We start from the raw sequence: 56,744 nt of genomic DNA on the forward strand, positions 1-56,744 counted from the left end.
CGCCAAGCAGGCGGCGCCCGCACCGGTGCAGGGACCGATCAGCCTGACGGTTGCGGCCAAGCTTGAAAGCGTCAACGCTGAAAAGGCCAAGGTCGCGGCGGCAAATGCGCGGCGTGCGGCCAGTGCCAATGGCGAATATGTGCCCGAAGAGCCCGAGGCGCCGCAGGATCCCCCGCCTGATGACGATGATGATGAATATGAAAATGCATTGTCGCTGTCTGCCATGGAAGCGGAACTGAAGCCGCAGGTGGTGGAAACTTTTGACCGTATTGCCGAGGCATATGGCAAAATGCGTGTCATGCAGGACCGGCACGCTGAAGATCGTGCGGTTGATGTCAGCGATGCCGACAATAAAAAGCTCAATGTGCTGCGCACCGAGGTGATTGCCGACGTCAAATCACTGTCGCTCAACAATAGCCGTATCGAAAGTCTGGTTGAGCAGCTTTACGACATCAACAAGCGACTGGTGCGGCTCGAAGGTCGGCTGTTGCGTCTGGCTGAAAGCTATGGGGTAACGCGCGAGTCGTTCCTTGAAAGCTATTATGGTTCGGAGCTGAACCCGGCCTGGGAAGAAAATCTGGCCACCAACGCTGGCAAGGGCTGGGGCGAATTTGCCAAGCGCGAAGCGGACACAATTGCCGAATTGCGCGGCGATATCGCCACGCTCGCCACCGAAACCGGTCTTGATATCGCCGAGTACCGCCGGATTGTGCACAAGGTACAAAAGGGCGAACGCGAGGCAGCCATTGCCAAGAAGGAAATGGTTGAAGCCAACCTGCGTCTGGTGATCTCGATTGCCAAGAAGTACACCAACCGTGGTTTGCAATTTCTGGATCTCATTCAGGAAGGCAATATCGGGCTGATGAAGGCTGTCGATAAGTTCGAGTATCGGCGCGGTTACAAGTTCTCGACCTATGCGACATGGTGGATCCGGCAGGCGATCACCCGCTCGATTGCCGATCAGGCGCGGACCATCCGTATTCCGGTACACATGATCGAAACGATCAACAAGATCGTGCGCACCAGTCGGCAGATGCTGCATGAAATCGGGCGTGAGCCGACCCCTGAGGAATTGAGCGAAAAGTTGCAGATGCCTTTGGATAAGGTGCGCAAGGTTCTCAAGATTGCCAAAGAGCCGATTTCGCTCGAAACCCCAATCGGGGACGAGGAAGACAGCAATCTGGGCGATTTCATTCAGGACGTGAACGCCACCCAGCCGATTGACGCGGCAATCCAGTCCAATCTGCGCGAAACAACGACGCGGGTTCTGGCGTCGTTGACGCCGCGTGAAGAGCGCGTGTTGCGCATGCGATTTGGTATCGGCATGAACACTGACCACACGCTTGAAGAAGTTGGCCAACAGTTTTCGGTGACGCGCGAACGTATTCGGCAGATCGAGGCCAAGGCGTTGCGTAAACTTAAACACCCAAGCCGCTCGCGCAAGTTGCGGAGCTTCCTGGACAATTAAAGGGTAGAGCGAATGGTGGCGGCGCGCCTGAAAATAACGGCGATCCGCGCCATTGTGCCGTTCAAGCTGGTGGTGACGTTTACGGACGGTTCGAGCGGTACGTTTGATGCCGCTCCCATGATCGGGGAGCGGGGCGAGGGCACCGAGGCCTTGCGTGACCGGCGCTTTTTCGGGCAGGTTGAACTGAGTAATGGCGTGCCCACCTGGCCAAACTATTTTCACCTGTCGCCAGACTGGTTGCGCGAAGAAATGCAAAAACGCGGCGAATTGCAACTGCCGCTGCCGGTGCGCCGTCCGCGGTATTAGTGCCGAACCGATCGAAGGAGTAGGTCATGTCGTTTCTCAAAAAGCTGTTCGGGGGCGGGGAAGCCAGTTCTGATGAGCCCAAGGGCGACGCAGTGCTCGGCAAAGAGGACTACAAGGACTTCACCATCAAGGCGATTGAGATGCGGGCCGGGAGCGAATATCAGCTGGCTGGCACCATCGAAAAAGAGGTGGACGGTGAGATCAAGAGCTACAGGTTCGTGCGGGCTGACCGGATGGGCAGCAAGGATGATCTGATTGCGCTGGCGATCAACAAAGGTCGGCAGATCATCGACGAACAGGGTACCGGTATTTTCAACTAGGGCCGGACAAGCCAGAAATTGCAAGATTTTTGAGGGGCACCCGCCAGGCGGCGAGTGGTCCGTGAACGGCTGAATTGGAGTGACTATCATGGCAAGAAAGCCAACCGCGCGCAGCGAATTTGTGATGTTCGATGTAATTTATGAAGATGGCAGCCAGCGCTCCAACCGTAAGGTCGACGCCAGTCTGCTTGGCGGGCTTGATGGCGATGAGCCGGCCCGCACCGCGATCATGGAGCAGGATCAGGCTATTTCGGAAAAGTCCGGCATTCCGCCTTTGGCGATCAAGTCCATCAAGCGCTCGGGTAAATAGACAAAATCCACCAGATAAACAAAAGCCCCGGCGGGCCGACCGGGGCTTAGTTGCGCCGCCTGAGCGGCGCGAAGGTAATTCTTGTTATTGGGCAGCCGGCGCGGCGGCACCGTCAGCTGGTTCTGCAGCAGGGGCTGCGGGGGCAGCTTCAACGGCAGGAGCAGCTTCTGTAGCCGGGGCTGCATCAGTGGCTGGAACAACAGGGGCCTCAGTCATAGGGGCAGGAGCTGTTTCGGGCGCAGCTGGGACAGCGGGTGCTTCAACCGCAGGCGCGGCACCGGCATCGACTGCCGTGGACGTCCCGGAATTGGCCGAGAAGATCAGATAACCAATAGCCAACAGGGCGAGCACGACGACGACGCCGACGAACCATGCTGTGCCATTGCTTTCACGCGTGTAGACCGCGCGGCTGCTATCATTGGAGTAGAGATTGTCACGATCGGGGGTTGCCATGATCTGGCTCCTTTGTTTCACCGTACGGCAAGAGAACGCGGGCACTGATGAATCGTTCCCGAAAATGTGTTCACCGCAAGAATTCTATATTTTCCATATATTTCAATGATGTAGTCTCGTATCGCGCGCAATATTGGTCGGAATGAAGGAAAAAAATGGTGTTGAGCCGGCCTTCTGTCCGGCCAGTGTTGCAGATGCGCAATAAAAAGCCGGGCACTGGGCCCGGCTTCATCTCAATCAGAACCGACGTCGATCACCTCGATGCAACCGGGGCGACCAGTGGGGTGATCCGGCGAATGGTGACGCGGCGGTTGGCCCGTTCAGCCATTTCGGTGCGGATTTTTAGATACCGCTCGCCATAGCCCTGGGTGGCCAGGTTTTCGGGCGGGATCTGGTAGAAGTCGGTCAGGATGCGGGCCACTGTGGCCGCGCGCAGGTCCGACAATTGCAGGTTTGATATTTCCGACCCCACCGCATCGGTGTGACCTTCGATCAGGAAGGTTTCAGCCGGGTTGGTGCGCAGCAATTGCGTCATTGCGGCGGCCACCTTGCTCAAGGCACCGACCTGGTCGCGACTGATCGAGGCTGCGCCGGTATCGAAAGTCAAACCGCCCACTTCGAGTTTGCGCACGCTGTCGCGAACGCGGGCTGAGCGTTTGACTTCGTCAATCGAATAAAGCCGCGCGACCTGTTCCACCGGCGGTTGTCGGAAGAAGGTTGCAACCTGCTCCTCGTCGGCATTGCGGGCATCAATGACATATTGATCGACCGGAATATTGAGGCGCAGCGGGGGCAGGTCCTGACCGGGGTCACGCCATTCCAGCAAGTCTTCATCATAGCGGTCGTCAAAATAGGCCAAGATATATTCGCGCCCGTCCGGATCAATCTTGGAGCGACGCAGGACGTCGCCATTGCGATTGCGCACGGTCACGATCTGCCAGCCGTCGGCCCGCACAATGGTTTCGCGCACGCGTCCGTTGCCCAGACGATCATAGTAGATTTCGTCCTGACCTTCGGCATCGAGGAAGCGGTCGGTATCTTGCCCCCGATTTTCAACGATCAGCTGGCTGCCTACCTGCAAGATGACCTGGGTGAGCGTGTTGCCGAAGCTGGCCTCGACATTGTTTTGCTGAACCGCCGTCGTGTTGGTCGAATTGTCGACGGTGTTGTTGGTGGTGTTATTCGTCGTATTATTGGTCACATTGTTGGTCGTGGTGACATTGGTCTGGTTGATCACCGTGACGTTTTGCGGCATCTCCTGGGGGGCCGCTTGCTGGGCCTCTATGCGTTCGCCCTGTTCCTCGTTAACCGGCTGAATTTCAGCGGCATCGGGCGCAAAATTTGCCTGTGACGCCTGATCATCGGCTGGTGGTGGCTCGGCCGGTGCTTCGGGCGCTGCTTCAGCTGCAGGCTGGTTGGCATCGGCGGGCGTTGCCTGTTCATCCTTGGCACTATCAAGAACCGGGGCTACCTGTTCCTGGGTGACGCCTTCTGGCAGATCTTCGATAGTTTCGGTGGGCTCTGCGGGCGCTTCCGTGGGTGCTGCTGCTGGTGTTTCAGCAGGTGCAGCGGGTTGTTCCACCGCTCCAGCCGCGGCGGGCGGTGGAGCAGGCAGTTCCAAACCATAATTGGCCAGACATGCTGCCGTGTCGGGGAAGTTTGCCTGCTGACAAAGTGCATCAATCTGTTGTTGGGCAGCTGCCATTTTGGCGTCGGCCTCGGCGCGTTCGCCACCAGCCAGAATATCGGCAATAGCGTCATTATAAATATCGATCTGAGCTTGCAAATCGGCTGAGATATCTACTGTGGCTTCAGCCGGTGCTGATTGTTCAGCGGCAGGGGCTTGCTGTTCGGCAGGCGCTGCCTGTTCAGCCGGAGCCGCTTCTTCGGCAGGAGCCGGTTGCTCGGCGGGGGCCGCCTGTTCAGCTGGAGCCGGTTCGACCGCTGCTGGTTGCTCGGCTGGGGTTATCTGTTCAGGCGCAACCGGCTCTGGCGCAGGCTCCGGCTGAGGTTCGGGCGCGGGCACAGCCTCAGGTTGCGGCTCTGGCTCTGGTGCAACTTCAGGTTGCGGCTCAGGTTCTGGCGCAACCTCAGGTTGCGGCTCAGGTTCTGGTGCAACTTCAGGCTGCGGTTCTGGCTCTGGCGCGGCTTCAGGCGCAGGCTCTGGCGCGGCTTCAGGCGCAGGCGCTGGTTCAGCGGCAGGCGCCGGTTCGGCGGCAGGCGCCGGTTCGGCGGCGGGAGCGGTCAGGGCGGCAATACATTCGTCAACGCTAGCGTAACCAGCCACAATGCATTGCTCGTTAAAAGCGTTCTGGGCAGTCTTCAGGGCGGCTGCGTCGCCGCTGTTCTGGGCGGTTACAAAAGCCTGATAGGCGGCAACAAGGCCGCTGTCCTGCGCGCTGACGGTGAGCGGGGACAAGGTCAGTAACCCAAGACTGGTGCCGGTAAGCAGCCAATTTCGAAAGCGCATGTTGGTTTTCCTTTGGTCAAACGTCGAGTTGAGCCAGCATCGCGATGGCAAGGTGAACGGGATATGAACGGAAGCGCACGTTCAAATTCGACGTGGCTTCCCGATAAGGTTAGCAACTCCAAGGCTCTGGGAAAGTTCCGAACCTTGCCAAGCGCCAGACCATATGCTGATCGTGGCCTCATTGCGGCAGAATGGCTGGCGCGCGCAAAAGGGAAGTGGCAGGGTGGCGCGGTTTTGCAGAGGAGAGGGATTCGCGCAATGGATTGGGGGACGATCGTTGGCCTGTGGCCGTTTGTTCTGGGGTTGATGATCACCGGCGTGGTTTCCGGGGTTGCCGCAGGATTGCTGGGCGTCGGTGGCGGGGCGGTTATTGTGCCGGCTCTGGCAACCGCGCTTGCCTGGTTGGGCTATGACACCAATCTGGTCATGCATGTTGCGGTTGGTTCCTCGCTCGCCATTATCATTCCCACCGGGTTGATGAGTGCACGATCCCATTATCGCCGGGGCGCGCTGGACCTCGAAACGCTTAAACTCTGGGTGCCCTTCATTGTGGCGGGTACTTTGCTGGGCGGACTGATGGCCGGGCTGTTTTCTGGCAATGTGCTGCGCATCATCTTTGCTGTCATGGCATTTGTGATTGCGATCAACATCGTTTTTTCGTTTCAAACCAAGCTGATGGGCCATTTGCATGGCTCAAAGTTGACGCACCGGATCTCGGCGTTCGTGGTTGGCTATATTTCGGCGATGATGGGGATTGGCGGCGGCTCGTTGAGTGTGCCGACGCAGGTGGCGTTCGGGGCGCCCATTCACCGCGCCGTTGGCACCTCGGCCGCATTGGGCGTTGCAATCGCCATTTCGGGCACCATTGGTTTTATCATTTCGGGGTGGGGCGTTGCGGGCACGCCGCCGTTCAGCGTCGGCTACGTCAATCTGATCGCGCTGGTACTGGTGGGTGTTCTGGCAGCCACTTTTGCGCCGGTGGGGGCGACACTGGCGCATCGGTTGGACCAAAAAACGCTCAAATATGTCTTTGCCGGATTTCTGGTTCTGGTCGGGCTTAACATGCTGTGGAAGGTCATGGCCGGTTAGGAGGTCGGTGGAGACGGTTGACTACGACGGCCATCTCCACCTTCCCCGGCCCCTCGAAAAAGAGGGGAACAGGTTATTGGGATTGGGACAAATCCCACTTTACTGAAACATCAGCGGAGAAAGTTAGTTCCCCAGCTTCGACAGGAACATCGGCACGCGGGGCGGCTTCTGCCATCGCCTTGACCATATATGGCTGGGGAGGGGCGTAGTTCTGCACCTCTTCAATCGTGACGATATCGCCCAGTGTGCCATTGGCCGCTGTTGCGTAGAGTTCGGCGTTGCCTAGAGCATCAGCAAAGGCCTGCTTGCGGGCCTGTTTATAAAGATCGCTCGGATCGGCCACGGCAAAGGTCACGCCGTTAATAGTGTTGGCGCCAATGGTGACAGCTCGGTCCAAAACGCCGCCCAGCGTATCAAGGGCGCGTACGCGCACAGTTACCGAATTTGAGACCTGATAGCCGCTGATTTTGGGCGGTTGGTTGTATCCTGAGGGCGTACGCTGGTCGGAATAGACGTAATTCGGATTGACCGAAAAGCCCGAGGTCTGGATGTCGCGGGGCTGGATGCCCGCATCCTTGAGCGTTGCGATAAGCTCGGCCATGGCGGCGGTGTTTTGGTCAAACGCATCGCGGGCGGTGGTGCCCTGGGTGGTGACGCCCGAGGTCACATAGGCGGTATCGGGCGCAGCGCTCACTTCACCGTGCCCGTTGATCGCAATGGTTCCGGCAAGGGTTGGGCTGGCCATTGCAGCGAAGAGGGCCACAGGGGCGAGGGCGAGAAATGTTCGCATGGTTCGGCTCCAAAAATTGTTGGTGGCACGTCTCGCCACTGAATACGTCAGTATTTGGGCATGGATGAATGGGAGTTGAACGAGGTGTGGAAAACGAAGTTAGCCTAAGGTCGTGGTCCAAATCGCATTTGCAAGGCTTGCATGGCGACACAACGGTGGGTTAGCAAGGCGCTAACATTTTACAGGGGATGGAAATGGACAGAACGGCTTTGCCTGAAAATGGCGTGCTGATCGGGCGGGCGCGTGTGCCGGGCTTTGCCCATCCACGGGCGGTGAGCGTCCGTGACGGGCGGCTGGTGGATATTACGGCGACCGGTGCGGCCACAGTGCGCGATATCGCCGAGGGTGAAGCCCCGGTTGCCCATGTGCGCAATGCCGCTGGCACTGATCTGGGTGACGTCAACGACATTCTGGCCAATAGCTGGGCTGAAAAATGCGATAACAATCGCGCCAGCCTGTTGTCGCCGATCGATTTGCAGGCGATCAAGGCGTCCGGCGTAACCTTTGTCGTGTCGCTCCTCGAGCGGGTGATTGAGGAGCAGGCGCGGGGCGACAAGGCGCGTGCCGATGCGTTGCGGACAGAAATTCTGGGTCTTATCGGCACTGATCTGTCGGAACTGGTGCCGGGTTCGGAAACGGCGATGCAGGTCAAGGCGGCGCTGATAGAGCGCGGCGTGTGGAGCCAGTATCTCGAAGTGGGGATCGGGCCGGACGCGGAGATTTTCACCAAGGGGCAGCCGATGAGTTCGGTCGGATTTGGGGCCGATGTCGGCCTGCATCCGGTTTCGAGCTGGAACAATCCCGAGCCCGAAGTTGCCCTTCTGATCACCAGCGCTGGCAATATCATCGGCGCAACGCTGGGCAATGATGTGAATTTGCGCGATGTCGAAGGGCGTTCGGCGCTGCTGCTGGGCAAGGCCAAGGACAATAATGCTTCGGGCTCGCTCGGACCATTCATTCGCCTGTTTGACGAGACATTCACGCTTGAAACAATTTCAGCGGCGGAGATTGCGCTGAATGTTTCGGGTGAAGATGGATTTGAGCTGGTCGGCAATTCATCGATGAGCCAGATTTCGCGTACCCCTGAATCGCTGGTGGCGGCGACCATCGGGCGGCATCATCAATATCCGGACGGGCTGGTGCTTTATCTTGGCACCATGTTTGCGCCGGTCCAGGATCGTGGCGGAGAAGGCAAAGGTTTCACTCACAAAATAAATGATGTGGTCTCCATCTCGACACCGACGCTTGGCACCCTATCTAACAGAGTAAGGCTATCCACCGAATGCCCGCCCTGGACCTATGGCGCCAGCCATTTGATGCGCGATCTTTCGCGTGCCGACCTCCTCTGATTTTTCCGAATTGAGCTAAAGGCTTTGATCATGACCGACTTGCACAAGAACCTCATCAATGGCGAATGGGTAGGCTCCGACGGCGCCGAGAACATCAATCCGTCCAACACCGCCGATGTTGTGGGGCTTTATTCGCGCGGCACGGTCGAGGACACCAAGCAGGCGATTGCCGCCGCCAAGGCCGCATTTCCGGCATGGTCGCGCTCGGGCATTCTGGAGCGCCATGCCATCTTGCGCAAAACCGCTGATGAAATTCTGGCCCGCAAGCAGGAACTGGGTGAATTGCTCAGCCGTGAGGAAGGCAAGACCCTGCCTGAAGGCATTGGCGAGGTAACGCGCGCCGGTCAGATTTTTGATTTTTATGCTGGTGAAACCCTGCGGCTCGCCGGTGAATTGATGCCAAGTGTGCGTCCCGGCATTGGCATTGAAATTACCCGCGAAGCTGTTGGCGTTGTCGGGATCATCACGCCGTGGAACTTCCCCATCGCCATTCCGGCCTGGAAAATTGCCCCGGCTCTTGCCTATGGCAACACGGTCGTGGTCAAGCCAGCCGATCTGGTGCCGGGCTGCACCTGGGCCATTGTTGACATTTTGAAGCGCGCCGGGCTGCCCAATGGTGTTTTGAACCTGGTCATGGGCCGTGGTTCGGTTGTCGGGCAAACCATGCTCGACAGCAAGGACGTCAACGCCATCTCATTCACCGGCTCGGTGGGCACCGGCAAGCGCGTTGCTGCGGCCTCGATCGAGCATAACCGCAAGTTCCAGCTGGAAATGGGCGGCAAGAACCCGGTTGTGGTTCTGGACGATGCCGATCTCAAGATCGCGGTGGAAACCGTGGCGCAATCGGCTTTCTTTTCAACCGGCCAGCGGTGCACCGCGTCTTCGCGGGTGATCGTCACCGAAGGCATCCACGACAAGTTTGTGTCGGCGCTGGCCGAACGGGCCAAGGGCCTCAAGGTTGGTGATGCGCTGGCCAAGGGCACTGATATCGGGCCGGTGGTCGATGCCAGCCAGCTCAAGCAGGACACCGATTATATCGCTATCGGCAAGAATGAAGGCGCCAAGCTGGTTGCTGGTGGCGAACTGGTCAAGTGCGATACCGAAGGCTTCTATCTGCAGCCAACGCTGTTTACCGAAGCCAACAATCAGATGCGCATTTCGCGCGAAGAAATTTTCGGTCCGGTGGCGTCGGTTATCCGGGTCAAGGATTATGACGAAGCGCTGGCGGTTTCCAACGACACCGATTTCGGTCTGTCGGCTGGTATTGTGACCACCTCGCTGAAATATGCGACCGATTTCAAGCGCAATGCAGAAGCGGGCATGGTGATGGTCAATCTGCCAACGGCGGGCGTTGATTTCCACGTGCCATTCGGTGGGCGCAAGGGCTCGTCCTATGGCTCGCGCGAGCAAGGCAAATATGCGGCTGAATTCTTCACCGTAGTCAAGACGGCCTATACGTCGGCAGGCTAGGCGCGCCTTTCGGTTTGCAAGGTTTGGGTGCCCCGGATTGCCGGGGCACTTTTTGTTTGGCGATTATTTTGAATCGGCCTGATCGATGGCCCAGCTGACGCCGAACGGGTCTTTGACCTGGCCATAAATATCGCCCCAGAACTGCTTTTCCAGCTTCATCGAGACAGTACATCCGGCGGCCACGGCGCGATCCCACCATTTTTGGGCGTCATCGACCTGAATGTGGAGATTAAAGGCCTGCGGCATGGTTATAGCGCTGCCAAATTCGGGGAAGAAATCGCAGAGGAAAATCGGTGCGCCATTGATCTCGATAGTGGCGTGCATGATGCGGGTTTTATCATCGGCGAGCATGACATCGCGTTCGACGGCATCAAATGCCTTTTTGTAAAAGTCGATGGCGTCGCGGGCGCCATTGATGCTGAGGTAGGGCGTAATGCCCGAAATTGCTGCGGGGTCGGCCATATTGAGATCCCTCCAACTGTCGTGCCCGCGCGCCGGGGATCGGCGGTGGGACGACTGCGCAAAAATATGCGCCATGTGGGTGGGAGCTACAAGTGCGCGCTGATTGACACGGAGCGATCAAGAAAACCTATCGGGGACCGAACAAAACGCACTGTCCTATTTTTCAGGGATGGTTAGGTTGCGCCAGCGAGATGCGCGACTGGAAGGATATGGCCGATGCCCAAACCCAATATTTTGCTGATTACCACTGATCAACAACATTTTGAGGCGTTGGGTGTGCACGACCCAAAACTCAAGACGCCAAATCTGGATAGGCTCTGCCGCGAAGGCTCGCGGTTTGACCGGGCCTATTGCCCGTCGCCAGTCTGCACGCCATCGCGCGCCAGCATCATAACCGGGCAATATCCGTCCCATCATGGGGCCTGGACCATCGGGGTGAAACTTCCCGAGGACGTGCCGACGGTCGGCGAGGCGCTGATCGAGGCGGGTTATTCAACGGCCCTGATTGGCAAGGCGCATTTCCAGCCGCTGGCCTCGACCGCGGAATCGCCCTCGATTGAAGCGCAGCCAACGCTGCGGGATCTCGATTTCTGGCGCGGGTTCAACCAGACTTGGTACGGGTTCGAGCATGTCGAACTGGCGCGCAATCATGCCGATGAAAGCCATGTCGGCCAGCATTATGCCATTTGGCTCGAAGAACATGGTTTGACTGACTGGAAGGAATATTTCCAGCCATTACCGGGCGATAGTGCTGCCAAGGCCCCCAAAATGGCCGCCAGATACGGCTATTGCCGCGATGAGCGATCCTGGCAGTTGCCACAGGAATTGCATTATACCCACTGGACCGGGGAACGCTCGCTGGCCTATCTCGATGCACAGGCCGACAGCGACAGGCCCTTCTTCCTGTGGTCAAGTTTCCACGACCCACACCCCCTATACGGTCAGCGAACCGTGGGCCTCGATGTATGATCCCGAGGAGATGACCGTTGGCGCTGTGATGCCGGGTGAGCACGAGCGCAATCCGCCCCATTTTGGCAAGACGCAGGAAGAAAATCCCGATTTTGGTGATTGGCACAAACCCCATGCGGCCCACGGTTGCTCCAGCCATCTCTATCCCGAAGCGGAGCTGAAGAAGGACAAGGCCACCTATTTTGGCATGATCAGCTTTATTGATCAGGAAGTGGGCAAGCTGCTCGACAGGCTCGACGCCTTGGGAATGACCGAGAACACGCTGGTGATCTTTACCACCGACCACGGGCATTTTTTGGGGCAGCACGGGCTGATTGCCAAAGGCCCGTTCCACTACGAGGATATGTTGCGCATTCCCTTCATTGTGCGGCAGCCCGGAACTGTGCCTGCCGGCCGAGTTTCGGCGGCATTGGTGTCACTGGTTGATCTGGCACCGACCATGCTCGATGCGGCGGGGCTCAAGGTGCCGGGCGAAATGCAGGGCGTATCCCAATTGGCCAATTGGTCGGGTGGCGACGAACCGGCGCGGGATTTCGTCATATGCGAAAACCGTCACAATCCCGAAATGCCGCATGTGCAGACCTATGTTGATCAGCGCTACAAGATCAGCGTTTATCGGCATGGCGTGTTCGGCGAACTGTTTGATCTCGAAACGGACCCGCGCGAGATCAATAATCTTTGGGACGAGCCTGCAAGTGCCGGGCTGAAGCAAGATATGCTGCTCGCCATGGTGCAGGGTGTCATGCGATCCGAGCCAACCAGAATGCCCCGGATCGCAGGTGCTTGACGCCTAACGGTGGGCGGCGGTTCGGTCCATGGTGTGGACAGAACTATCGAGCCGCCATTCGAGCAATCGCTGGCGCAGCGCCGCAATTTGGGGCGCGGCTGCTGGATCATTCCAGCGGTTGCTTTCTTCGGTGGGATCGGTTTCGAGGTCGAAATACTGACCCTGATCCGAGCCCAGGTAGAGGACCGCTTTTTCGGTTTTGGTGCGCACCATGGTGATCAGGCGGGTATCTTCCATGGTGACGTCGCCTGCCTGTTCGCAGAATACCGCGTCGCGGCCAGACCAGTCGTTTCCCTTAAGTGCGGGGACCAGACTTTGGGCCTCGAAATCGGCGGGCGGGGTGACGCCAGCCAGTTCAAGAATGGTGGGGCCGAAATCGAATAACTGGCACATTTGTTTGAGGCGCCGACCGCCAGCAAACTTGCCGGGGGCCCAGACGATGGCGGGCACGCGGGTGACCATGTCGTACATCGACCATTTTTGCGACAGGCCGTGTTCGCCAAGATTGTCGCCATGGTCGGACATGAAAATGACGACGGAATTGTCGATATAGCCTTTGGATTCAATGGTTTCGAGCAAACGCCCGATTTGCTTGTCGATCAGGGTGACATTGCCGTCATAATGGGCGCGGAGGCGTCGCAATTGCTCGGTTGTTGGATTGAGCGACCATGAAATGGCGTCGTGATCGACCGCCACGTCATGGGTGCGCTTGTCCTTGAGCATCGGCGGCAGGCCATCGAGATCGGCCTGACTGACGACGGGGACCGGCAGATCGTCCCTGGCGAGATAAGCGTCGGCATATTCCTTTGGCGGATCATACGGGGGGTGCGGGCCGGGAAAGCCAATCTGCATGAACAGGGCTTCGGGCATGGGGCGGGTTTCAAGCCACCATGCAGCGGTTTCGGCGACAAACACATCGGCATGCTGGTGTTCGGCCAGTGGCCATTCAAAGGCGCCGAGGCGTTCGCTGTAATCGGGCAGGGTGCGGTACATGGCGCGCGAGGGTTTGGTTACACCCTGATGCTGAAGCGATTTGTCCCATTCATCGGCAAACCAGCGGCCTTCAAAGAAGCGATCCTTGTTTTCAACCACGAACCGTTCGCTAAAACCTGCTTTGGCATCATAGGGGATGGTGTGCATCTTGCCGACATTGACGCAGTGATAACCAGAATTGGCGAGCAGTTCGACCCAGGTCTTGCTCCAGTTCTGGCCGTTGCGCAAAACCCCGGTGGTGTGCGGGGCATAGCCTGAAAACAGGCTGGCGCGGCTCGGCACGCACGAGGGAGCGTTGATAAAGCAATTGTCGAACGAAACCCCCTCACGAACGAGGCGATCCAGATTGGGCGTGTCCATGTGGGACGCCCCAAGCGCGTTGATGGTGTCGAAGCGCTGCTGGTCGGTGATGACCAGAAAAATGTGGGGGCGCTGGGTCCGTCCGTCCGTCATTATGCGAGATCCTGATTGATATTGGATTTTGTGCGGGAAAGCAGGGTTTCCATTGCGGTGCGCGCCGCATCGGGGTCTGCTGCCTCGATGGCTTTCAGAATATTGTGGTGGAGGGGAACCGACGGGGCAGGCGCTTCGGTGTGGCGCAGGGATATGGTGATAAAGGCGGCAAGCCCCGCTTCGATCATGGCGCCAAAGGCCATCATGAATTCATTGCCGGAGGCGGCCAGTATGGCCTTGTGAAAGCGCAGGTCTGGATCAACAAAGCGCTTGCGATCATGGCTCGCCGCTTCCATTTCAGCAAACGCGCCCGCAATTACGGCAATGGCGGCTTTGTCCTGAAATTGAGCCGCAGCGGCTGCAGCCGCCGGTTCGATGGCCTGTCGCAACGCTAAAAGATCGGTGGCAAAACTATGCTCGGGGCCGATTTCGAGGCGCAAGGCCAGCAGGTCGCGGTCCAGCATCTGCCAGTCTGCCCGTGGCCGCACGCTGGTACCGGCCTTTTTGCGCGATAAAATGAGCCCTTTTGCCGATAATGATTTGAGCGCCTCTCGCACCGAGGTGCGGCTGGCACCAAATTGGGTAGCCAGCTCAATTTCACCTGGCAACAGCGATTGGGGTGGATACTGACCGCGCAGGATGGCCGAAGCCAGTCGACGCGCAATGGCGGCAGCGCCGGTTTCGACGGCGGTGTCATCGCTATGCATGGCGCGAAACATCTGCGGTCATCCTTTCAAATTATGTTGGACATAATGCTTTATGTCTGACATAAACGCAATCCAATTGTCACTTCGCTGGATGGAATGCGTGCTGGTGTTGATGGGATGCAAGGTCGAAATGAGCGGCGCACAGGCGCAGCAGTTCCTGCATGGGCGCGTAGTTGGCGATCGCCCGGCGAAAGATGGCGCCCGAGGGGCCGCTGCGCCGTCCCATATCAAGTGGGGTTGGAATGATCGCTTCCCCCTGCATGCCAGTTACCGCCGCATTGGGCAACATGCACAAATAGTTTCCCTCCTGCAGCAGCCGCAGGGCTGCCAGAAGCGAGCCAGAACGCACGCGAACCTGCGGCGGCGTGCCAGTGCGCTCAACCAGCGCATGCAGCGTTTCGGCTTCATAGACCGGATCAATGGCATAGATAATCCAAGGATAGTCATGCAGGGCCGTGTAGTCGACGGGGCCGCATTGATGAATGGGATGGCCCGAGCGCGCCATGACCCGATCATGGACGTGGGTGAATTCGCGCACTTCAAGCTGGCTGGAGAGCATATCGCCGGCGTGCATGCCGCCAAAGGAAACGTCGATCCTGCCCTCCATCAGGTCCGAATTAACGACCGCGCCAGATCGGTTGCCGATTTCAACAACGAGATTGGGGAAGATTTCGTGCAGCTGGGTCAGAACTCTGGGCAGAACGACGGCGGACCAGAGCGGGCCGGCATTGATGCGCAACAGACCATCGGCCAGACGACCGCCGCTGGCCAATTCAATTTCAGCCAGCTCCCAGTCGCGCGCCAGACGCGAAATGGTGGAGAGCAGCCGCTGGCCAAATCCGGTGGGGCGAACGCCGCGCGCGTGGCGCTCCAGCAGGGGTTGTCCATAGTGTTTTTCAAGCTGACCCAGCGAGCGGGAGAGGGCTGGCTGGGTAATGTTGAGCCGTTCGGCGGCTCGACGAACGCTGCCCGCTTCGGCAATGGCCTGGAAGCGGAACAGAAGATTCATGCGGTCCAACATAGTGATAAATTTCCTTAATCGCTGTTAGCGAGAATGGCATTTGTTTTCTATAGCTGCAATGGATAGGACGAAGGAACAATTTCGGAAAAATGGCCCAAGGCCGTGTCCGATTGATTGGAGGAGAAGACACAATGAAGCGTTTCCCTGGCTCCGGCATCAGCCGGCGCAGTTTTTTGGCAGGTTCGACCGCCCTGGGCGCGATTGCGCTAAGCGGTATCGTGCCCAGCCTGGCGCAGGAATTCAACATCGCCGACCCCATCGCGCCGATCGAAGCCGATGGCCCGTTCCGCTGGATCGACAGTGGCGACCAGAAAGCCGTGTTCTACAAAGCGTTCTTCAAAAAGTATGGCGAAGATCGCGGTATCGAGGTGGTCTATGACGGGCTGCCTTGGAACGAAATCAACACTGTGCTGCCGCTGGGCGTGCGTAACAATACAGCCCAGGATGCATTCTGCCTGCCACTGAACCTGCCACCGGCCTTCGCGGTCAAGGAAGGCTGGGTACAACCGCTTGATGATTATATTCCTGATCTGGCCAAGTGGAAGGAAGGCTTTCCGGCTGGTGCGTTCCTCGAGGGCATCAATGAGTTCGATGGCAAGACCTATGGCTTGCCCTATACGTCGGCTCGCGTGACGAGCGCCCACATCCTGTTTAATCGCAAATATATGCAGGATGCCGGGTTCGATCCTGAAACCACGGCGCTCGACTGGGACACGTTCCGCGAAGCTGCCCGCAAGATCACCGAAAACAGCAAGGGCCGCGCATACGGTCTCATTATGGGTGGTGCGCAGGTCAATCGTTGGGCAGATATCACCCGGACGCTGGCCCAGATGGCAGGACGGGCTTGTGGCGACACTTCAATAGGCACCGGCATTGACTTCCGGACCGGCGAGTTGGTGTTTGACAGCGACGAGTTTGTCGGTGCCGTCGAATTGCTGCTGGCGCTGAATGCCGATGGCAGTATTTTCCCCGGCATCATGGGATTGAATGCACCACAGGCACGCGCACTGGTGCCACAGGGCGCCGCCGGGATGATTTTGCAGGGGCCGTGGAACATTCCGCAGTGGGAACGCGAGAATCCGGATTTCGACTTCGGTATTGCGCCACCACCGGCACCAGCAGGGACGACCGGAACATATGTGATCGCTGGCAGTCTGGCATCATCGGCGAACACCATGTTCATCAATGCCAAGGCCAAAAACCCGCAAATTGCGGCTGATGTGTTCCATTATCTCGGCACCGATCAGGGCCAGACCGATTGGGGCAATGTGGTTGGACCGTCTGATCCCCCGATCTTCCCGAGCGCGCAGGCCAATTCAACCATGTCAGAACGCTCCAAGGCGGCACTCGCCATGTTCCAGGCGGTTATTCGCATTGGACCCAACCCGTTCGCGCGCAATCCAGCGCTTTCGGAAGTGGCCAAGGCCTATGTCGAACCTACACCGAGCCTGGCACAGACCGTGCAGGGACTGTTTACCGGCCAGGCCAGCGGCATCAAGGAGCAGTTGACGACGCTCAAATCGGCGACCAACACCGCGCTGGACGCAGCCTTCAAGGCTGCCAAGGACGCGGGCGCAGACGTCAGCCGCGACGAACTGGTTTTTGCCAATTGGCAGCCAGAACGTGACTACGTCGGCGCTGACTACAAAGCGCTCTGATCTCCCCGACCGGGTCCGTCCGTACCACTCACGGGCGGGCCCTCGATTAGAGAGTTCCTTCATGGCAAGTTCAATTTCGACAGTTCCGCACCGCGCCGGGCTGGGGCATCGCCTCTGGCAGAGCCGGATCGACTATCTGTTCCTCGTTCCGGGAATGGTGATTTTCGGGCTGTTCATTCTCTATCCCCTGTTTGCATCGCAGTGGTTTTCGCTGCTCAACTGGTCGGGATTTGACGCCAATCAGGCGTTTGTGGGCTTTGCCAACTACGCCGAACTTTTGCAGGATAAATATTTCTGGGACGCGTTCGCCCGCTCCTTCATATTCACGCTGAGCACCGTTCCGGCGCAGATGGCGGTGTCGCTCGTCTTTGCCATCATTCTCAACAACAAGCTGTTGCGGATGTCGGCGCTGTTTCGCACCCTGATTTTTTTGCCGGTTGTTACCCCCGTCGCCATTATCGGCATTGTGATGACCATCATGCTCAGCCCCTTTAACGGGCCGGTCAATATCGGGTTGCTCGATGCGGGCCTGATCAATCGGGCCATTGATTTCCTTGGTGATCCCAATCTCGTCCTTTGGACGCTGGCCGGGATATTCGTCTGGAAGTGGGTCGGTGTGACGATGGTCTATTGGCTGGCGGCGCTACAAACCGTGCCGGCCGAGCTTTATGAGGCGGCCAAGCTCGATGGGGTCAAGGGCTGGCAGGTGACCTTCTTTATCGTTTTACCGATGATCACGCCGTTCGCCATCGTTATTGCCCTGATCTCGGCGATTGGTGCGCTCAACGTCTTTCCGCTGATCCAGTCGATGACGCAGGGTGGACCGTACTTCGCCTCCGAAGTGATGGAGGTTTATATTTTTCGCAATGCCTTTGCCACGCTGAACGGGGCAGTGCCGCGCCTGGGTTACGCCAGTGCCGCCGGGGTGTTTTTCGGGCTGGCGATCATGGTGCTGACCATTCTTCAAATATTTGCCGTTCGCTATCTGCGCAGTCGGGAGAAGCCAAATGGCGCTTGAAGCCACCCATAGTGCGGGCAGCGACTATGTTATTCGCAAGCCGTTGGTGACGCCGCGCGTGCGACGCTGGATCGTCAGCGTTCTGCTGGCTGCGGTGTGCTGTATCTGGATCTACCCACTGGTGTGGATGGTATCGGCGTCGTTCAAAACCAATGCCGCCATTTTCGCCAGCGAAGGGCTGATCCCCAGCGAGCCGGTGATCGACAATTATCTGCGCGCCTGGAATGAGGCCAATATCGGGGCCTATTTCTTCAATACCCTGTTTGTCACTGTCGGCTCGGTGCTGCTGGTGACGATTGCTACGGCAATGATGGGCTATGTGCTGGGGCGGCGGAAATTCCTGGGGCGCGGTTTCATCTTTGGTCTGCTGGTTTTCACCATGTTCGTGCCGCAGGGCTACACGATCATTCCGGTGTTCGAGCTGTTGAGCATGCTGGGATTGGGGCAATCGCTCTGGGGCGTGATGCTGGCAACGACCGGCGGGTCATTCGTGATCTTTGTTCTGCTGTTTGCTGGCTATTTCAGCCAAATGCCGGACGAACTTGAAGAAGCCGCCAAGATGGACGGCGTCGGGTTCGTTCGCACCTTCTGGTATGTGATGCTGCCGCTGTCCAAGCCGATCATTGTGACCGTCATCGTCATGCAGACCCTATACGCCTGGAACGACTTCCTGCTGCCATTGGTGGTGACACTGGCCAATCCGGCGATCCGCACGCTTTCGGTCGGGGTTTATGCCTTCAAGGGCGAAAACTTCGTCGATTGGGGTGGGATGACCGCGGCGTCAACCATCACCATCGTGCCGGTGGTCGTGCTGTTTCTGTTCCTGCAACGCTATTTCATTGATGGACTGGCTGGCGCCGTTAAGGGCTGAGCGAGCCATGTTCAACAAGATCAACTGGAGTGTTTCACCCCATGCCCGGACTTAGTCTCAAAGGCGTCACCAAGGCCTATGGCGCGACCAAGGTTATTCACGGCGTCGATATAGAAATCGACAAAGGCGAGTTTTGCGTCTTTGTCGGCCCCTCTGGGTGCGGCAAGTCCACGCTGCTGCGCATGATTGCGGGGCTGGAGGAAATTTCGGGCGGCGATGTGTTCATCAATGATCAGCGCGTCAACGAGGTCGATCCCTCGCACCGCGGCGTTGCCATGGTCTTCCAGACCTATGCGCTTTATCCGCATATGAGCGTCGAGCAAAACATGGGTTTTGGCCTGCGCATGAACGGTCGGCCCAAGGCAGAAGTTGCCAAGCGCGTCGAGGACGCCGCCAAAATCTTGCAGATAGAGGAATTGCTGGATCGGAAACCGCGGCAATTGTCCGGTGGGCAGCGCCAGCGTGTCGCCATCGGACGCGCTATTGTACGTGATCCACAGGTTTTTCTGTTTGACGAGCCACTGTCCAATCTGGACGCGGAACTGCGGGTGGCGACGCGACTGGAAATTGCCAAGCTGCACCGCCAGCTCGGCGGCGCCACAATGATCTATGTGACCCATGATCAGGTCGAGGCGATGACGCTGGCCACCAAGATCGTGGTGTTGCGCCAGGGCATTGTCGAGCAGGTCGGCGCACCAATGGAGCTTTACAGCAACCCCGCCAATCTGTTTGTCGCCGGGTTTATCGGTTCGCCCAAGATGAATTTTCTTGAGGTGTCGCCGGGGGCGGATGGGGCGCTGCAGTTCAAGGATGGCCGATCCATCAATGTAACTGGCAAGGCCAACAATATTGCGACTGTCGGCGTGCGGGCCGATCAATTGCGCGCCGCCCCGTTGGACGCGGCGGCATTGACCGGTGAGGTCAGTGTTGTCGAGCGTCTGGGGGACGCCGAATTTGTTTATGTGCGCACCGGCTGGGGCCAGGAAATCGTGGTTCGTTTCGAGGGCGGTGCCGATATTCCAGTGGGCTCAGAGGTAGGGTTTAACCTCTCGGGCCGTACCCACTTTTTTGATACGGACGGGGCCGCGATTGATGGTTTGACGGTCGCCAGCCACTAAAATTCAATTACCCCGTCGCCAACGCGGGGCCAGCTACCAAGCGGGAATTACGATGCAGCCGAATATATTGTTCATCATGTCCGACGACCATGCGGCGCAGGCCATTTCGGCCTATGGGCAGGGTTTGAACCACACGCCCAATATTGACCGATTGGCCAAGGAGGGCATGCGGCTCGACAATTGCTATGTCACCAATTCGATCTGCACCCCGAGCCGGGCGGCGATCCTGACCGGGACGTATAATCACGTCAATCGGGTCACAACGCTCGATACCCATATCGACAATCGTCTGCCCAATGTGGCCAAGCATTTGCGCGCCAATGGCTATCAGACCGGCATGTTTGGCAAATGGCATCTGGGTGAGGGCAAGGCGCACGAGCCGACCGGGTTTGATCAATGGTCGGTGCTGCCGGGGCAGGGCGATTATTTTGATCCGGTGATGATCGACAGGGACGGCGCGCGGCCCGAAACGGGATATGCCACCGACATTATCACCGACAAGAGCCTTGATTTCATCAAGAACCGGGATGCCGACAAGCCGTTTTTCCTGATGTGCCACCATAAGGCGCCGCATCGCAGTTTCTGGCCGCATCCGAAATATCGTTCCCTCTATGAGAACGAGGATCTGCCGGTTCCCGAGACCTTTGATGATGACTACAGCAATCGCGGAGCTGCTGCGGCGGCGGCCAAGATGCGGGTGCGGGTTGACATGACCTATGAGGACCTTGGATTGGTCCAGCCCGAAGGTGGCGCTGAAATTGGCGAACTGATGTTTGTCGGCGGGCGCAATCGCAAGGTGCCGGATGTGCCCGAGGGCGGAGAATTGCGGCTGGTTGATGCGCTGAGCGGGGAGAATTTCGTGTTCACCGACAGCCACGAGCTGGGTCTGTTCAAATATCAGCGCTATATCAAACGCTATCTGCGGACAGTGGCCTCGATTGACGAAAATGTCGGGCGGCTACTCGACTATCTCGACGAGAGCGGTTTGGCACAAAATACCATCGTCATCTACACTTCGGACCAGGGCTTTTTCCTCGGCGAGCATGGGTGGTTCGACAAGCGGTTCATGTATGAGGAATCGCTGCAAATGCCGTTCCTGATCCGTTATCCCGAGGTGATCAAGGCGGGCACCACATCACAAAATATCGCCACCAATGTCGATTTTGCGCCCACCTTTCTTGATTATGCCGGGGTGCGGGTGCCAAGCTACATGCAGGGGCGCACCATGCGACCAGTGCTGGAGGCAAGTGCGGGTGTTGAATGGGAAAATCTGGCCTACCACCGCTATTGGATGCACAAGGACAATATCCATAATGCCTTTGCCCATTATGGGGTGCGCAACGAGCGCTACAAGCTGATCTACTGGTACAATGATCCGCTCGACCAACTGGGCGCGACGCCGGGCGACGAGCCACCAGAATGGGAATTGTTCGATTGTCAGGAAGATCCGTTCGAATTGAACAATCTGGCGGCCGATCCGGGGCATCGTGAAATATTCAAATCCATGGTTGGATTGCTTGATAGCAAAATGGATGAGATCGGCGACCTTGCCGAACATGACAGTCGTACGGTATTGGCTGGGTAGGCATTCTCATATTTGAGTCTGCCCGCTCCAAATAAAGGAAAATCTGATGTCTTGCTGCGCGCCAGCGCGCGGTCCGGGCGATAAGTCCGCCGTTGCCGTTTCATCTGTCGATCTTGAACCGGGTGTTGTCACCGAGGCACCGCGCGTTCGATTTGCGGCGGCGCGCAGTTTTGTCGGCACCAGCAAGGCAGAAATCGCCGGTGACGGCGAAAGTCCGGTGCGCAATGTGACGCTCAAGCCATTTTCGCTCGACGTTCACTCGGTAACCAATGCGCGGTTTGCCGCGTTCGTTTCGGCGACCGGCTATGTCACTGAAGCCGAACAATTTGGCTGGTCGCCGGTGTTTCGCGGGCTATTGGACGATCAATCGGCGCCACCACCATCCAATACGGCAACGCCCTGGTGGGTAATGGTGGATGGCTCCTATTGGGCAGCGCCCGAAGGGCCGGGCTCTTCAATCGAGGCGCGCATGGATCATCCCGTGGTGCAGGTCTCCTGGGCCGACGCAAGAGCGTTTGCAACCTGGGCTGGTGGGCGATTGCCCACTGAGGCCGAGTGGGAGCATGCGGCGCGCGGCGGTCTGGAAAATCCCAAATTTCCCTGGGGCGATGCGGAACCGGATGACGAAACGATTTTCTGCAATATCTGGCAGGGTGAGTTCCCGCACAAGAATACCCAGGTCGATGGTTTTATGGGCACCTGTCCGGTGGAAGCCTTTGCCCCCAATGGGGCGGGCCTTTACGGCATGGCCGGCAATGTCTGGGAATGGACGGGCGACACCTTCCGGGTTCGCTCCCTGTCGCGCGAGGCCAAGGCGCGTAATGCCCATGCCAGCGACACCCAGGAAAAAGTGCTCAAGGGCGGCTCGTTCCTTTGTCATATATCCTATTGTTATCGCTACCGGATCGCGGCCCGCTCGGCGTTGACCGCAGAATCGTCGGCAAGCAATACCGGCTTCCGACTCGCCTACGACGACTAGGCGCCATCTGGCGTTCAACCTGACAATTGGCCCCGGCTCCCGGTCGATTTGTCATCAATTTCGCCCAAAGGAGCCAAGCCCCACAGCACGCAGCCGCGTGCTTTTACTATTTGATCGGAACCATTTTTTTCATGTCTGGCCCAGATATTCACGCCGATATTATCGAAGATGCTGGTGCGAAGGGGGCGGCGAAGGAGGAAAAAGAAACCCGGTTGATGCGCATGGGGCGCCGCTGGGGCGAGTGGCATCGCAAGATTGTCGGGCACAGCCATATCGGCTTTGGTGCTCGAATTCGCATGTTGGTGCGACAGCGCGAAATCTGGCTGGTGCTGCTGGCGGTAGTGGTTGGTTGTGTTGCGGGGCTGGTCGTTGTGGCGCTGCATGAAATTGCCTATCTCATCCAGACATTGCTCTACACCCTGCCGCCGGAACAACGCCTGAGTGGGCTGGGTGGCATTGATTTTGGCCAGGCCTTCATTCCGGCTGCGGGCGGGATACTGCTGGGCATCATTGCCCTGCTGCTGCGCAATCGCAAATCGCGGTATGTCGACCTTGTGGAGGGCAATGCGCTGCACGGGGGGCGGCTGTCGATGGTCGACAGCCTGATCATTACCGGTCAGACGATTGTTTCCAACGGCTTTGGTGCATCGGTGGGGCTGGAAGCGGCCTATACCCAAATGGGGGGCGGCATTGCTTCCAAACTTGGCGACTTGTTCCAGTTGCGGCGCGTCGATCTACGTCGCCTGGTTGGTTGCGGGGCGGCAGGGGCGATTGCGGCAGCGTTCGGTGCGCCGCTAACCGGGGCTTTCTATGCGTTCGAATTGATCATCGGCACCTATACGATTGGCACGCTGGCACCGGTCATGGCGGCCTCGATTGCGGCTGTTCTGGTCAGCGGGCTGTTCGGGCACGGCGCGCCCATCGTTTCCATCTCGCAGGCCGTGGCGATCAATTTTCCCCAGATTGCCGTCATCCTGTTATTTGGCCTGATCGCCGGGGGGCTCGGCATTGTGCTGATGCGGCTGGTGACCTGGGTTGAGGCGGGGTTCAAAAAACTCAATATCCCGACCTATCTCCGCCCGGCGGCCGGTGGACTGCTGCTCGGCGGCATGGCACTGATTTCGCCCAAAGTATTGTCGTCGGGGCATGCGGCGCTGCAGCAGGCGTTTGAGTCCAATCCCTTGCCGATCTGGATTGCGGCCTTTGTCGTCATCTTGAAAATTACTGCGTCTGCTGTCTCGCTCGGATCAGGGTTCCGTGGCGGGCTGTTTTTTGCCTCGTTGTTTCTCGGGGCAATGGTGGGGCAGATCCTGTTTGCTGTTGTTGATTTCATTGACCCCTCGATATTTGTCGATGACAGCGTGCCGATGCTGGTGGGCATGGCGGGTCTTGCCGCAGCAATTGTCGGCGGCCCGCTGACCATGGCGTTCTTGACGCTGGAAACCTCGGGCAGTCTGCCGTTAACGGTGGCGGTTTTGGCCTCGGCGGTCGCCTCCTCGATGCTGGTGCGCGAAACATTTGGTTACTCGTTCACCACCTGGCGCTTCCATCTGCGCGGCGAAACCATCCGCAGCGCCCATGATGTGGGGCTGTTGCGGAACCTGACCGTGGGCAAGATGATGCGGCGCGATCTCAAGTCGATCCCGCTGGGGCGGCCAATTCGGGAATTTCGGCGACTTTATCCGCTGGGGTCGGCGCAGCGCGTGATCGTGCTCAACGAGCAGGAAAAATATGCCGGCTTGATCTATGTCTCGGAAGCCTATGCCGATGGTGTGGATGATGAAACCGCGCCCATCGACGGGCTGATGCGCTTTGCCAACAATGTCTTGCACCCGGCAATGGGGGCCAATGACGCGGCACGGATTTTCGACGAGGCCAAGGCCGAAGCGCTGGCGGTGGTGACCGATCTTGCCGACCGCACCGTCATCGGCACCCTGACCGAGGCGCATTTGCTGCGGCGATATTCTGAAGAACTGGAAAAGGTCCGGGTCGATCTATCGGGGCAGCGCTAGGATGCTAGGATGCTAGGATGCCGATGCGGTATTGGTGCCGACAATTTGTGCTGCTAGACCGGGAAAGTTACCCCGAGATTCAAAGGAATTGACGCCGTGAAAGCTGTATTTCTACTGTTTGATTCCCTTAATAAAGCTGCGCTCAACTGTTATGGCGGTACGCGGATCGATACGCCGAATTTTGACCGGTTGGCGGCAAAGTCGGTACAGTTTGATCGTCATTATGTAGGCTCGATGCCTTGCATGCCGGCGCGCAGGGATATGCATACGGGGCGGCTGAATTTTCTGCATCGCAGCTGGGGACCACTCGAGCCGTTCGACAAATCTTTTGTCAAACAGTTGCGCAATGCGGGCACTTATACCCATCTGGTGACCGACCATTTTCACTATTTCTATGAGGGTGGCAGCACCTATCACACGCAATATTCCAGCTGGGATTTTGTACGCGGGCAGGAGGGCGACCGCTGGAAAGCCATGGTTGAGCCCCCCATGGATCGTTTCCAGCAAATGTATCATCCGCACCAGACCAGCCTCGAAGACGAGCGGTTTGTGCCCCACATGGTCAATCGAGAAACTATCAAGACCGAAGCCGATTTCCCGCTGGCGCAATGCATGGAACGCGGCTTTGAGTTTCTCGATGGCAGTCGGGACAAGGACAATTGGTTCTTGCAGCTAGAATGTTTTGATCCGCACGAGCCCTTCTTTGCGCCCGAGCGTTTCCGCAAGGATTTCCCGACCGATTACGACGGGCCCATCCTTGATTGGCCGCGCTATTCGCGCGTCGATGAAAGTGCGGCCGAAATTGATGAGCTGCGCGCCAATTATGCGGCGTTGGTCGCAATGTGCGACGAGTATTTCGGCAAGGTGCTGGACTATTTTGACGAGCATGACATGTGGAAAGACACCACTTTGGTGGTGTCGACTGATCATGGCTATCTGTTGGGCGAGCACGATTGGTGGGCCAAGAACCGCATGCCGTTCTACAATGAGATCGCCAATATTCCGCTGTTTATCGCGCATCCTGATCATGCCGATCAGGCCGGTTCGGTGCGCACTGGTCTGACCCAGACCATGGATTTGATGCCGACTTTTCTGGACCTGTTCAACCAGCCCATCCCCGATAGTGTGGAAGGGCGGTCCCTGTTGCCGTTGCTGGGGGCGGACGGCCCCAACCATGAGGCGGTGCTTTACGGCATATTTGGCGGGGCAACCAATATCACCGACGGACGCTATAGTTATTTCCGTTATCCGCCAGATATTCATGATCAGGAGATTTTTGAATATACGCTGATGCCAACCCACCAGCGCCGCCACTTTACGCCAGAGACACTGGTGCAAAGCAAGCTGACCGAAGGCTTTGGATTTACCGACGGTATGCCAACGCTGCAGATACCGGCGCGCAAGGCACCTGACGGGCGGGTGATCGGTCAGGGGATGATCGAGGACACGACAACTGTGCTCTATGATCTGGAAACTGATCCTGGTCAGACAAAGCCGATTGACGCGCCTGACGTTGTGGCGCGGCTTGAGCAGCAGATGATCGCGTTGATGCAGCGAAATGAAGCGCCGCCCGAATCCTACACCAGGTTGGGTCTTACCCTGTGAGTGCTACCCTTTTTTGGGTGAGCCTGGCGGACGGGACGCGGGTTGGGTTTGATGTTGATCAGGGGCTGGACCTGCGACATCTGATTATTGATGGCGTTGATATGGCGCCAGTGCCTTATCCAGCCCCTCCGGCCGACGAGATGCGCGCGCGGGCCATTGGCGGGGTGATGTTCACCTGCGGGACGGAACATATCCGCCAGCCCTGCCGGTCAGTTGGCCCAGCAGGTGGCATGGTCGACTGGCCGCTGCATGGCACCTTCATCACCAATCCGGCCCAAGATATTCAGCAGGGCAGCGATGGCGATAGTGTCACCGTTGCAGGAACAATTCGCATAGTTCAGGTGGATGGGGGCGTGGTTGAGGTCGAGCGCCGCTATAGTCTGTCGCAAAACCCTATCAGCGTCCGGCTTGAGGATCGCATTACCAATATTGGCGTGCAGATCTGCGTGCCCATGATGATGTATCACATCAATTTTGACGGTCGATTTATTGATAAAACGTCGAAAATTGCCGGGACAGCATGGCACGCGAGTGTGCCGTTGACGCCCGGCATCGCGCGGCATTGTGAGCCATTTGCCGCCGGTGGGGCTGAATTGACATTGGCTTTGGCGCCAGTGCGCAGCGTTCGGTTCAGTGCGGGCGCCGAACAGCTGCCGTGGCTGCAAATCTATCGACAGTTGGATGAAACCACCAATATCGCCTGCGTTGAACCGGCGTCCCATCCATTTGGAACGCGGGCGCAATTGCAGGATGAGGGTCTGCTCACGCCATTGGCGCCCGGGAAATCGTTCAGCTATTGGATCGAGATGCGTTTCATGCCGCTTGCGGCTTAGATCACCAGGCCTGTTTTCTGATCAAAGAAATGGTATTTTCCTGGCTCGACAGAAAAGGCCACGGCTGAGCCGGGTGGCAGGTTGACGCGTTCCTTGACGGTGGCGAGAAAGTCGCTGCCAGCACAGGTGCAACTGACCAGCGTTTCAGCGCCGGTTGGTTCCACCAGTGTCAATTGGCCATTGAGCCCGTTGCCATCAGGCGCAAAGAACAGGTTTTCCGGTCGAATACCGAGATCTATAGCCACACCTGGTTTGGATTTATGGTCGAGCTGCAATATTTGCCCGTCGGCCAGTTCCACCTTGCCATCGGCGCGGGTGGTCGCGGGCAGAATGTTCATTGAGGGGGAGCCGATGAATGTTGCCACGAACCGGTTGGCCGGGTGGTCATATAGCTCAAGCGGCGAGCCGACCTGCGAGATATGCCCGCCTTCCAGCACGATGATCTTGTCGGCCATGGTCATGGCCTCGATCTGGTCGTGGGTCACATAGACAATGGTGGTCTTGAGCTTTTGGTGCAGGGTCTTGATCTCGGCCCGCATCTTGACGCGCAGCTTGGCGTCGAGATTGGACAGGGGTTCATCAAACAGGAACACCGCCGGATCGCGCACAATGGCGCGGCCCATGGCGACGCGCTGGCGCTGGCCGCCCGACAATTGTCCGGGGGTGCGTTCCAAAAGTTCGCCGAGCCCGAGAATGTCGGCGGCCCGATTGACTGCCCTGGCGATCTCGTCCTTGGACACTTTTTTCAGCCGCAGCGAAAAGCCCATGTTCTCGGCCACGGTCATATGCGGATAGAGGGCATAGTTCTGGAACACCATGGCGATGTTGCGTTCCTTGGGCAGCAGGTCGTTGACGACGCGCCCGCCAATGGAAATTTCACCGCCGGTGATTTCCTCAAGCCCGGCAATCATGCGCAAAAGCGTTGATTTACCGCAGCCGGACGGCCCAACAAGGACGGCGAACTCACCTTCCTCAATGTGGGCGTTGATGCCGTGAATGACCTCAAGGCCGCCATAATTCTTGATGAGCGCGTTGATATCAATGTGGGACATGGGGTTATTTTCCTTGCAGGGCGCGGTTCATGGCGATGTCAATGTGTTCGCTCAGGGCGGTGGCGGCGCTGTTGCCGTCGCCGTTTCGGCAGTGCTCAAGAATAGTCATGTGTTCGCCGAGCGCTTCTATGGCACGCTGGTGCGACATCCTATTGCTGACCTTGATCAGGCGCAAGCGGGCGGCATTGACCTGATAGACTTCCGTCAGCAATCCGTTGTCGATGTGGTCGATGATTTTGTCGTGCATTTCCCAATCAACGTCGACGGCGGTTTCCAGAACTTCATCGGGCACGCTAGTTCTTGCTGATTCAAGTACTTGCATTGTTTTGTTCATGAGTTGAGTCACCTCCAACTCGTTGCCCGGTTCGGCAAAGGAGCGGACGGCCTGCATTTCGAGCATTTTGCGCAGCCCAAAGGCTTCGCGGATGAAGCGCGTTGTGATGTCGGCAACCTGAATGCCGCGCTGCGGATGCACCTTGAGCAGTGATTCGTGTTCAAGCTTTTGAATGGCCTCGCGGGCCGTGGCGATGGGGACGCCGGCCAGTTCCGCCAACTCTTTTTGCGTGACGAACTGGCCCGGCGACAATTCGCCGGAGAGGAGGCGCTCACGAAAATTTTGATAGGCTGCAACACGGGACATAAGGAGCTCACGGTTTGATCTGCTGGCTCCCCCGATCAGTGTCGCTGACGGTTGGCCTTGATACAGAACTACCCTGTTTCAATCAGAAAAGACAGACTGAAGTCAACTCAATTTATGAATAGACAATCACTGATTGATCAGTTATCGATATCGCCATGAAGCGAGATTTAGCAGAGCAATCCGGCATGAATGTTGCCCAGAGCATTGATCGTATCGAGGTCTTTGCGCTGGCGTGTGCGGTTGAGGGTGGGCCGGTTTCGACACTGGCGCTGATGCCGGTTCGCACCGGACTGCTGATTAAGCTGACCAGTTCGGACAGCGTGTTCGGCTGGGGCGAAGCCTGGAGCAATTATCCGCCCAAGGGGAACCTCAACAAGCTCGCCCTGCTCGAAGATCCAATCGTGCCGGCCTTTTTTGATCTGCCGCCATTGCCTTGGCACGCGGTGCGGCCAATGTTGGAGCAGCGGCTGCATCGCATGGTCATTCATACAGGCGAGTCAGGGCCTTTTGCGCACTGCTTTGCCGCCATTGATATGGCGATGGCCGATCTTGCGGCGCGCCGGGGCGGCATTTCGCTGGCCGGATTGCTGGGGGCGGGCCAGGCCACCAAAGCCCAAGTCTATGCCAGTTCCCCGGACGTCAGCGACGTCGATGCCCTGCCAGAGCGATTGCGCGCGGCGGGCCATACCGGGGTCAAGATCAAGATCGGTTTTGATGGTGAACGCGACCTTGGCGTTCTGTCGCGCTTCCGCAAGGCAGATGGGGCCGGGTTGGCGCTCTATGTCGATGCCAATCAGAACTGGTCGATTGAAGCGGGCTTGCGCAATATTGCCGAAATTGCCCAATTCGAACCCGGTTTTGTCGAAGAAGCCATATTGGCCGATACCCCGGTTGACCAGTGGCGGGAATTTGCCAAACGGTCGGCGCTGCCGTTGGCCGCGGGCGAGAATATCGCCGGCCTTGAGAGTTTTAATCGCCACGTCGATGCGCAGCTCTTGAGCGTGGTGCAGCCCGATGTGGCGAAGTGGGGTGGCGTCAGTGGCGCGATCGCGGTGGGAAAACATGCCCTGGTCAATGGAGCCGGATGCACGTTGCACTATATGGGCACTGTTGTTGGTCTGGCGACGTCGCTGCACACGCTGGCGGCCATCGGCGGAGATGGGCGGGTGGAGCTGGATTTTAATCCAAATCCATTGCGTACCGATCTGGGAGCGATTGATCTGGTGCCCGTTGACGGGTTCCTGCCGCTGCCAGAAGGACCCGGGATCGGGTTTGAGCCTGACCCGGCGGCGTTGACGCGCTTCGCCATCGCCACACTCGATATCCAAAAATAATCGTTCAATCGGAGGAAACTACATGAGACGTCATATTCTTACAAAGCTTCTGCTTGCCAGCACCGTGCTGGCGATGGGTGCAAGTTCAGTGTTGGCTGACGCCAATCTGGTGTTCCGTTTCAATGACAGCGAACGCGACGAAATGCGGGCTGCGCTGGATGAATTCGAAGCGGCTAATCCGGGGATCAAGGTCGAATTGCAGACCATTGCCTGGAACGACGCGCGCGACCAGTTCTTGCGCGAGTCAGCTGTGGGTCAAGGGCCCGACGTTGTGCACATCGCCTTTGTCTGGACCCAGGAAATGGCAGAGGCGGAAGCTGTCTTGCCGCTGGACGAGCTGACCAAATATGGCGAACTGCCAAACGGGTTTGACGATTTTATCGCCACGGACCTGACCATGTATGAGGGCAAAGCCTATGGGTTGCCCTGGACGGCTGATACCTGGGCGATGGTTTATCGCACCGACGTTCTGGCCGAGGCCGGTATCGACGATTTGCCAACGACCTGGGCTGACCTGCGCAAGGACAGTGAAATCATCAAGGAAAAGACGGGCAAGACCGGCTTTTCGTTCCCCGCTGCCAATCAGGTCTGGTTCCCGGCCAATTATTATCTGTGGTCCAATGGTGGCAATTTCATCGAAGCCGATGGCAATGGCGGGTACAAGGTTGGCGCCACGCGCGAGCAGATCGCCGACGATATGAACTATTTCAAGGGCTATATTGATGATGGTCTGGCACCGCGCTCGATCCTGTCGATTGATGAGCCTCAGGACCCGGCCTTGATGCAGGGGCTCATGGATGGTTCGCAAGCCATGGCCCTGATGCCAACCAATACCTACCGGCAGTTGCTGGGTGCCTATGAGCAGGCGCATCCGGGCGAAGATATTCCGTTCAATTCCGGCGTCATGATGGCCGGATCGCAAGCCCCACAAACCCATCTTGGTGGGCGTACGCTGGCAGTCAATGCCAATACCGAGCATCCCGAAGAAGCCTGGAAGCTGGTGCAGTTCCTGTCGTCGGCCCCGATCTTTGAAAAGTACTATACCAACCAGTTCCCGGCTCAAAAGTCGCTGCTGTCAAAGATTGAGTACCGGCCAGAGGAACTTGGCTTTGCCAAGGAACTGGCAGATCACACCCGCACCTGGGGTGCCTATGCTGACAGTGGCGTTGGGGTTGGTCCCTTGTGGAACCTGACGGCACGCGCCTTCGGCACGGCGCTGTCGGGCCAGTCGAGCACTGAACAGGCGGCGGACGATTTGATTGCCGAAATCAACCGCATGCTGGGCAAGTAATTTGCCATCCGGGCGGGGGCGTCAGCCCCTGCCATCCCTCCGAATTAAACGCGCAAGGCTGCCCGGATGACCATTTCTCCCAAAATGCGCACCAGGATGACGATCTTCTGGATGTTGCTGCCGACTTTTCTGATCCTGATCGGGTTCTATCTGTTTCCAACGCTCTATAATCTGGAATTGAGCTTTACTGACATTACGCTGCTCAAACTCAAAAAGGGCGGTGACTTTGTCGGGGCCACCAATTATTCGGAGTTTCTGACCAGTTCGACCTTTCGCGATATTGCGATCAACACAGTGTTCTGGTTGACGGCGATATCGGTCACAGTGCGCATCGTGCTGGGGTTGCTGTTTGCGCTGTTGCTGAATTCAAAATTCCTCAAATCCATGCGCCTGACCACCATTGCCCGGCTGATGCTGCTGGTGCCGTGGGCAACGCCACCTGTGGTTGCGGTTATCGCCTGGCGCTGGTTGCTTGATCCGACCTATGGGCCGATCAATTCATGGCTGCTCAGTTCGGGGCTTATCAGCGATCCAATCGCATTTACCGCGACGCTATCAACAGTGTGGCCTGCGATCATCACTATCATTGTGTGGAACACCACACCGCTGATTGGCGTCAGCCTGTTGGCGGCGCTGCAGACCATTCCCGAAGATCTCAACGAGGCGGCGGCTATTGATGGGGCGACGCGCTGGCAGCAATTCCGCTTCATCACGCTGCCATATCTGATGCCAACTATTTCGGTTCTGACGCTAATGAGCGTGATCTGGACGTTTAACAATTTTGTCTATGTCTGGCTGACCACTGGCGCCGGGCCGGGCACTTTTACCAATGTGCTGGCGACTGAAGTTTACATGAAAGCTTTCATTGATCTGCGGATCGGCTATTCGGCGGCAATCGGGGTGACGATGGCGGTGGTGATGGCATTTTTTGGTGCCATGTATTTCCGCTATTTCGGCCTGACCGACATGCAGGACAAGGTGGGCTAAGACCATGAGAACCAGATCAGTCAATCCCGTTGCCAATATCATCGAAAACGGTGCCCTGCTTATCGCCTTTGTCGTCTTTGCGGTATTTTTGCTGGGGCCTGCGTTTTACGTGTTCAAAGGCTCGTTTGAAAACCTATCGGTATCGCTGATTTCCAGTGATGGCGGCTGGACGCTCAACAATTATATCTCGTTGTTTCAGTCGGGTTATTTCATCTATGTCGTCAACTCGCTGGTGGTGTGCATCACCGCCACCGCCATGGCCTGCACCATCTCGCTGTTTTGCGCCTATTGCCTGTCGCGCTTCCGGTTCAAGGGGCGGGGATTTGTGTTCGCGGCGATCATGGGCGGGCAGTTTTTTCCATGGATCATTCTGGTCAATCCGATCTTTATCGTTTTTGCCCGCAGCGGGCTGATCAATAGCCAGATCGGGTTGATCCTTTGCTACACCGCCTTCATCACCCCGTTCACGATCTATTTGATGGTGGGGTACCTGACCACCATTCCAAAGAGTCTTGATGAAGCGGCCATCGTTGATGGTGCCTCCCGATTTACGGTTGTGACCAAGATCATCCTGCCGATCATGTGGCCGGGCATGGTGGCGGCGGGCACATTCGGGTTTTTGCAAAGCTGGTCGGAATATTTGTTGGCGCTGGCGCTGATTACCGACAATGCCAAAAAGACAATTCCGCTGGGGCTCTATCAGTATTTCGGCGATGTGCAGGTGGATTGGGGAGCGGTCATGGCCGGATCGGTTGTCGCCACCGTGCCGACGCTGCTGCTATTCCTGCCGCTGCAACGCAAGCTGGTCTCGGGCCTCACAGCAGGCGCGACCAAATAGGGCACAAAACTATTGGGCGCCACCTCTGGCGACGGCGCCCAATGGATTGGACAAAACCTCGTTCATGCCCAGCAATACCGCGCCAAATACTGACGCATCATCTTCAAGCCGTGTGGCAGTGTAGAGCGCGTCGCTACCGGGTGCGAAAGGCTCAATGGCCGCCAGAAATGGGACGAGGAACGCATCGCCCAGCGCCAGCGGATAGCCGCCCAGCGTGATGCTGGTAGGATTAACCAGATTGATCAGCGCGGCGGCCCCCCGACCAAGCCAATCTGCGGCCGTTGCGATGGCGACCGTCGCATCGTTATTGCCAGCAAGATGCAGGTCAAGGAGCGCAGCGCAATAGTCATTGATGGCATCGGAACTGTCACCCACAGCCAGACCGGTTGGGGCGGCATAGCGGGTCAGCGCATCGAAACCCGCAACGGCGTTCAGGCATCCATAAGCGCCGCATTTGCACTGGCGCCCGCCGCGTTCCAGCGGCAAATGCCCGAAGCGGTTGATAGGCGGGGCAGGCGGGCCAAATGGATGCTCAGCGCTCGCATGGCCCAAACCCGCACCAATGCCGATCTGAATATGAACCAGTTGCCCTTGGGTGCTGGGCGCGATTTCGCGCCAGTTGGCAATCGCGGCGCAGGCGGCAACGTCGCCCAGAAGTATGGTGGGACAGTCAGGACCGACAGCTTTTTGCAGCAGCGACGCAAATGGGGTGTTGTGCAAAACCTCAAAGCTGGAAGACTTGATACCGGCGCGGTCTGATGTGACTGAGGCGGGTATTGAAACGCCAATGCCCGAGGGCATGAAGCCGATCTCATCGGCAACCGCGCGAACATAGGTGGCGAGGCGTTCAATAATCTGGTCGGCGCTCGCCCGGTTCATGATCGGGTAGTGGTGGTCGTGCAGTAGAGTGCCATCGAAATCGCGCGCCTGAATGGCAAGGCGATCGAGGCGATAATCAATGCCAATAAAATAGTGCTGGCGCGATCGCAGACCCAGATAAAGGGAAGGCCTGCCGCGTCCGCTCGAGGGGCGCACTTCGGTTTCATGGACATAGCCTGCCTGCACCAGATCGCCGACAATTCTGGTTATCGCGGGCTTGGACAGCCCCATGGCCTCCGCCAGTTGTGTGCGCGTGATCTCTTGAATTTCCCATATAATTCTGAGCGCCGTCGCCAGGTTGTGGCGACGGATCAGCGGCTGGGCCAGCACACGCGTCGGTCTGTTCACTGTTCAAACTCTCCAGCCATTAGTGGGGCGATCAAAGGAAACGGCTTGACATGAAAACGACTCTGGACAATTAATTACATCACTTAACAAAATAAGCCGGATTCACGGCAATGCAACCCCGGAGGAAAATATGAGCACTTTCACATCGACGCCCTTCAATCGTCGCGCCATCCTGAAAATGGGCGCGGCAGCAGCGGCGGTGGCGCCGTTTGCCAGCCTTTCGGGCCGTACAATGGCGGCCTCGGGCGAGCCGCTCACCATCATGCTGCTTGGACCCAACTCGGCCACGGTTGATGACTTCAAGAACAATCTGCTTCCTGCCTTCACCAAGGAAAGCGGTATTGAGGTAAATTTGCAGACCTCAGACTGGGGGTCGGGATTTCAAAAGGTAACGACGGCTGCAGCCAGTGGAACGCTGGCGGACATTGTCATGCTGGGCGGGATCTGGACCGCGCCCCTGGCAGACAAGGGCGCCCTGTTACCGCTGACCGACTATCTGGCCAACTGGGCCGACCGAGACAGCTTTTACCCTGCGATGATCGCCGATGGGGCCTATGATGGCGTCGATTATGCGCTGCCAATCTACGCCGATACGCGCACGGCGCTCTATCGTCGCGATATTCTGGAAGCCGTTGGTGTTTCTGAAAGCGACCTGCCCAAGGATTGGGACAGCTTCAAGGCGCTGGCCAAGACCATTGCCGCATCTGACACCAGCGCCAAGCGCACCCCGGTTTTCTGGGGCACCAACAAGTCAATTGGTCTGCAGCAGTCCTTTGCCCAGTTGATCCTTCAAAACGGCGGCACCTACTATGGGGCAGATGGATCGGCGCAGTTTGCAAGCGATGCAAACGTCGAGGCGCTGGACTATCTGGTCAGCTTCTTCCGCGATGGCCTGTCCGACGTGAATCAGGTCTTTTCGGGCTCAGGTCCCTTGCCCGTGGTTTCGGGAAACAGTGCCATGACCTTGAATGGCTTTGCCGAAATCGGCAACGCCCGCGCCAACGCCCCCGACATGGTTGATCAGATCATTGCCGGTCCGCCGCTGGCTGCCAAAAAGGGTGGTGCGCCAGTCTCGTCGGCCTGGATCAACAAGCTCGGCATCTCGGCTGGCAGCAAGAATCCGGATGAGGCATGGATGCTGTTGCAACACCTGCTCACCAAGAACAATGCCGAAGTCATTTCCAAGGATTACGGTGGATTGCCGGGCCGCAAGGATCTGGCCAACGCGGATTATCTGTCCGGGGTCAGCGCGGGCTTTACGGCAGCGTCGGACTATATCGTGCCGCAGCCTGCAAACCCCAACATGCTGATTATCGCCAAGGAGATCAACACAGCCGTTGAAAAGGCTGTGCGTCAAATGGGCGAGCCAGCTGCGGTTCTGGCGGAACTTGACGCAAAGATCGACCAAATCAATGGTCGCTAAACCTTCAACCCCAACCGGGTTTGAAAGCCATCGTCGCCGGGCCGGGATTTTTCTCGTCAGCCCGGCGATTGCGGCCATGATGCTGACCTCGATCGTGCCGCTGATACTGGCCATTGGTCTGAGTTTTACCGACTATGATCTGTTCAGTACGCCCAGCTTCAACGGGCTGACCAACTATCAGCAATTGTTCTCGGACTCGGTGTTCTGGCAGGCTCTTGGCAACACTATCAGTTTTGCCTTCGGCCAGGTGGTAATCGGCGTCGTTGCGGCCATCGGGGTTGCGCTGCTGTTCAACCAGAACCTGACCGGTGGCGCGGCCATGCGCACCATCGTCTACATTCCGCAGGCGGCATCCTATGTGGTGGTGGCGCTGCTCTGGAACATGATGCTGGACCCGGCGATGGGGCCATTCAGCCGGATTGTGCAGGCATTTGGTGGTGGGCCGGTCTATTTCCTGTCCAGCATCGAATTGGCCATGCCGTCCATCGTGGTGGTCAGTCTCTGGCGCAATATCGGCTACTTCATGATCATTATTCTGGCGGCGCTGAAATCGGTGCCCAAGGAACTGCTGGAAGCGGCGGCGCTGGATGGGGCCGGGGCGATCCGCCGATTCTTTTATATCACCTTGCCCGAGATCCGGTCGGCCGTGGTGTTTGTCGCCATCACCTGGTTTCTGGGCGGGCTGCAAATGTTCACCCAATCCTATGTGATGACCGGCGGTGGGCCAATCAATGCCACCAAGACGCTGGTCTACATCATGTATGACGAGGCGTTTTCGGCACTCAATATCGGCAAGGCATCGGCAATCGCTGTGCTGCTGTTCGGCGCCGTGGTGGTTCTTAGCGTGTCGCTGCGCGCCATCAGCTATCTGATGCGGAGGAAATCCCAATGAAATCTTCCAAATCGCGTCTGCCGATGGCGACTTGGCACGGCGTCGCGCTGGTGCTGGCGGCCCTTTATGTCGTGCCGATGATCTACATTGTTCTGGCCTCATTGACCCCGACAGGTGAGCCCGTTGGTCAGGTACCGAGCCGCCTCGAATTTGGCAATTACATCGACGCCTTTGCCAGCAGCAATTTTGGCCTGTTTCTGGCCAATAGCGTGTTGGTCTCGGTCATCAGCACGGCGGCGCAGATCGCGCTTTCCTGCACGGCTGGCTACGCGTTGGCAAAGCTGCCGCTGCCGGGCAAGGGCCTGATCATGATGTTGCTGGTAGCGCTTCTGGTAGTGCCGCCCGAAATCGTCATGGTGCCGCTATTCGTCATGAGCAAGCAGGTGCCGTTCATAGGCGGCAATGACTGGCTGGGCAATGGCGGGCAGGGCCTGATCGACTCCCTGCCAGGGCTGATGGCGCCGCACGTTGTCAGTGCCCTGGGCATTTTCCTGATGCGGCAATTCTATCAGGATCTGCCCGACGAGTTGGGCGATGCGGCGCGGGTTGACGGGGCCAGCGAGCGGCGGATCTTTGTTATGATATATACCCCGTTGGTCATGCCAGCGGTGGCAGTTGTGGGCATTTTTGCCTTTCAGTCGGCCTGGAACGACTTCCTGTGGCCGTTGATCATGACGCGCAGCACTGACATGCAGACCCTGCAATTGGGCCTGACGGTGTTCTTTCAGGAAAACTCGACCCAGTGGAACCTGCTGATGGCGGTGGTGCTGACCATCAGCCTGCCGGTGTTGGCGCTATTCCTGTTTATTCAAAAATTCTTCCGGGCCGATGTGATGTCGGGCGCGGTCAAGTGAGTGCAAACCATGTCTGAAAAACCCAATATCGTAATGCTGCTGATCGACGATTTGGGATGGCGCGATCTGGGGTGTTACGGGTCTTCGTTCTATGAAACCCCAAATCTGGACGCGTTGGCGGCCAGCGGTACCCAGTTCAAACAGGCCTATGCGTCGGCGCCGGTTTGCTCGCCCAGCCGGGCCAGCATGATGAGTGGCAAATATCCGGCCCGTGTTGGCATTACCCAATATATCGGCGGCCACAGCGTGGGCGAGTTGCGTGATGTGCCCTATTTTTACGGTCTGCCCGAGAATGAATATTCGCTGGCGCGCGCTTTGGGCGCGGGCGGCTATCAGACATGGCACGTGGGCAAATGGCATCTGGGCGACGAGCGGCTATGGCCTGAAAATCATGGTTTTGATGTCAATATCGGCGGCTGTGCCAGGGGCGCGCCGCTAACCTATTTCAGCCCCTACAACCTGCCAACTCTAACAGATGGGCCGGAAGGCGAATATCTGACAGACCGGCTGACCGATGAAGCCATCGGGTTGGTTGAGCAGGCGGGCGATCAGCCGTTTTTCCTCAATTTCTGGCATTATGGGGTGCATACGCCGATCGAAGCGCCCGCCGAACTGGTCGCGAAATATGAGCGCAAGGCCGAGGCGATGGGCCTTGATGTCAATGCCATCGAGCAGGGCGAACCGATGACCGCCTGGCATCTTGAGGGCACTCACGTTCAGCGCCGTACCGTGCAGTCCAACCCCACTTATGCGGCGATGATGGAAAATCTGGACACCAATATTGGCCGGTTGGTCGGGGCGCTGCGCCGCACCGGCAAGCTCGACAATACGCTGATCATTTTCACCTCGGACAATGGTGGCCTTTCGACTGCCGAGGGATCCCCGACCTGCAATCTGCCACTGGCGGAGGGCAAGGGCTGGATGCAGGACGGGGGAGTGCGGGTGCCGTTCATTGCCTGCTGGCCCGGCCATGTGCCGCCGCGCACTTCCGATCTGGTTTTCACCACGCCCGATATCTACCCGACATTGTTGGGATTGGCCGGGATCGACAAAATCCCGTCCCAGCATGTGGATGGGGTCGACCTTTGGCCGCAGTGGTCGGGCGCAACCGAGGAAACCGGACGCGGCCCCGTTTATTGGCATTATCCGCACTATTCCAATCAGGGTGGAACGCCCGGAGCCGCGGTGCGGGTGGGCGATTTCAAATTGATCCGCTGGTTCGAGGACGGAAGACAGGCGCTCTATAATCTGGCGGACGACATTGCTGAAGCCCATGATTTATCGAAGCAGGAGCCGGCGCGTGTCGCGGCCCTCAGCGCCTTGCTGGATGGGTGGTCGGACGATGTCATGGCGGCAATTCCAACGGTCAATCCGGTGCGCCGGGGCTTTGACAACATCAATGCCAGCCAGCCCGACCGGGTTTAAGGGCAGACAATAAAGCCTGATGCGATCAGGCATGATCACTTTCGACAGTTGCGGGCTCGGCCCGGTCGAGGGGCGGGAGGAGGAACAAATTATGGCCAATGTGGTTCTTGAAAAAATCGGCAAACATTATGGCCCGGTCGAGGTGCTCAAAGGGATTTCCATCGAGGTCGAGGAAGGCGAATTTGTGGCGCTGGTGGGCCCGTCAGGGTGCGGAAAGTCCACGCTATTAAGAACCATTGCGGGGCTCGAGGATATCAGCGCCGGTGTCATCAATATTGGTGGCCGCGTCGTCAATGATCTGCGCCCGATGGACCGCGACATCGCCATGGTTTTTCAAAACTATGCGCTCTATCCGCAGATGAGTGTTTTGCAAAACATGTCCTTCTCGCTCAAGCTCAAGGGCGTGCCCAAGGCGCAAGTGCTGGAGAGGGTCAATCGCGCGGCGGCGATCCTGGGGCTGGAAAACTTGCTGCAGCGCTATCCGCGCCAATTGTCGGGTGGCCAACGCCAGCGTGTGGCGATGGGGCGCGCGATTGTGCGCGATCCGCAGGTTTTTCTGTTCGATGAGCCCTTGTCCAATCTCGATGCCAAGCTGCGGGTGCAGATGCGCGCCGAGATCAAGGAACTGCATCAGCGCCTGGGCACCACGATGATCTATGTCACCCATGATCAGGTTGAGGCCATGACTATGGCCAGCAAGATAGTGGTGCTGCGCGACGGCGTGGTCGAGCAGATCGGCGGCCCGCTCGAACTTTATGACAATCCCAGGAACAAGTTTGTGGCAGGCTTTATCGGCTCGCCTTCGATGAACCTGCTAGACGGGAAAATGACGCCTGAGGGGTTCACAACGCCAGATGGCATCGTCCTGCCGACCGGCAACAAGAACCCAAACGCCGTTACCTATGGCGTGCGGCCTGAGCATCTTACAATTGCGCCAACCGGCATGCCGCTCAAGGTTTCGGTGGTCGAACCGACGGGTTTTGAAACCCAGATTATCGGCACGGTCGGCAATCAGCATTTTACCGGCATTTTCCGCGACCGGATCGACGCCGCCCCCGGCAGCACCATCCACGTTTCGAGCGAACTGTCGGTCGTGCACCTGTTTGATGAAAAGGGCGACAGTCTGGCTTGAGGGCGGGGTCAAGGCGGCCCGCACCGCCGGATCTTCGGTGTCTGATCCAAGGCTAAATTCCCGAACGTCACCGGCGAAGCTGGTTCTTCTTTAACCGACATGGCCGGCGTGCCGGGAGGGTAGGGCGAACCATGCTAGCGTTGGTGCGTTGAGCTTGACCGTGAGCAGTTCATTTGTGCTGCTCCACTCAGTCAAGGAAATCATGATGGCAGGCAAAAATATCTCGGCAAACGCACTCGTCGTTGTGGGTACAGGCGCGGGTGCCAAGTTTTTCCGCAATAGTGGCGGTGCCAACAAAATCGCGCTGACGTTGGACAGCCAGATCGAAGCGGGAAATATGGCGGACGAAGGGCCGTCGGGTAAAAGTCCACCCGAGCAGTCCGACAAGGAGTCGATGGAAGCGACCTTTTCCAAGCAGTTGGCAAATCGCCTTTATGCAATGGCGCAGAGAGGCGAATTTGACGACCTCGTACTTATTCTCGATCCTGGCACCCTGGGCGAAGTTCGTCCGCTCCTGCATGGGGAAGTACAAAGCAGGCTGAGACTTGAATTGGCTAAAACCCTGACCAACAGTTCCACGTCAGAAATCATCAAGACACTGCAGGCGGCTTAAAACGAGCGCCCCGTAGAGCCAAATTTCCAGGGGCCTGTCAGTCACAGGCTTTAACTTGCCCCGATATTTGTGCAATGTGCGAGAAGTTGAGGGCTCGAACATTGTCGTATCTGTTGAAAGTCTTGGCACCCACCAGCGCATTGCGCAGACGTGAAGGCGGGCACGCGCGCGTCACCAACATGGAGCTGTTTTTCGACCTGGTTTATGTCTTCTCGATAATCCAGTTGTCGCATTTTCTGCTGGAGCACCAGACATGGGTTGGCGCGTTGCAGGCCGCAACCGTTTTTGCCGGTGTCTGGTGGGCTTGGAACTATACGGCCTGGGCCACGAACTGGATCGATCCGGATCATGCGGCAGGGCGCGTGCTGATGATCGTGCTGATGGGCTGCGCGCTGTTGATGGCGATTGCCATACCCTATTCTTTCGATGACAGAGGCGGGCTGTTTGTGGGCGCCTATGTGGTCATGGCGCTGGTGCGGGCCGGATATATGGCAGCACTTTTCCGTGGCCAGACCATGGGCCGAAACTATGCCCAATTGTGCGCCTGGAGCGCCTTTTCCGGTCTTTTCTGGATCGCGGGCGTCGTCCTGCCCGATCTTCGCCTGCCGCTGTGGATAGCCGCGGTGCTGATTGATTATGCCGCGCCGTTCGCCGGTTTCTGGCTTCCCGGCGTGGGGGCGACGCCCATGAACAGTTGGCCGCTGGCGGGTTTGCACCTGTTGGAGCGTAACCAACAGGTGTTCATCATCTCGCTTGGGGAATCCATCCTGTTGCTCGGCGGCACGCTCGTTGGGGCGACGCTTCTGGGGGCATCTCTTCTGGCCGCGGGCATAGGATTTGGCATCATTGTAACCCTGTGGTGGCTCTATTTCGTTCATACGACGAGCCGGGGAGAACATGCATTCGAACACGCCAGCGACCACACCAGATTGGCACGCAGCGGGCTTGCCTATGCTCATGGCATTATGGTTGCCGGTGCCATTGTGGTCGCCGTGGCGATTGAAGAGATCATCGCCCACCCGACGGAAAGTGCGCATTTGCCGACCATCTTCGTGGCTGTCCTGGGACCGGCGATTTATCTGCTGGGCAGCGCAATCTTTTACCGCACGATGGCGCAACGTATTCCGCTCGCCTATTTTGCCGGGTTTGCGCTATTGGCCGCGCTGGGCTGGGGCATTCAGGCATTCCACGCTTCCGCTCTTTCCTTGGGGGTGGGGGTTTTGGCCGTGATGATTACGCTGGCGTTCGCGGCGGCACGCGAGCAACGGGCATGAGTGTGGCCGCCGGGTCCCCGCGCGCCGAAGTCGCCAAGACCGGCGGGCTGCTCGGCGCCATGGTGTTGCACAATCTGATCTATCCGCTCTCGACGAGCGGTGGGGTCGGGCCGCTGATCTTTTATGCGGTCTATGCTTCGATATTCGTTCTGGGCACCTGGCTGTTGACGCAGGACAAGCGGTTGCGGGGCCTCGCAGTGGTGACGGGCGCGACGGCCTTTGCAGCCGGGATCGTGAATTCATATGCCGCTTCGCGCGGGGCCGCGCTTGGCGTGTCCCTGACGTCAATCGCCTATCATGGGGTGATGATCGCGGTGCTGGTGCGCTATACGTTTACTGCGCGCACGGTGCTGACCGAAGTGATCCTGGCGGCAACATTGCTCTATCTGGTCCTGGGGTCTCTTTTCGCGGCTGTCTTTGGGCTGCTTCTCTGGTTTGAGCCGGGGGCATTTGCCGATTCGTCAGGGGCGCAGGTGCAATGGCAGCAATTGCTCTATTTCAGCTACGCGACCCTGACGACGCTGGGATATGGCGACATCGTTCCCAAAAGTTTTTACGCTCAGGCCTTTGCCGCGTTTGAGGCTATCGTGGGCACGCTCTATACGGTCGTCCTGCTTTCGCGTCTTGTCGGGCTGCACGCGTCGGCCAGATCCTGAACCGGCGCGCTCATTGGCAATAATCAGGCGGGGATCAAGCCCTTGTTGGCGAGGTCTGTCCAAAGTGCTGCCGGGGGCTTGGCGCGGGCCTGGACCATGTTGGAGCGCAGCCGATCAGGATGGGAGACTCCGATCAGGGTTGAGGCGACCAAGGGCTCCTGCATGGCAAAATGTAGAGCTGCCTGGGGCAGGGCGGTGTCATGGGCCCTGCAGACCGATTGCAACTCTTCGGCGCGCGCCAGGATGTCATCTGACGCGGCCTGATAGTTGAAGGTGGCGCCGGGCTTGGGGCCGGTCGCCAGAATGCCCGAGTTGAAAACGCCGCCAATTACCAGACGGATGTTTTTCTCGCGGCAAGTCGGCAGCAGGGTGTTGGCCGCATCATTGTCGAGAAGCGTATAACGCCCGGCCAGCAAAATGACGTCCATGTCAACGTTTCTTGCCACCTCAAGGCAGACTTCAACCTCGTTGACACCCAGCCCAACGGCCTTGATCGCGCCGCTGGCCTTGAGTTCTTCAAGGGCCTTCCAGCCAGAACCGAGCAGATCGCTGATATGGCGCGGTGCATCAGCACCATGGGTCTCGGTGCCGACGTCGTGGACATAGAGTATGTCGATGCGATTAAGACCTAGCCGCTGATAGCTGTCCTCGACCGAGCGCATGATGCCATCATAGGAATAATCATAGTGCTGATCAAAGGGCGGCGGATTGACGAAGCCATTTATCTTGGCGCGAAATTCTGAAGCGGGCTTTAGAATCCGGCCGACTTTGGTTGAAAGCACATAGTCAGACTTGCCCCGCAGAAAGTCGCCAACACGCCGTTCGGCAAGGCCCTGACCATAATGGGGTGCGGTATCAAAGTAGCGGATACCTTCGTCCCACGCTGCCGCCAAAACATCCTGAGCCGTATCGTAGCTCGTTTCCCGATAAAGACCAGCAATTCCGGCAGTTCCCAGGGAAATTGAACCCAACTGGTCAAGAAGGGGAATCGTGGACTTTGTGGTCATGGAAAACTCTTGAGTTTGTAGGTGGGATTTCTTGTGGGATGTTCAGCGTATGGGGGCTTGAATTGTGCCCCGCTCGGCCATACGGAAATTGATGGGATGAATTTTTGGTTTCGAGCGGAACATTTAGGATAATTCGCGGCTTTTGTCCAATATTTATCGGTCTTGACGGACCAGCGGAATGCCATTACCTCTAATCATAGGAGGACTTTTAGCTGTTGAGGCGTTTCAATGGCTACCTAACCTATTATAGCAGGATTGGATACTCACCTTGCAGACCATGATCATCGAAAGTGTTGAAGTCAGTCGAGTCATCGACACCCCGGTTCCGAAGCCGGGCAAGGGCGAGGTCTTGATCAAGGTGGATTATGTCGGCCTGTGTGGTAGCGACCTCAACACCTATATGGGCGTCAATCCGCTGGCAAAGCTGCCGCGCATTCCGGGCCATGAAATCGCCGGGACGGTAATGGAGCTGGGTGAAGGAGTTGAAATCGACGGGGGGTTGGTGCCCATGTGGTGGTGGTGCCCTATACAACGTGCGGCACCTGTTCATCCTGCCGGAAGGGTCGGGTCAATGCATGTCGCTACAACCAGACGATGGGTGTTCAAAAAGATGGCGGCATGAGCGAAATGCTGGTTGCGCCAGTTGAAAAAATCATCGTGAACAAGACTTTGCCATCCCAGAGGCTTGCACTGGTTGAACCACTGTCGGTCGGTTTTCACGCCGCCGCCCGTGGCAGTATCAGCACGGGTGATCGGGTCGTTGTTCTTGGGTGCGGCATGATCGGGGTTGGTGCCATCATGGGTGCCGCTGCGCGCGGGGCCGAAGTCATTGCTGTGGATCTTGGGTCGGCCAAAAAGGACAAGGCGCTGGCGTTTGGTGCCAGCCACTTTATCGCCTCGGGCGAACAGGACGTCGATGCCATCGTCAATGAGTTGACGGGCGGCGACGGCGCTGATGTGGTCATTGAGGCGGTTGGGGTCCCTGACACTTTTGTCAAGGCGGTCGATCTTGCCTGCTTTGCCGGCCGGGTGGTTTATGTCGGCTATTCCAAAGCGCCGGTCAGCTACAACACCTCGTTGTTCAACCTCAAGGAATTGGACATTCACGGATCACGCAACGCCACCCGCGCCGATTTCGAGGCAGTAATAGCCCATCTTGAAGATCTGGGCGATGTGGCCGACGATCTGATCTCCAAAATGTTCCCCTTGGCCGATGCTGCTGAAGCCCTGCCATATTGGCTGCGGGAACGGGCCGACACGTTCAAAGTCATGGTGAAATGCGCCTGACGCATAGCTCCATCAGACATTTTGACATCAACATTGGCGTCGCGGTGAACCTGAAGTTAGCACATTGGCGCTCTGCGGTGCCATTTTGCCAGCCTTGAGAACCGGGTTAGAGTGGGCAAACCCGATTCTCGGGGTGCATCAATTTTCCCAAAAGATTAAAGGCCAGAATGCCCCTGAGCGATTTTGTCCGGCTCCACGATCCCCGCTTTAAAACCTGCCTGGATGACGGTGCAGAGTTGGTCAAACTCTGGAGCGGCGGCAAGTGGGTTGAGGGCCCGGCGTGGTTCGATGCGGGCTATCTCATCTGGTCGGACGTGCCCAACAACCGCCTTTACAAGTGGGATGAGGCGAGTGTGACTGTTAGCGTTTTTCGCTCATCGTCTGCAATGTCGAATGGCAATTCTCCGACCCGCGACGGACGCTTGCTCACCTGCGAGCAGGGGAGCCGTCGTATCACCCGCACCGAGCACGATGGCAGCATCACGGTCTTAGCCTCGCATTTTGAGGGAAAAAAGTTCAATGCACCCAACGATATAGTGGAAAAGAGCGACGGCTCCGTCTGGTTTACCGATCCCGATTATGGGCCGTCCGGACGGGCCGGCTCACTCGAACTTGACGGGTGTCATGTTTACCGGGTTGATCCTGAAAGCGGGGAAGTGACGCAGGTGATCAATGATATGGTCATGCCCAACGGGCTGGCGTTTTCGCCCGACGAACGATGGCTTTATGTCGTGGATACCGGCAGCACGCACTTTGCGGATGGCCCCAATCACATTCGCCGTTTTGAGGTCGGGCCTGACGGAAACCTGAGCGGTGGAGCAGTTATTGCGCGCAATCAGGCCAAGGGCTTTGACGGTTTGCGCGTTGATACCGAGGGGCGTTTATGGTGCGGCAGCTGGGATGGCGTTGACTGTCTGGATGCTGATGGGGTGATGCTCGGTCAGGTCCTGGTGCCCGAGCGCGTTGCAAATCTGGCCTTTGGTGGTGCTGGTCGCAACGTGCTTTATATGTGCGGTACAACTTCGCTTTACGCCTGCTCAACCAACGTTGTGGGCACCCCCTGATCAGCCAAAATACACCCTAAAGCCGCCCCATGATAAGGTCGGCGCAGCGGTCCCCCAGCATCATGGCGGGGGCGGTGGTGTTGCCAGCGTTAATGTTGGGAACCGCCGACATGTCGCAAACGCGCAATCCTTCGACCCCGCGAACCCGCAGCCGAGCGTCAAGGACCGCCATGCGGTCGCCATCAGCACCCATGCGCGCGGTGCTCGCAGGGTGATAATTGGTTTTGACAAACCGTTTGCAGTGGGTTCGCATTGCCTCGTCGGATAGATCGTCCAGCGGCGGGCTGACGACACCATGCAGGCGATCCGCGAGAGGTTTTTCGGTAAAGGCACGGAGGAAGAAACGCTGGCCGTCGATCATGGCTTGCATGTCATCGGGATGCTTGAGCAAATTGGGCGAAACCAGTGGCATTGCCGATGGATCGGATGAGGCCAAACGAACCTCGCCGCGCGACTTGGGCTTGACCAGCACGGTTGTGATGGTCATGCCATAATCATCCTTGATGGCGTCGAGTGCGTCGCGATCAAGATAAACAATCGGGACGCAAAACGCCTGAATAGTCGGTGGTGCCTCTGGATCGGTGGGGTTGACGAAAGCACCCGCCTCGATACCGGCAGAGGTAATGGGGCCGGAGCCGAATATCTTGAATTGCAGTCCGTTGCGCAGCATGCGCCAACCAACGCCTTGCTTGAAATAGCCATAAGGGCCGTTTGCCAGAGCCGTCATGGGTACTTCTGGATGATCAATCAGATTCTGGCCGACGCCCGGTAGATCGACGAGACATTCAATGCCGTGATCTGCAAGATCGGCGGCAGCACCAAGTCCCGAAAGCATCAGCAATTTTGGGGTTATTAACGCGCCCGCTGAAACAATGATTTCGCCCTCGACCATAACGCGATGATCGCGGCCTGAGCGATCCTTATAGACGACGCCAACCGCGCGACCATTTTCGACAATAATGCGCTGCACTTCACTGTGTAGACGTACCGTCAGATTGGGGTTGTTTTCTTGGGGGGACAGGTAAGCATAGGCGGCCGACGAGCGCTTTCCATTGCGGTTCATGAACTGGTAGAAGCCTACGCCGCGCTGGTTGCCATCGTTGAAATCGGGATTGAACGGCTCGCCAAGCCCTTGAACAACCTGCACGAACCAACGTGAAAATTCATTGATGTGGCCGGGATCTGACACGAGGAGCGGCCCGGCGTGTCCGTGATATTGATTGTTGAGCCGGTTGTTGTTTTCCATTCCGGTGAAGTGCGGCAGGACGTCGTCCCAGCCCCAGCCAATGGCGTCGTTGTTGCCACGCAAAACCTCCTGCCACTCATCATAATCGGCGGCGCGCCCGCGCATATAGACTTGCGCATTGACCGATGTGCCGCCTCCTAGAACATGGCCCTGGGGAATATCATGGGCGCGACCATCCAGATGTGCCTGGGGCGTTGTACGATGATAGCGCATGAACTTGGAGCCATTGATCATCTTGAATATGCCAGGGGGCATATCGAGCAATGGATGGCGATTTGAGTGACCCGCTTCGAGCAGCAAAACGCGGGCGCCGCCTTCGCTGGCGAGGCGAGATGCTGCAACGCAACCGGCAGCGCCACCGCCGATGACGATATGGTCGAAAGTATCGCTCATAACTCTTCGGTGCTGAAAGTAACGCGGACATGTTCCCATGCTGCGTCCAAGTGATTGACCAGCGCGGATTCGGCGACAACGGGATCGCGTTCCAGAATGGCGTTCATAATGGTTTCGTGGGCCTGATAGTTCATGGCATTGCGCTCGGGCGAGCGCAGCATCTTGGACCAGTGCGGCGCAAGCCAGGCCGTATAGGCTTCGTGGATTGCCGGGAAAATCGGATTGCGTGGCACGCGATAGAGGGCGCCGTGAAAAGCTGTGTCGGTGCGATAGAACTCAAGCAGAATCAGGAATGGCTGCCTGATTGGCGGCCAAGGCCAATTTGAGGTCGGCGATATCCTGTTTCTGGGCTGACAGGGCGGCTTCCCTAACGAGGGCACGCTCAATAAAAAGGCGGCTGCTGTAGAGGTTCCTGACGCCACCCTTGTCGGCCAGAAGATGCCGGACGACGCCGCTGACAGCATTGAGGGCCGATTCGTAATCGGGCTTGCGGACCACAGGGCGGAAACGGGGTTTGCTTTCCACAAGTCCCCGGCTGGCAAGGGTTGATATGGCTTCGCGGATGACGGTGCGGCTGGTACCGAACTGCTCCATCAGGTCCCGTTCGGCCGGCAGGGGCGTGTTTGGCGGCAGGGTGCCCGAGCTTATCTGGGCCTCCAATGCGGCCGTCACGGCATCTGCGGCGCGGCCTCGCGGCAATGTGCCATCCAGCGAAGTCATCGGTGTGTCTCCAGTTTCAACTTGATCGCCCGCTCGGTCGAATATTTCAAACCGTCGAGATGCGCGATTTGGTGAACCAAACTATTCACAATCCGTCGCTACATGTAAATTGATATCGTCAATTCTGGCATTTTCTACGCTTTTTTTATGAAACGGTTTGACATTGTGTGTCGTTTGAAGCCTATATAACGACAATATGGTAGGACCAAATGGAAAGCGGTGCAATGGACCTTCGCGATAGATCCGGTTCAAATATTGTCCACGAATCCATGTATGTGGATGGGGCCTGGCTGGATGATCGGGGACGCCAGCGGATAGAAGTCCTTAATCCTGCCAACGAGCAGGTAATTGGTACGATTGAGGAAGGTACGCCCGACGATGCCGTGATGGCACTGGAAGCGGCACGGCGCGCGCAACCGGGATGGGCTGCCCTTCCGGCGCCAACGCGCGGCGCCCTTGTGTCGCGGCTGGCCGATGCAGTTGTGGCAAACGCCGAGCATCTAGCGCGGGTAGTAACCCTTGAGCAGGGTAAGCCAATTGGGCAGGCACGCGGCGAGATCGGTGCGGTCGTGGCGTTTTTGCGCTATGCAGCCGAAAATGCGCGGCGGATCGAGGGTGATATCATTGCCTCCGACAATCCCAATGAGGAGATCCAGATCAGGCGGCATCCGCACGGCGTGGTCGTCGGGTTGACCGCATGGAATTATCCGGCTGCCCTAGCGGCCCGCAAGTTGGGTCCGGCTCTAGTGACCGGAAATACCTTTGTCCTGTTGGCCCATGAAATTACCCCGCTCTCCGGGCTCGAACTGGCGCGATTGGCCCATGAAGCCGGTTTTCCGCCCGGGGTATTCAATGTGGTCACCGGGCGCGGGCTGGTGGTCGGCAAGACATTGGTGGAAAGTCCGCTGTCGGACCTGGTTACCATGACCGGCAGCACGCGCGCCGGTAAGCAGATTTACGGTTCGGGGGCAGCGGGGCTCAAAGTCCTGCGGCTCGAACTGGGTGGCAAGGCACCATTCATTGTGATGGAAGACGCCGATATTAATACAGCGGTCGGGGCTGCGGTTGCAGCGCGCTACACCAATTGCGGGCAGATATGCACCTGCAACGAGCGCATGTATCTGCATAGCGATATCGCCGATGAGTTCCTTGAAAAATTCATCAAGGCGTCGAAAGCGCTGACCATCGGGGATCCGATGGAAGACCCCGACATGGGCCCCAAGGTTAGCGGCATCGAAGTCGACAAGATCAAGCAGATGGTTGATCGCGGTGTGGCGGCTGGTGCCAAGGTGTTGCTCGAAGGTGGTCCGATGTCGGGTGGCATTTATGACAAGGGCCACTGGTATGCGCCAACGGTTCTTGAAGTGACTGAAAACTCGTCCCCGCTCATTCAGGAAGAAGTCTTTGGCCCGGTTGTACCAGCGCTGCGCGTCGACAGTTTCGAGCAGGCGATCGCGCATGCCAATGATACCGAATACGGTCTTTCGGCTTATCTGTTTACGCAGAACATGAAGCGGTTGCTGGAATTGCCCAGCGCGTTGAAATTTGGTGAAATCTACTTCAATCGCAGCAATGGCGAGGCCATTCAGGGTTTCCACACCGGCTGGGGGCATTCGGGTCTGGGCGGTGAGGACGGGAAGTACGGCTTTGACGGCTATCTGCGTAAGCAGACGCTGTATGTGAATTGGGGCTAGTGCAGTTGCACGCTGTCATTTCAAAGGACAGGTTAAGAATATGACGTCAATTACCTCGGTTGAGGTCCGCCGGTTTGCTGTGCCTTTGGACGAAGTGCTGGTTGATGCCAAGCATGGAAACCACACCCATTTTGAGTTGGTGACGGTAACCATTACGCTGGACAACGGGATGAGTGGGACCGGCTACACTTATACCGGCGGCAGGGGCGGTCGCGCGATCGTCGCGATGATCGAATATGATCTGGCGCCCATGCTGATCGGCAGGGATGCAGAGCAGATCGAAGCGCTTTACGAGGAGATGGGCTGGCACATTCACTATGTGGGGCGTGGTGGTGTTGCCGCATTTGCAATTTCAGCGCTGGATATTGCCTTGTGGGACATTCGTGGCAAACAGCGGCAGCAGCCGCTTTGGCAGATGGCTGGCGGCGCGGCAAATACCTGTCGCGCTTATTGTGGTGGCATTGATCTTGGCTTTGATTTGCCCAAACTGCAAAGGAGCGTCCAGGGGTATCTTGATCGCGGTTTTAACGGGGTCAAGATCAAGATCGGTCGACCCACGCTGGCTGAGGATGTCGAGCGGGTCGCGGCGGTGCGTCAATTGGTTGGGCCCGACGTGGCGTTCATGGTCGATGCAAATTACTCGATGAGTGTTGAGCAAGCCATTGCGGCGGCCGAGGCCTTTCGCCCGTTCAACCTGGCCTGGTTTGAAGAACCCACCATTCCGGACGATTATCACGGCTATGCCAAGATTGCGGCGGCAACGGGAATGCCTTTGGCGATGGGCGAAAATCTTCATACAATCCATGAATTTGAATATGCCTTCGCAGACGCGGGGCTTTCGTTCATCCAACCCGATTCCTCCAATTGCGGGGGAATAACCGGATTTTTGCAGGTAGCTTCGCTGGCGCGGCAAAAGGATATTCCTGTCTGTAGTCACGGCATGCAGGAATTGCACGTCAGCCTGGTTTCGGGCCAGGCCAACGCTGGATGGATTGAGGTTCATTCATTTCCGATTGATCAATACACCAAGCGGCCTCTGGTCGTGCGCGACGGGCGTGCGGTAGCACCGGACACGCCCGGCGTTGGGGTCGAATTTGATTGGAACAAACTTGAAGCTGCCTGCGCGCAGGAACATTAAGGACTGAAATTATGACGACTTCGGCCGCCTATTATACCGGGAACAAGAAATTTTCGCTCGAGCAGGTGACGGTGTCGCCGCCAGGACCGGGGCAGGTTCAGGTCGATGTGTCCTACTGTGGCATATGCGGGACGGATCTTCATATTTACCTTGGCCACATGGACAAGCGGGTTGGCGACCACCGTGTAATCGGGCATGAAATGTCGGGCAAGATTGCGGCCGTCGGCGAAGGTGTGACCGGGTTGAAGCCGGGCCAGAATATTGTGGTGCGGCCGCTAGATCATTGTGGTGATTGTCCGGCGTGCAATGCTGGCCATGCCCACATTTGCCACAAGCTTAAATTTATTGGCGTCGATTCCGATGGCGCGTTCCAGCAGAAGTGGAACGTTCCCGCCCATACAATTCACGTGTTGCCAGACGGGCTGTCGCTTGAGCATGCGGCGTTGATCGAACCATTGGCCGTTGCCTGCCATGATGTGCGGCGGGGTCGAGTGGCCAAGGGTGAGGATGTGCTGGTAATCGGCGGTGGTCCAATCGGTATGCTGATCGCCCAGGTTGCGCGTCATGCCGGTGGCAATGTGACGGTTTCGGAAATCAACGAGAACCGGATCGCTTTTGCTGAAAAGCTTGGCCTTGCGGCGCTTAACCCCAAGTCTGTCGATGTTGGGCCAGCAATTCATTCGGCTACGGGTGGCAAGGGTGCTGATGTAGTGTTTGAAGTCTCGGGCAGCCAGCCGGGCGCAGAGCTGATGACGGCAGCGGCCGCAACCCGCGGGCGCATCGTCATGGTTGCAATCCACGCAACCAAGCAGAGTGTTGACCTGTTCCAGTTTTTCTGGCGCGAGCTGGAAATGATCGGGGCAAGGGTATATGAATCCCAAGATTATGATGCCGCCATGGCACTTCTGGCCGAAGGTGTGATCGACGCCAAAGCCATGATTACCGACATTGGTACGCTGGAAAATATCGGCTCGTCATTTGAAGCGCTGACCCAAAATCCTGCATCTATGAAAACCCTGATCAAGATTGAGGCCTGAACGCGACCATGAGTATTTTGAACAAATTCGACCTCAGCGGCAAAACGGCATTAGTGACCGGTGCCAAGCGTGGCATTGGGCGGGCCATGGCAGAAGCATTGGCTGATGCAGGCGCCAACATCATTGGCGTTAGCGCGACGCTTGATCCGTCCAGCAGTGCTGTTGGTGATGCTGTGCGGGCGCTGGGTCGGGAGTTTACCGGCTATGCCTGCGATTTTTCTGGTCGCGATGCGACATTGGCCTTTGCACGTGAAGTCACGACGAAGCATCCGGTGATCGATATTCTGATCAACAACGCCGGAACGATCAAGCGGGCGCCGGCTGCTGAACATCCTGACGAGATTTGGGATGAGGTGGTTGAAGTCAATCTGTCAGCGCCGTTCATCCTGACGCGGGAAGTCGGGCGAGGCATGCTGGAACGCGGCTCGGGCAAGGTGATCTTCACCGCTTCGCTCTTGACCTTTCAGGGCGGTATCAATGTTCCAGGTTACGCCGCGACCAAAGGCGGTATCGGGCAATTGACCATGGCGTTTGCCAATGAATGGGCGGGTATGGGCATCAACGTCAATGCCATCGCGCCCGGCTATGTCGATACCGACAATACCGAGGCGCTGCGCAATGACCCTGTTCGGTCAAAATCCATTCTGGATCGCATTCCGGCGGGGCGTTGGGGCACGGCAACTGATTTTGCCGGACCCGCTGTCTTCCTCGCGTCAGAAGCGTCGAGCTATATGAATGGCTCGATCATTACCGTCGATGGTGGATGGATGGGGCGCTAGTCTTGGACGCCAAAATCAGGCGGCCATGGCCTGTTGGCGCTAGCCGTTATGGTTGAGGAACTGAGCAAATAGGAGCCTCGACGGGAGAGCTCGTTTTCCCACAATCAGCCCCTATGCATTCTCAGCTCAGTTGACAGGATAACATACGACTTTGATAAAGCTCGGATGAGCGAAACCTTTTTCTACGATCTCATCGGTTCGAGCAGCATGGTTCCCAGTCTTTCGGGACAGGTTGTGCGCGAGATTGGCCGACGCATTGTTGGTCGCGAATATCTACCGGGCGATCTGATCGAGGACGAGGGCGCGCTGGCAACGCGCTATCGGGTCAGTCGCACTGTGGTGCGCGAGGCGGTCAAAATTTTGAGTGCCAAAGGCTTGGTGGAGGCGCGTCGTGGCATTGGCACCAAAGTTTTGCCGCGCGAACGATGGCGCCATTTTGATGACGATGTTCTGGCCTGGCATCAGACGGCGCCCGCCGATCCGGTCAATCTCTGGCAGCTGATGGATTTGCGGCTGGCAATTGAGCCAAAGGCGGCACGATGGGCGGCCGATAGGGCGACCGATGAAGATGTGAATGCCATCCGCGAAGCGGTCCAGCAGATGCAGCGAGATCTAACCAATATTCAGGACTATATCGAAGCCGATGCCCAGTTCCATCGTACCGTCCTGCGCGCGGCAAAGAACCCCTATGTTGCAAGCATGGAAGGGGTAATTTACGCCGCGCTTCTTTCCAGTATTCGCCTGACCAACAACGCCCCCAACAAGAACCGGAAGTCGCTGCCGTTTCACCAAAATGTCGCTGAGGCCATTTATGCTCGTGATGGGGATGCGGCCGAGGCAGCGATGGAAGTCCATCTGGCTGATTCCATTGCCCGGCTCAAGGTTGCGCTTGCTGAACGAACTTAGTCGCTTACAATTGTCGCGTGGGGTGGCGTTTCAACTCACCGCACGCTTTGGTGTGGACAACATCAAAGATGTGATGTTTATATAGTTATAATATATGTTCGTGACGAAACCCGCCATCGAGCGATAGCTGGATTGGATGTTTGGGATGATGCTGGTCTAGCAGGGGGTAGGATGGCGCTCGAAAAGAAGATGTACATCGGCGGTCAACTCCTTGCAGGATCAACGAATTTTGATGTCGTTAGCCCTGCCACGGACGAGGTGGTTGGGTCAATCGCCTGGGCCAGTGCGGGCGATGCGGAAGCAGCGCTTACGGCAGCAGACGCGGCATTTGAATCGTGGGCAAGTCTTTCCATTACCGAGCGGACTGGCTGGATGGGAAAGTTGCGCGAGGCAGTGATCGCCAACGAGGAGCACTTGCGCGAATGTATACATCTCGAGATGGGCAAACCATGGGCGAGCACGCAGGAGGACTTTGACAGCCTCGTCAATTCGCTGAATTTTTACGCGGAAGAGATTTCAAGGTTTCGACCCGAGGCGCTAGTGGATCGGGAAGGCACGCACAGCCACACCCTGGTCCACGAGCCTGTCGGGGTTGTCGTTGCTTACATTGCCTGGAATTTCCCACTGCTCAATCTGGCCTTCAAGATTGGTCCAGCGATGGCGACGGGCTGTCCGATTGTCATCAAGCCTTCGTTCAAAACTCCCTTGTCGGCCTACGCCCTGGGCGAGATTTGCCATCGGATCGGGCTGCCGGCCGGCGCGGTCAATATCATTTGCGGCGACGATACCGAGGTTGGCGACACGCTGTCCGCCTCAAAAATTCCGGCGCTATTGACGCTGATTGGTTCGACCAATACGGGCAGGCACATCATGAAAATGGGAGCCAGTTCGATCAAGCGCTATTCGATGGAACTGGGCGGCAATGCGCCGGCCCTGGTATTTGCCGACGCTGACCTTGATCAGGCCGCTGACACGATCTGCGCGGTCAAATTCGGCAACGCCGGGCAAGTATGCGTAACGCCAAACCGCGTGTTTGTTGACGCAACGATTGCGGATCAGTTCACTAAAAAGGTGCTGGAGCGCGTCAACGCGATCAAGGTTGGATATGATCGCTCAGCCAATATCGATATGGGCCCGGTCATGGATGAAGCGGCCTTCAAGCGGATCGATGCATTGGTTGCCGACGCCAAATCGAAAGGCGCTACGGTGCTCGCAGGTGGCGGGCGGGCGCAAGGGCTAAACGCCGGGCAATTCTACGCCCCGACGGTGCTTGCGGACGTGACGGCCGAAATGGCCAGCTATCAGCAAGAGATTTTTGGCCCAGTCATGAATATTTCGACGTTCAGCGACGAAGATGAAGTCCTTCGATTGGCAAACGACACCGATGCTGGACTGACCGCTTATGTCTTCACCCGGGACCTAGCGCGCGCTGAGCGCTTCTCATCAAAATTGCGGTTTGGCGAAATTCAGATCAACGGGGTCAAATACGGCATAGACCTGCCCCATGGAGGCATCAAGCAATCCGGTATTGGTTGCGACTGTTCCTATCTGGCTCTGCACGACTATCTGGCGACCAAACGCGTGTCGCGCGCGCTGGCGAACTGAGGCAAATCATGAAAATTACCCGCGTCACCAGCCATGTGTTGCAGTATGATCTGCCGGAGGAACTGGGCTATTCCCAGCAATTTTATGCCAAGCGCTCGACCCATCTGGTTGAGGTTGAAACGGACGAAGGCATAACAGGTTGGGGCGAATGTTTCGGTCCCGGCAATATCGCGTTGGCGAACAAGGCAATCGTTGAAAAGGTTATTCAGCCGATGATCATCGGCGATGATCCGCTGGATCGCGATGTGATCTGGCACAAGGTTTATAATCTGATGCGCGATCATGGGCAGAAAGGCATGCCGCTGCAATCGCTGTCGGGTGTCGACATTGCCCTGTGGGACATTGCCGGCAAAGTTGCCGGATTGCCCATCCACAAGCTCATCGGCGGTGCGCACCGCACGAAAGTGTCGGTTTACGGTTATGGCATGATGTTGCGGCGCGAGGATACCAAGGCGCTTGCCGCCCGTTTTGTTGATGAAGCAGCGGCTATCAAGGAGATGGGGTTTGTTGCGGCCAAGATGAAAGTTGGCTTTGGGCCACGCCACGACATTGAACTGGCTGCTGCAGTGCGCAAGGGGTAGGTGACGACTTCCGCTTCATGGTCGACGCCAACCATTGCTACAATACCCATGACGCCTTTTACGTCGGTCGGGCGCTCGAGGAACTGGATGCCTATTGGTTTGAAGAGCCAATCGCTCCGGAAGATCTCGATGGTTATCGCGAATTGCGTGCCGGGCTCAAGGTCAACATTTCGGGCGGCGAAGCGGAATTCAATCGCTGGGGATGGCGGACGATCCTTGAAAATCGCGGCCTTGATATTGCGCAGCCAGAAGTTTGTGCGCTGGGCGGTATCTCAGAATATTTGCGCGTTCTGGCCCTTTGCCACGCCCACTTTACGCCTGTGATCAATCATGTCTGGGGTTCGGCTGTTGCCGTGGCTACGAACCTGCAATTGTTGGCGGCAATGCCGCCGTTGCCGGGGGCATGCACCCCTGCGAACCAATGCTCGAGTTTGATACGACGGACAACAGGTTCCGCGACGATCTGCTTAAGGAGCCGTTGGATATCCAAGGGCAGATCAAGTTCAACAATGGGTATGTGACAATCCCAACGGGGCCTGGAATCGGGGTGGAG

At 57.6% G+C, this 56,744-nt stretch carries 55 protein-coding genes (1 of these 55 cut by a window edge); 41 read left to right on the forward strand and 14 right to left on the reverse strand.

Translation table 11 applies throughout. The features are described 5' to 3' along the window. The 4 genes from rpoD to PSQ90_RS12830 form a co-directional block, all read left to right on the forward strand. Nucleotides 1–1,468: the 3' portion of an RNA polymerase sigma factor RpoD gene (gene rpoD / locus PSQ90_RS12815; RefSeq protein ID WP_282210685.1), read on the forward strand. 620 nt of this gene lie to the left of the window's left edge; only the last 1,468 of its 2,088 coding nucleotides appear in the window; the start codon falls outside the window, past its left edge; its stop codon occupies nt 1,466–1,468. A gap of 12 nt (nt 1,469–1,480) precedes the next feature. Beyond that, on the forward strand, nt 1,481–1,774 hold the full coding sequence (locus PSQ90_RS12820; RefSeq protein WP_282210686.1) for a DUF2442 domain-containing protein: 294 nt from the start codon (nt 1,481–1,483) through the stop codon (nt 1,772–1,774). Nucleotides 1,775–1,800: 26 nt separating this feature from the next. Continuing rightward, a complete protein-coding gene (locus PSQ90_RS12825; RefSeq protein ID WP_282210687.1) occupies nt 1,801–2,094 on the forward strand; it encodes an HlyU family transcriptional regulator in 294 nt (97 codons plus the stop codon). An 88-nt stretch (nt 2,095–2,182) separates the two neighbouring features. Continuing rightward, nucleotides 2,183–2,404, forward strand: coding sequence for a hypothetical protein (locus tag PSQ90_RS12830; RefSeq protein ID WP_282210688.1), 222 nt, complete (start codon nt 2,183–2,185; stop codon nt 2,402–2,404). Nucleotides 2,405–2,488: 84 nt separating this feature from the next. Here the strand turns inward: PSQ90_RS12830 and PSQ90_RS12835 are convergent, their stop codons facing one another. Beyond that, nucleotides 2,489–2,857: a hypothetical protein gene (locus tag PSQ90_RS12835; RefSeq protein WP_282210689.1), complete on the reverse strand. Its 369-nt coding sequence runs from the start codon at nt 2,855–2,857 to the stop codon at nt 2,489–2,491. Nucleotides 2,858–3,110: 253 nt separating this feature from the next. Further along, nucleotides 3,111–5,327, reverse strand: a complete 2,217-nt coding sequence (locus PSQ90_RS12840; RefSeq protein WP_282210690.1) for an OmpA family protein — start codon at nt 5,325–5,327, stop codon at nt 3,111–3,113. Between the two features lie 258 nt (nt 5,328–5,585). Here PSQ90_RS12840 and PSQ90_RS12845 point away from each other — a divergent pair, with 258 nt between their 5' ends. Further along, a complete protein-coding gene (locus PSQ90_RS12845; protein ID WP_282210691.1) occupies nt 5,586–6,416 on the forward strand; it encodes a sulfite exporter TauE/SafE family protein in 831 nt (276 codons plus the stop codon). A 73-nt stretch (nt 6,417–6,489) separates the two neighbouring features. Here the strand turns inward: PSQ90_RS12845 and PSQ90_RS12850 are convergent, their stop codons facing one another. Continuing rightward, nucleotides 6,490–7,206: an SIMPL domain-containing protein gene (locus tag PSQ90_RS12850; protein WP_282210692.1), complete on the reverse strand. Its 717-nt coding sequence runs from the start codon at nt 7,204–7,206 to the stop codon at nt 6,490–6,492. Between the two features lie 194 nt (nt 7,207–7,400). On the opposite strand from PSQ90_RS12850, the gene PSQ90_RS12855 reads away from it, so the two are divergent. Then, nucleotides 7,401–8,555, forward strand: a complete 1,155-nt coding sequence (locus PSQ90_RS12855) for a fumarylacetoacetate hydrolase family protein (RefSeq protein WP_282210693.1) — start codon at nt 7,401–7,403, stop codon at nt 8,553–8,555. A gap of 30 nt (nt 8,556–8,585) precedes the next feature. Continuing rightward, a complete protein-coding gene (locus PSQ90_RS12860) occupies nt 8,586–10,025 on the forward strand; it encodes an aldehyde dehydrogenase family protein (RefSeq protein WP_282210694.1) in 1,440 nt (479 codons plus the stop codon). A gap of 63 nt (nt 10,026–10,088) precedes the next feature. Here the strand turns inward: PSQ90_RS12860 and PSQ90_RS12865 are convergent, their stop codons facing one another. Then, the gene (locus PSQ90_RS12865) at nt 10,089–10,487 is read right to left on the reverse strand and encodes a VOC family protein (protein WP_282210695.1); all 399 of its coding nucleotides are present in this window, start codon (nt 10,485–10,487) and stop codon (nt 10,089–10,091) included. Between the two features lie 216 nt (nt 10,488–10,703). On the opposite strand from PSQ90_RS12865, the gene PSQ90_RS12870 reads away from it, so the two are divergent. Beyond that, complete coding sequence (locus PSQ90_RS12870) at nt 10,704–11,456, forward strand: sulfatase-like hydrolase/transferase (RefSeq protein ID WP_282210696.1); 753 nt, start codon at nt 10,704–10,706, stop codon at nt 11,454–11,456. Then, nucleotides 11,449–12,243, forward strand: coding sequence for a sulfatase family protein (locus PSQ90_RS12875; RefSeq protein WP_282210697.1), 795 nt, complete (start codon nt 11,449–11,451; stop codon nt 12,241–12,243). Before PSQ90_RS12870 ends, PSQ90_RS12875 begins: the two co-directional genes overlap by 8 nt. Before the next feature lie 3 nt (nt 12,244–12,246). Here PSQ90_RS12875 and PSQ90_RS12880 read toward each other — a convergent pair whose 3' ends face one another. From PSQ90_RS12880 to PSQ90_RS12890, 3 genes are all read right to left on the reverse strand, one after another. Next, nucleotides 12,247–13,689 carry a sulfatase family protein gene (locus tag PSQ90_RS12880; protein ID WP_282210698.1) on the reverse strand — a complete coding sequence of 481 codons (1,443 nt, stop codon included), beginning with the start codon at nt 13,687–13,689 and terminating at the stop codon, nt 12,247–12,249. Continuing rightward, entirely contained in the window at nt 13,689–14,408 is a 720-nt protein-coding gene (locus PSQ90_RS12885) for a FadR/GntR family transcriptional regulator (RefSeq protein WP_282210699.1), read from the reverse strand. Before PSQ90_RS12885 ends, PSQ90_RS12880 begins: the two co-directional genes overlap by 1 nt. A gap of 67 nt (nt 14,409–14,475) precedes the next feature. Beyond that, complete coding sequence (locus PSQ90_RS12890; RefSeq protein WP_282210700.1) at nt 14,476–15,417, reverse strand: LysR family transcriptional regulator; 942 nt, start codon at nt 15,415–15,417, stop codon at nt 14,476–14,478. Nucleotides 15,418–15,548: 131 nt separating this feature from the next. Here PSQ90_RS12890 and PSQ90_RS12895 point away from each other — a divergent pair, with 131 nt between their 5' ends. The 9 genes from PSQ90_RS12895 to PSQ90_RS12935 all read left to right on the forward strand — a co-directional run bounded on the left by PSQ90_RS12895 (nt 15,549) and on the right by PSQ90_RS12935 (nt 27,096). Further along, nucleotides 15,549–17,075: an ABC transporter substrate-binding protein gene (locus PSQ90_RS12895; protein ID WP_282210701.1), complete on the forward strand. Its 1,527-nt coding sequence runs from the start codon at nt 15,549–15,551 to the stop codon at nt 17,073–17,075. Nucleotides 17,076–17,136: 61 nt separating this feature from the next. Beyond that, complete coding sequence (locus tag PSQ90_RS12900; RefSeq protein ID WP_282210702.1) at nt 17,137–18,093, forward strand: carbohydrate ABC transporter permease; 957 nt, start codon at nt 17,137–17,139, stop codon at nt 18,091–18,093. Beyond that, on the forward strand, nt 18,083–18,964 hold the full coding sequence (locus PSQ90_RS12905; protein ID WP_282210703.1) for a carbohydrate ABC transporter permease: 882 nt from the start codon (nt 18,083–18,085) through the stop codon (nt 18,962–18,964). Before PSQ90_RS12900 ends, PSQ90_RS12905 begins: the two co-directional genes overlap by 11 nt. A gap of 41 nt (nt 18,965–19,005) precedes the next feature. Continuing rightward, nucleotides 19,006–20,082, forward strand: coding sequence for an ABC transporter ATP-binding protein (locus tag PSQ90_RS12910; protein WP_282210704.1), 1,077 nt, complete (start codon nt 19,006–19,008; stop codon nt 20,080–20,082). Nucleotides 20,083–20,134: 52 nt separating this feature from the next. Beyond that, the gene (locus tag PSQ90_RS12915; protein WP_282210705.1) at nt 20,135–21,667 is read left to right on the forward strand and encodes a sulfatase family protein; all 1,533 of its coding nucleotides are present in this window, start codon (nt 20,135–20,137) and stop codon (nt 21,665–21,667) included. 46 nt (nt 21,668–21,713) lie between these two features. Continuing rightward, nucleotides 21,714–22,646, forward strand: a complete 933-nt coding sequence (locus PSQ90_RS12920; protein WP_282210706.1) for a formylglycine-generating enzyme family protein — start codon at nt 21,714–21,716, stop codon at nt 22,644–22,646. Nucleotides 22,647–22,777: 131 nt separating this feature from the next. Continuing rightward, the gene (locus PSQ90_RS12925) at nt 22,778–24,658 is read left to right on the forward strand and encodes a chloride channel protein (RefSeq protein ID WP_282210707.1); all 1,881 of its coding nucleotides are present in this window, start codon (nt 22,778–22,780) and stop codon (nt 24,656–24,658) included. A 96-nt stretch (nt 24,659–24,754) separates the two neighbouring features. Further along, nucleotides 24,755–26,263 carry a sulfatase gene (locus PSQ90_RS12930; protein ID WP_282210708.1) on the forward strand — a complete coding sequence of 503 codons (1,509 nt, stop codon included), beginning with the start codon at nt 24,755–24,757 and terminating at the stop codon, nt 26,261–26,263. Further along, complete coding sequence (locus PSQ90_RS12935) at nt 26,260–27,096, forward strand: DUF4432 family protein (protein WP_282210709.1); 837 nt, start codon at nt 26,260–26,262, stop codon at nt 27,094–27,096. Before PSQ90_RS12930 ends, PSQ90_RS12935 begins: the two co-directional genes overlap by 4 nt. On the opposite strand, the gene PSQ90_RS12940 is transcribed toward PSQ90_RS12935, so the two are convergent. Further along, nucleotides 27,093–28,148, reverse strand: coding sequence for an ABC transporter ATP-binding protein (locus tag PSQ90_RS12940; RefSeq protein ID WP_282210710.1), 1,056 nt, complete (start codon nt 28,146–28,148; stop codon nt 27,093–27,095). The genes PSQ90_RS12935 and PSQ90_RS12940 overlap by 4 nt on opposite strands. A 4-nt stretch (nt 28,149–28,152) precedes the next feature. Continuing rightward, nucleotides 28,153–28,788 carry a GntR family transcriptional regulator gene (locus PSQ90_RS12945; RefSeq protein WP_282210711.1) on the reverse strand — a complete coding sequence of 212 codons (636 nt, stop codon included), beginning with the start codon at nt 28,786–28,788 and terminating at the stop codon, nt 28,153–28,155. Between the two features lie 155 nt (nt 28,789–28,943). Here PSQ90_RS12945 and PSQ90_RS12950 point away from each other — a divergent pair, with 155 nt between their 5' ends. From PSQ90_RS12950 to PSQ90_RS12965, 4 genes are all read left to right on the forward strand, one after another. Next, a complete protein-coding gene (locus tag PSQ90_RS12950) occupies nt 28,944–30,122 on the forward strand; it encodes a mandelate racemase/muconate lactonizing enzyme family protein (protein WP_282210712.1) in 1,179 nt (392 codons plus the stop codon). 22 nt (nt 30,123–30,144) lie between these two features. Further along, entirely contained in the window at nt 30,145–31,413 is a 1,269-nt protein-coding gene (locus PSQ90_RS12955; RefSeq protein ID WP_282210713.1) for an ABC transporter substrate-binding protein, read from the forward strand. 66 nt (nt 31,414–31,479) lie between these two features. Next, a complete protein-coding gene (locus tag PSQ90_RS12960; protein ID WP_282210714.1) occupies nt 31,480–32,400 on the forward strand; it encodes a carbohydrate ABC transporter permease in 921 nt (306 codons plus the stop codon). Between the two features lie 4 nt (nt 32,401–32,404). Next, nucleotides 32,405–33,238 carry a carbohydrate ABC transporter permease gene (locus PSQ90_RS12965; RefSeq protein WP_282210715.1) on the forward strand — a complete coding sequence of 278 codons (834 nt, stop codon included), beginning with the start codon at nt 32,405–32,407 and terminating at the stop codon, nt 33,236–33,238. 9 nt (nt 33,239–33,247) lie between these two features. Here the strand turns inward: PSQ90_RS12965 and PSQ90_RS12970 are convergent, their stop codons facing one another. Further along, nucleotides 33,248–34,465, reverse strand: coding sequence for an ROK family transcriptional regulator (locus tag PSQ90_RS12970; protein ID WP_282210716.1), 1,218 nt, complete (start codon nt 34,463–34,465; stop codon nt 33,248–33,250). Between the two features lie 130 nt (nt 34,466–34,595). Here PSQ90_RS12970 and PSQ90_RS12975 point away from each other — a divergent pair, with 130 nt between their 5' ends. The 8 genes from PSQ90_RS12975 (at nt 34,596) to PSQ90_RS13010 (ending at nt 42,734) form a co-directional block, all read left to right on the forward strand. Then, entirely contained in the window at nt 34,596–35,888 is a 1,293-nt protein-coding gene (locus tag PSQ90_RS12975) for an extracellular solute-binding protein (protein WP_282210717.1), read from the forward strand. Then, nucleotides 35,878–36,780 (forward strand): carbohydrate ABC transporter permease, encoded by a 903-nt coding sequence (locus tag PSQ90_RS12980; protein WP_282210718.1) that lies wholly within the window; start codon nt 35,878–35,880, stop codon nt 36,778–36,780. Before PSQ90_RS12975 ends, PSQ90_RS12980 begins: the two co-directional genes overlap by 11 nt. Continuing rightward, nucleotides 36,777–37,634, forward strand: a complete 858-nt coding sequence (locus tag PSQ90_RS12985) for a carbohydrate ABC transporter permease (protein ID WP_282210719.1) — start codon at nt 36,777–36,779, stop codon at nt 37,632–37,634. Before PSQ90_RS12980 ends, PSQ90_RS12985 begins: the two co-directional genes overlap by 4 nt. Before the next feature lie 9 nt (nt 37,635–37,643). Next, nucleotides 37,644–39,059: a sulfatase gene (locus PSQ90_RS12990; protein ID WP_282210720.1), complete on the forward strand. Its 1,416-nt coding sequence runs from the start codon at nt 37,644–37,646 to the stop codon at nt 39,057–39,059. A gap of 91 nt (nt 39,060–39,150) precedes the next feature. Further along, nucleotides 39,151–40,191 carry an ABC transporter ATP-binding protein gene (locus PSQ90_RS12995; protein WP_282213064.1) on the forward strand — a complete coding sequence of 347 codons (1,041 nt, stop codon included), beginning with the start codon at nt 39,151–39,153 and terminating at the stop codon, nt 40,189–40,191. 160 nt (nt 40,192–40,351) lie between these two features. Beyond that, on the forward strand, nt 40,352–40,804 hold the full coding sequence (locus tag PSQ90_RS13000) for a host attachment family protein (RefSeq protein WP_282210721.1): 453 nt from the start codon (nt 40,352–40,354) through the stop codon (nt 40,802–40,804). A gap of 101 nt (nt 40,805–40,905) precedes the next feature. Beyond that, nucleotides 40,906–42,078, forward strand: a complete 1,173-nt coding sequence (locus PSQ90_RS13005; RefSeq protein ID WP_282210722.1) for a low temperature requirement protein A — start codon at nt 40,906–40,908, stop codon at nt 42,076–42,078. After that, nucleotides 42,075–42,734: a potassium channel family protein gene (locus PSQ90_RS13010; RefSeq protein ID WP_282210723.1), complete on the forward strand. Its 660-nt coding sequence runs from the start codon at nt 42,075–42,077 to the stop codon at nt 42,732–42,734. Before PSQ90_RS13005 ends, PSQ90_RS13010 begins: the two co-directional genes overlap by 4 nt. 23 nt (nt 42,735–42,757) lie before the next feature. On the opposite strand, the gene PSQ90_RS13015 is transcribed toward PSQ90_RS13010, so the two are convergent. After that, a complete protein-coding gene (locus PSQ90_RS13015; RefSeq protein WP_282210724.1) occupies nt 42,758–43,741 on the reverse strand; it encodes an aldo/keto reductase in 984 nt (327 codons plus the stop codon). 277 nt (nt 43,742–44,018) lie between these two features. On the opposite strand from PSQ90_RS13015, the gene PSQ90_RS13020 reads away from it, so the two are divergent. The 3 genes from PSQ90_RS13020 to PSQ90_RS13030 all read left to right on the forward strand — a co-directional run bounded on the left by PSQ90_RS13020 (nt 44,019) and on the right by PSQ90_RS13030 (nt 46,092). Further along, nucleotides 44,019–44,363 (forward strand): alcohol dehydrogenase catalytic domain-containing protein, encoded by a 345-nt coding sequence (locus tag PSQ90_RS13020; RefSeq protein ID WP_282213065.1) that lies wholly within the window; start codon nt 44,019–44,021, stop codon nt 44,361–44,363. Continuing rightward, the gene (locus PSQ90_RS13025) at nt 44,261–45,028 is read left to right on the forward strand and encodes a zinc-binding dehydrogenase (RefSeq protein ID WP_282210725.1); all 768 of its coding nucleotides are present in this window, start codon (nt 44,261–44,263) and stop codon (nt 45,026–45,028) included. Before PSQ90_RS13020 ends, PSQ90_RS13025 begins: the two co-directional genes overlap by 103 nt. Before the next feature lie 167 nt (nt 45,029–45,195). After that, complete coding sequence (locus PSQ90_RS13030) at nt 45,196–46,092, forward strand: SMP-30/gluconolactonase/LRE family protein (RefSeq protein ID WP_282210726.1); 897 nt, start codon at nt 45,196–45,198, stop codon at nt 46,090–46,092. Nucleotides 46,093–46,108: 16 nt separating this feature from the next. Here PSQ90_RS13030 and PSQ90_RS13035 read toward each other — a convergent pair whose 3' ends face one another. Genes PSQ90_RS13035 through PSQ90_RS13045 form a run of 3 tightly spaced genes read right to left on the reverse strand, consistent with a single transcriptional unit; the run spans nt 46,109 to nt 48,451 of the window. Continuing rightward, the gene (locus PSQ90_RS13035) at nt 46,109–47,731 is read right to left on the reverse strand and encodes a GMC family oxidoreductase (RefSeq protein WP_282210727.1); all 1,623 of its coding nucleotides are present in this window, start codon (nt 47,729–47,731) and stop codon (nt 46,109–46,111) included. After that, nucleotides 47,728–47,964: an FCD domain-containing protein gene (locus tag PSQ90_RS13040; protein ID WP_282210728.1), complete on the reverse strand. Its 237-nt coding sequence runs from the start codon at nt 47,962–47,964 to the stop codon at nt 47,728–47,730. The genes PSQ90_RS13035 and PSQ90_RS13040 overlap by 4 nt, the downstream gene beginning before the upstream one ends. A 43-nt stretch (nt 47,965–48,007) precedes the next feature. Then, nucleotides 48,008–48,451, reverse strand: a complete 444-nt coding sequence (locus tag PSQ90_RS13045) for a GntR family transcriptional regulator (protein ID WP_282210729.1) — start codon at nt 48,449–48,451, stop codon at nt 48,008–48,010. Nucleotides 48,452–48,675: 224 nt separating this feature from the next. Here PSQ90_RS13045 and PSQ90_RS13050 point away from each other — a divergent pair, with 224 nt between their 5' ends. The 8 genes from PSQ90_RS13050 to PSQ90_RS13085 all read left to right on the forward strand — a co-directional run bounded on the left by PSQ90_RS13050 (nt 48,676) and on the right by PSQ90_RS13085 (nt 56,712). Then, the gene (locus PSQ90_RS13050; protein WP_282210730.1) at nt 48,676–50,145 is read left to right on the forward strand and encodes an aldehyde dehydrogenase family protein; all 1,470 of its coding nucleotides are present in this window, start codon (nt 48,676–48,678) and stop codon (nt 50,143–50,145) included. Nucleotides 50,146–50,185: 40 nt separating this feature from the next. Next, complete coding sequence (locus PSQ90_RS13055; RefSeq protein WP_282210731.1) at nt 50,186–51,283, forward strand: mandelate racemase/muconate lactonizing enzyme family protein; 1,098 nt, start codon at nt 50,186–50,188, stop codon at nt 51,281–51,283. Nucleotides 51,284–51,294: 11 nt separating this feature from the next. After that, nucleotides 51,295–52,320 (forward strand): zinc-dependent alcohol dehydrogenase, encoded by a 1,026-nt coding sequence (locus PSQ90_RS13060; RefSeq protein WP_282210732.1) that lies wholly within the window; start codon nt 51,295–51,297, stop codon nt 52,318–52,320. A gap of 8 nt (nt 52,321–52,328) precedes the next feature. Continuing rightward, nucleotides 52,329–53,099 (forward strand): SDR family NAD(P)-dependent oxidoreductase, encoded by a 771-nt coding sequence (locus tag PSQ90_RS13065; RefSeq protein ID WP_282210733.1) that lies wholly within the window; start codon nt 52,329–52,331, stop codon nt 53,097–53,099. 165 nt (nt 53,100–53,264) lie between these two features. Next, complete coding sequence (locus PSQ90_RS13070) at nt 53,265–54,005, forward strand: FadR/GntR family transcriptional regulator (protein WP_282210734.1); 741 nt, start codon at nt 53,265–53,267, stop codon at nt 54,003–54,005. A 171-nt stretch (nt 54,006–54,176) separates the two neighbouring features. Next, entirely contained in the window at nt 54,177–55,610 is a 1,434-nt protein-coding gene (locus PSQ90_RS13075; RefSeq protein ID WP_282210735.1) for an aldehyde dehydrogenase family protein, read from the forward strand. An 8-nt stretch (nt 55,611–55,618) separates the two neighbouring features. Continuing rightward, nucleotides 55,619–56,191 (forward strand): enolase-like domain-containing protein, encoded by a 573-nt coding sequence (locus PSQ90_RS13080; RefSeq protein WP_282210736.1) that lies wholly within the window; start codon nt 55,619–55,621, stop codon nt 56,189–56,191. 17 nt (nt 56,192–56,208) lie between these two features. After that, a complete protein-coding gene (locus PSQ90_RS13085; RefSeq protein WP_282210737.1) occupies nt 56,209–56,712 on the forward strand; it encodes an enolase C-terminal domain-like protein in 504 nt (167 codons plus the stop codon). Nucleotides 56,713–56,744: the final 32 nt, after the last annotated feature.

Source organism: Devosia rhodophyticola, assembly GCF_028816475.1.
Taxonomy (GTDB): domain Bacteria; phylum Pseudomonadota; class Alphaproteobacteria; order Rhizobiales; family Devosiaceae; genus Devosia; species Devosia rhodophyticola.

Bases quoted from the DNA above. Each gene is read 5' to 3' on its own strand.
- PSQ90_RS12820 (WP_282210686.1), top strand. From the start codon at position 1,481: ATGGTGGCGGCGCGCCTGAAAATAACGGCGATCCGCGCCATTGTGCCG.
- PSQ90_RS12825 (WP_282210687.1), top strand. From the start codon at position 1,801: ATGTCGTTTCTCAAAAAGCTGTTCGGGGGCGGGGAAGCCAGTTCTGAT.
- PSQ90_RS12830 (WP_282210688.1), top strand. From the start codon at position 2,183: ATGGCAAGAAAGCCAACCGCGCGCAGCGAATTTGTGATGTTCGATGTA.
- PSQ90_RS12835 (WP_282210689.1), bottom strand. From the start codon at position 2,857: ATGGCAACCCCCGATCGTGACAATCTCTACTCCAATGATAGCAGCCGC.
- PSQ90_RS12840 (WP_282210690.1), bottom strand. From the start codon at position 5,327: ATGCGCTTTCGAAATTGGCTGCTTACCGGCACCAGTCTTGGGTTACTG.
- PSQ90_RS12845 (WP_282210691.1), top strand. From the start codon at position 5,586: ATGGATTGGGGGACGATCGTTGGCCTGTGGCCGTTTGTTCTGGGGTTG.
- PSQ90_RS12850 (WP_282210692.1), bottom strand. From the start codon at position 7,206: ATGCGAACATTTCTCGCCCTCGCCCCTGTGGCCCTCTTCGCTGCAATG.
- PSQ90_RS12855 (WP_282210693.1), top strand. From the start codon at position 7,401: ATGGACAGAACGGCTTTGCCTGAAAATGGCGTGCTGATCGGGCGGGCG.
- PSQ90_RS12860 (WP_282210694.1), top strand. From the start codon at position 8,586: ATGACCGACTTGCACAAGAACCTCATCAATGGCGAATGGGTAGGCTCC.
- PSQ90_RS12865 (WP_282210695.1), bottom strand. From the start codon at position 10,487: ATGGCCGACCCCGCAGCAATTTCGGGCATTACGCCCTACCTCAGCATC.
- PSQ90_RS12870 (WP_282210696.1), top strand. From the start codon at position 10,704: ATGCCCAAACCCAATATTTTGCTGATTACCACTGATCAACAACATTTT.
- PSQ90_RS12875 (WP_282210697.1), top strand. From the start codon at position 11,449: ATGTATGATCCCGAGGAGATGACCGTTGGCGCTGTGATGCCGGGTGAG.
- PSQ90_RS12880 (WP_282210698.1), bottom strand. From the start codon at position 13,689: ATGACGGACGGACGGACCCAGCGCCCCCACATTTTTCTGGTCATCACC.
- PSQ90_RS12885 (WP_282210699.1), bottom strand. From the start codon at position 14,408: ATGTTTCGCGCCATGCATAGCGATGACACCGCCGTCGAAACCGGCGCT.
- PSQ90_RS12890 (WP_282210700.1), bottom strand. From the start codon at position 15,417: ATGTTGGACCGCATGAATCTTCTGTTCCGCTTCCAGGCCATTGCCGAA.
- PSQ90_RS12895 (WP_282210701.1), top strand. From the start codon at position 15,549: ATGAAGCGTTTCCCTGGCTCCGGCATCAGCCGGCGCAGTTTTTTGGCA.
- PSQ90_RS12900 (WP_282210702.1), top strand. From the start codon at position 17,137: ATGGCAAGTTCAATTTCGACAGTTCCGCACCGCGCCGGGCTGGGGCAT.
- PSQ90_RS12905 (WP_282210703.1), top strand. From the start codon at position 18,083: ATGGCGCTTGAAGCCACCCATAGTGCGGGCAGCGACTATGTTATTCGC.
- PSQ90_RS12910 (WP_282210704.1), top strand. From the start codon at position 19,006: ATGCCCGGACTTAGTCTCAAAGGCGTCACCAAGGCCTATGGCGCGACC.
- PSQ90_RS12915 (WP_282210705.1), top strand. From the start codon at position 20,135: ATGCAGCCGAATATATTGTTCATCATGTCCGACGACCATGCGGCGCAG.
- PSQ90_RS12920 (WP_282210706.1), top strand. From the start codon at position 21,714: ATGTCTTGCTGCGCGCCAGCGCGCGGTCCGGGCGATAAGTCCGCCGTT.
- PSQ90_RS12925 (WP_282210707.1), top strand. From the start codon at position 22,778: ATGTCTGGCCCAGATATTCACGCCGATATTATCGAAGATGCTGGTGCG.
- PSQ90_RS12940 (WP_282210710.1), bottom strand. From the start codon at position 28,148: ATGTCCCACATTGATATCAACGCGCTCATCAAGAATTATGGCGGCCTT.
- PSQ90_RS12945 (WP_282210711.1), bottom strand. From the start codon at position 28,788: ATGTCCCGTGTTGCAGCCTATCAAAATTTTCGTGAGCGCCTCCTCTCC.
- PSQ90_RS12950 (WP_282210712.1), top strand. From the start codon at position 28,944: ATGAAGCGAGATTTAGCAGAGCAATCCGGCATGAATGTTGCCCAGAGC.
- PSQ90_RS12955 (WP_282210713.1), top strand. From the start codon at position 30,145: ATGAGACGTCATATTCTTACAAAGCTTCTGCTTGCCAGCACCGTGCTG.
- PSQ90_RS12960 (WP_282210714.1), top strand. From the start codon at position 31,480: ATGACCATTTCTCCCAAAATGCGCACCAGGATGACGATCTTCTGGATG.
- PSQ90_RS12965 (WP_282210715.1), top strand. From the start codon at position 32,405: ATGAGAACCAGATCAGTCAATCCCGTTGCCAATATCATCGAAAACGGT.
- PSQ90_RS12975 (WP_282210717.1), top strand. From the start codon at position 34,596: ATGAGCACTTTCACATCGACGCCCTTCAATCGTCGCGCCATCCTGAAA.
- PSQ90_RS12980 (WP_282210718.1), top strand. From the start codon at position 35,878: ATGGTCGCTAAACCTTCAACCCCAACCGGGTTTGAAAGCCATCGTCGC.
- PSQ90_RS12985 (WP_282210719.1), top strand. From the start codon at position 36,777: ATGAAATCTTCCAAATCGCGTCTGCCGATGGCGACTTGGCACGGCGTC.
- PSQ90_RS12990 (WP_282210720.1), top strand. From the start codon at position 37,644: ATGTCTGAAAAACCCAATATCGTAATGCTGCTGATCGACGATTTGGGA.
- PSQ90_RS12995 (WP_282213064.1), top strand. From the start codon at position 39,151: ATGGCCAATGTGGTTCTTGAAAAAATCGGCAAACATTATGGCCCGGTC.
- PSQ90_RS13010 (WP_282210723.1), top strand. From the start codon at position 42,075: ATGAGTGTGGCCGCCGGGTCCCCGCGCGCCGAAGTCGCCAAGACCGGC.
- PSQ90_RS13015 (WP_282210724.1), bottom strand. From the start codon at position 43,741: ATGACCACAAAGTCCACGATTCCCCTTCTTGACCAGTTGGGTTCAATT.
- PSQ90_RS13020 (WP_282213065.1), top strand. From the start codon at position 44,019: ATGATCATCGAAAGTGTTGAAGTCAGTCGAGTCATCGACACCCCGGTT.
- PSQ90_RS13030 (WP_282210726.1), top strand. From the start codon at position 45,196: ATGCCCCTGAGCGATTTTGTCCGGCTCCACGATCCCCGCTTTAAAACC.
- PSQ90_RS13035 (WP_282210727.1), bottom strand. From the start codon at position 47,731: ATGAGCGATACTTTCGACCATATCGTCATCGGCGGTGGCGCTGCCGGT.
- PSQ90_RS13045 (WP_282210729.1), bottom strand. From the start codon at position 48,451: ATGACTTCGCTGGATGGCACATTGCCGCGAGGCCGCGCCGCAGATGCC.
- PSQ90_RS13050 (WP_282210730.1), top strand. From the start codon at position 48,676: ATGGACCTTCGCGATAGATCCGGTTCAAATATTGTCCACGAATCCATG.
- PSQ90_RS13055 (WP_282210731.1), top strand. From the start codon at position 50,186: ATGACGTCAATTACCTCGGTTGAGGTCCGCCGGTTTGCTGTGCCTTTG.
- PSQ90_RS13060 (WP_282210732.1), top strand. From the start codon at position 51,295: ATGACGACTTCGGCCGCCTATTATACCGGGAACAAGAAATTTTCGCTC.
- PSQ90_RS13065 (WP_282210733.1), top strand. From the start codon at position 52,329: ATGAGTATTTTGAACAAATTCGACCTCAGCGGCAAAACGGCATTAGTG.
- PSQ90_RS13070 (WP_282210734.1), top strand. From the start codon at position 53,265: ATGAGCGAAACCTTTTTCTACGATCTCATCGGTTCGAGCAGCATGGTT.
- PSQ90_RS13075 (WP_282210735.1), top strand. From the start codon at position 54,177: ATGGCGCTCGAAAAGAAGATGTACATCGGCGGTCAACTCCTTGCAGGA.
- PSQ90_RS13080 (WP_282210736.1), top strand. From the start codon at position 55,619: ATGAAAATTACCCGCGTCACCAGCCATGTGTTGCAGTATGATCTGCCG.
- PSQ90_RS13085 (WP_282210737.1), top strand. From the start codon at position 56,209: ATGGTCGACGCCAACCATTGCTACAATACCCATGACGCCTTTTACGTC.